Origin of the sequence: Sphingobacterium sp. InxBP1, from assembly GCF_026191775.1 — a bacterium.
GTDB lineage: Bacteria > Bacteroidota > Bacteroidia > Sphingobacteriales > Sphingobacteriaceae > Sphingobacterium > Sphingobacterium thalpophilum.
Genome location: NZ_JAINDX010000043.1, coordinates 173,015 through 226,242 on the forward strand (window position 1 = coordinate 173,015; position 53,228 = coordinate 226,242).

General features: G+C 44.8%; 55 protein-coding genes and 1 riboswitch (1 of these 56 cut by a window edge). Of the genes, 35 read left to right on the top strand and 20 right to left on the bottom strand.

Annotated features, from left to right (window positions below; translation table 11 throughout):
• Positions 1 to 114: the start of a gluconate:H+ symporter gene (locus K7A41_RS10270; RefSeq protein WP_028068436.1), read on the bottom strand. Its footprint begins 1,215 nt before the window's first position; 114 of the gene's 1,329 nt are visible here — the first part of the coding sequence; the start codon lies at positions 112 to 114; its stop codon lies off the left edge, out of view.
• Positions 115 to 306: 192 nt separating this feature from the next.
• Complete coding sequence (locus tag K7A41_RS10275) at positions 307 to 1,773, bottom strand: aminoacyl-histidine dipeptidase (protein ID WP_265713658.1); 1,467 nt, start codon at positions 1,771 to 1,773, stop codon at positions 307 to 309.
• A gap of 128 nt (positions 1,774 to 1,901) precedes the next feature.
• Between K7A41_RS10275 and K7A41_RS10280 the strand changes: the two genes are divergently transcribed.
• Positions 1,902 to 3,386, top strand: a complete 1,485-nt coding sequence (locus K7A41_RS10280) for a glycoside hydrolase family 130 protein (protein WP_265713659.1) — start codon at positions 1,902 to 1,904, stop codon at positions 3,384 to 3,386.
• On the opposite strand, the gene K7A41_RS10285 is transcribed toward K7A41_RS10280, so the two are convergent.
• Complete coding sequence (locus tag K7A41_RS10285) at positions 3,358 to 5,571, bottom strand: glycosyltransferase family 4 protein (protein ID WP_028068439.1); 2,214 nt, start codon at positions 5,569 to 5,571, stop codon at positions 3,358 to 3,360. The two genes, K7A41_RS10280 and K7A41_RS10285, sit on opposite strands and share 29 nt — an antisense overlap.
• 143 nt (positions 5,572 to 5,714) lie before the next feature.
• Here K7A41_RS10285 and K7A41_RS10290 point away from each other — a divergent pair, with 143 nt between their 5' ends.
• On the top strand, positions 5,715 to 6,311 hold the full coding sequence (locus K7A41_RS10290) for a sugar O-acetyltransferase (protein WP_265713660.1): 597 nt from the start codon (positions 5,715 to 5,717) through the stop codon (positions 6,309 to 6,311).
• A 115-nt stretch (positions 6,312 to 6,426) separates the two neighbouring features.
• Positions 6,427 to 7,833 (top strand): DUF3943 domain-containing protein, encoded by a 1,407-nt coding sequence (locus K7A41_RS10295; RefSeq protein WP_265713661.1) that lies wholly within the window; start codon positions 6,427 to 6,429, stop codon positions 7,831 to 7,833.
• Between the two features lie 82 nt (positions 7,834 to 7,915).
• Here K7A41_RS10295 and K7A41_RS10300 read toward each other — a convergent pair whose 3' ends face one another.
• The gene (locus K7A41_RS10300; protein WP_265713662.1) at positions 7,916 to 9,421 is read right to left on the bottom strand and encodes an NAD(P)H-hydrate dehydratase; all 1,506 of its coding nucleotides are present in this window, start codon (positions 9,419 to 9,421) and stop codon (positions 7,916 to 7,918) included.
• Between the two features lie 143 nt (positions 9,422 to 9,564).
• On the opposite strand from K7A41_RS10300, the gene K7A41_RS10305 reads away from it, so the two are divergent.
• From K7A41_RS10305 to K7A41_RS10325, 5 genes are all read left to right on the top strand, one after another.
• The gene (locus tag K7A41_RS10305) at positions 9,565 to 10,401 is read left to right on the top strand and encodes a DUF4846 domain-containing protein (protein ID WP_265713663.1); all 837 of its coding nucleotides are present in this window, start codon (positions 9,565 to 9,567) and stop codon (positions 10,399 to 10,401) included.
• A gap of 381 nt (positions 10,402 to 10,782) precedes the next feature.
• Complete coding sequence (gene hmpA / locus K7A41_RS10310; protein ID WP_265713665.1) at positions 10,783 to 11,982, top strand: NO-inducible flavohemoprotein; 1,200 nt, start codon at positions 10,783 to 10,785, stop codon at positions 11,980 to 11,982.
• 90 nt (positions 11,983 to 12,072) lie between these two features.
• The gene (locus tag K7A41_RS10315; RefSeq protein WP_265713666.1) at positions 12,073 to 12,540 is read left to right on the top strand and encodes an RrF2 family transcriptional regulator; all 468 of its coding nucleotides are present in this window, start codon (positions 12,073 to 12,075) and stop codon (positions 12,538 to 12,540) included.
• A 974-nt stretch (positions 12,541 to 13,514) separates the two neighbouring features.
• Positions 13,515 to 13,781, top strand: a complete 267-nt coding sequence (locus tag K7A41_RS10320) for a hypothetical protein (RefSeq protein WP_265713667.1) — start codon at positions 13,515 to 13,517, stop codon at positions 13,779 to 13,781.
• A 116-nt stretch (positions 13,782 to 13,897) separates the two neighbouring features.
• Positions 13,898 to 14,407, top strand: coding sequence for a GNAT family N-acetyltransferase (locus tag K7A41_RS10325; protein ID WP_265713668.1), 510 nt, complete (start codon positions 13,898 to 13,900; stop codon positions 14,405 to 14,407).
• Between the two features lie 124 nt (positions 14,408 to 14,531).
• Here K7A41_RS10325 and K7A41_RS10330 read toward each other — a convergent pair whose 3' ends face one another.
• Positions 14,532 to 15,113, bottom strand: coding sequence for a TetR/AcrR family transcriptional regulator (locus tag K7A41_RS10330; RefSeq protein ID WP_265713669.1), 582 nt, complete (start codon positions 15,111 to 15,113; stop codon positions 14,532 to 14,534).
• Between the two features lie 190 nt (positions 15,114 to 15,303).
• Here K7A41_RS10330 and K7A41_RS10335 point away from each other — a divergent pair, with 190 nt between their 5' ends.
• Entirely contained in the window at positions 15,304 to 15,738 is a 435-nt protein-coding gene (locus K7A41_RS10335) for a hypothetical protein (protein WP_265713670.1), read from the top strand.
• A gap of 82 nt (positions 15,739 to 15,820) precedes the next feature.
• Complete coding sequence (locus tag K7A41_RS10340) at positions 15,821 to 16,111, top strand: DNA-directed RNA polymerase subunit alpha C-terminal domain-containing protein (RefSeq protein ID WP_028068449.1); 291 nt, start codon at positions 15,821 to 15,823, stop codon at positions 16,109 to 16,111.
• A gap of 78 nt (positions 16,112 to 16,189) precedes the next feature.
• On the opposite strand, the gene K7A41_RS10345 is transcribed toward K7A41_RS10340, so the two are convergent.
• Complete coding sequence (locus K7A41_RS10345; protein WP_265713672.1) at positions 16,190 to 16,627, bottom strand: cold-shock protein; 438 nt, start codon at positions 16,625 to 16,627, stop codon at positions 16,190 to 16,192.
• 279 nt (positions 16,628 to 16,906) lie between these two features.
• Between K7A41_RS10345 and K7A41_RS10350 the strand changes: the two genes are divergently transcribed.
• Complete coding sequence (locus tag K7A41_RS10350) at positions 16,907 to 17,188, top strand: GNAT family N-acetyltransferase (protein WP_028068451.1); 282 nt, start codon at positions 16,907 to 16,909, stop codon at positions 17,186 to 17,188.
• A gap of 51 nt (positions 17,189 to 17,239) precedes the next feature.
• Here the strand turns inward: K7A41_RS10350 and leuS are convergent, their stop codons facing one another.
• Positions 17,240 to 20,023 carry a leucine--tRNA ligase gene (gene leuS / locus K7A41_RS10355; protein ID WP_265713673.1) on the bottom strand — a complete coding sequence of 928 codons (2,784 nt, stop codon included), beginning with the start codon at positions 20,021 to 20,023 and terminating at the stop codon, positions 17,240 to 17,242.
• 218 nt (positions 20,024 to 20,241) lie between these two features.
• Here leuS and K7A41_RS10360 point away from each other — a divergent pair, with 218 nt between their 5' ends.
• The 5 genes from K7A41_RS10360 to K7A41_RS10380 are packed head-to-tail and all read left to right on the top strand — an operon-like array spanning position 20,242 to position 23,937.
• Positions 20,242 to 21,120, top strand: a complete 879-nt coding sequence (locus tag K7A41_RS10360) for a cell division protein FtsX (protein ID WP_028068453.1) — start codon at positions 20,242 to 20,244, stop codon at positions 21,118 to 21,120.
• A gap of 1 nt (position 21,121) precedes the next feature.
• Positions 21,122 to 21,367 (top strand): DUF3098 domain-containing protein, encoded by a 246-nt coding sequence (locus K7A41_RS10365; protein WP_028068454.1) that lies wholly within the window; start codon positions 21,122 to 21,124, stop codon positions 21,365 to 21,367.
• 14 nt (positions 21,368 to 21,381) lie between these two features.
• Positions 21,382 to 22,176 (top strand): undecaprenyl-diphosphate phosphatase, encoded by a 795-nt coding sequence (locus tag K7A41_RS10370; RefSeq protein WP_028068455.1) that lies wholly within the window; start codon positions 21,382 to 21,384, stop codon positions 22,174 to 22,176.
• A gap of 8 nt (positions 22,177 to 22,184) precedes the next feature.
• Entirely contained in the window at positions 22,185 to 22,907 is a 723-nt protein-coding gene (truB, locus tag K7A41_RS10375) for a tRNA pseudouridine(55) synthase TruB (protein WP_028068456.1), read from the top strand.
• 55 nt (positions 22,908 to 22,962) lie between these two features.
• Positions 22,963 to 23,937: a bifunctional riboflavin kinase/FAD synthetase gene (locus K7A41_RS10380; protein ID WP_265713676.1), complete on the top strand. Its 975-nt coding sequence runs from the start codon at positions 22,963 to 22,965 to the stop codon at positions 23,935 to 23,937.
• 43 nt (positions 23,938 to 23,980) lie between these two features.
• Here the strand turns inward: K7A41_RS10380 and aroQ are convergent, their stop codons facing one another.
• Both aroQ and K7A41_RS10390 read right to left on the bottom strand, forming a co-directional pair.
• Complete coding sequence (gene aroQ / locus K7A41_RS10385; protein ID WP_028068458.1) at positions 23,981 to 24,400, bottom strand: type II 3-dehydroquinate dehydratase; 420 nt, start codon at positions 24,398 to 24,400, stop codon at positions 23,981 to 23,983.
• A gap of 146 nt (positions 24,401 to 24,546) precedes the next feature.
• On the bottom strand, positions 24,547 to 26,220 hold the full coding sequence (locus tag K7A41_RS10390; protein WP_265713677.1) for a gliding motility protein RemB: 1,674 nt from the start codon (positions 26,218 to 26,220) through the stop codon (positions 24,547 to 24,549).
• Positions 26,221 to 26,414: 194 nt separating this feature from the next.
• Here K7A41_RS10390 and K7A41_RS10395 point away from each other — a divergent pair, with 194 nt between their 5' ends.
• The 4 genes from K7A41_RS10395 to K7A41_RS10410 all read left to right on the top strand — a co-directional run bounded on the left by K7A41_RS10395 (position 26,415) and on the right by K7A41_RS10410 (position 30,551).
• A complete protein-coding gene (locus K7A41_RS10395; protein WP_028068460.1) occupies positions 26,415 to 27,830 on the top strand; it encodes a glycoside hydrolase family 125 protein in 1,416 nt (471 codons plus the stop codon).
• Between the two features lie 53 nt (positions 27,831 to 27,883).
• Complete coding sequence (gene murI, locus K7A41_RS10400) at positions 27,884 to 28,708, top strand: glutamate racemase (RefSeq protein ID WP_265713678.1); 825 nt, start codon at positions 27,884 to 27,886, stop codon at positions 28,706 to 28,708.
• 186 nt (positions 28,709 to 28,894) lie between these two features.
• A complete protein-coding gene (locus K7A41_RS10405) occupies positions 28,895 to 29,140 on the top strand; it encodes a hypothetical protein (RefSeq protein ID WP_265713679.1) in 246 nt (81 codons plus the stop codon).
• A gap of 157 nt (positions 29,141 to 29,297) precedes the next feature.
• Positions 29,298 to 30,551 (top strand): PQQ-dependent sugar dehydrogenase, encoded by a 1,254-nt coding sequence (locus K7A41_RS10410; RefSeq protein ID WP_265713680.1) that lies wholly within the window; start codon positions 29,298 to 29,300, stop codon positions 30,549 to 30,551.
• Positions 30,552 to 30,941: 390 nt separating this feature from the next.
• Here K7A41_RS10410 and K7A41_RS10415 read toward each other — a convergent pair whose 3' ends face one another.
• Both K7A41_RS10415 and rlmH read right to left on the bottom strand, forming a co-directional pair.
• Positions 30,942 to 31,070 carry a hypothetical protein gene (locus K7A41_RS10415; protein ID WP_262709480.1) on the bottom strand — a complete coding sequence of 43 codons (129 nt, stop codon included), beginning with the start codon at positions 31,068 to 31,070 and terminating at the stop codon, positions 30,942 to 30,944.
• 46 nt (positions 31,071 to 31,116) lie between these two features.
• A complete protein-coding gene (gene rlmH, locus K7A41_RS10420; RefSeq protein ID WP_028068465.1) occupies positions 31,117 to 31,590 on the bottom strand; it encodes a 23S rRNA (pseudouridine(1915)-N(3))-methyltransferase RlmH in 474 nt (157 codons plus the stop codon).
• 197 nt (positions 31,591 to 31,787) lie between these two features.
• On the opposite strand from rlmH, the gene K7A41_RS10425 reads away from it, so the two are divergent.
• Positions 31,788 to 32,705, top strand: coding sequence for a DUF3078 domain-containing protein (locus K7A41_RS10425; protein WP_232048768.1), 918 nt, complete (start codon positions 31,788 to 31,790; stop codon positions 32,703 to 32,705).
• Positions 32,706 to 32,800: 95 nt separating this feature from the next.
• Here K7A41_RS10425 and dnaB read toward each other — a convergent pair whose 3' ends face one another.
• On the bottom strand, positions 32,801 to 34,414 hold the full coding sequence (gene dnaB / locus K7A41_RS10430; RefSeq protein WP_265713681.1) for a replicative DNA helicase: 1,614 nt from the start codon (positions 34,412 to 34,414) through the stop codon (positions 32,801 to 32,803).
• Between the two features lie 378 nt (positions 34,415 to 34,792).
• Here dnaB and ubiE point away from each other — a divergent pair, with 378 nt between their 5' ends.
• The 6 genes from ubiE to K7A41_RS10460 all read left to right on the top strand — a co-directional run bounded on the left by ubiE (position 34,793) and on the right by K7A41_RS10460 (position 39,042).
• Positions 34,793 to 35,533 (top strand): bifunctional demethylmenaquinone methyltransferase/2-methoxy-6-polyprenyl-1,4-benzoquinol methylase UbiE, encoded by a 741-nt coding sequence (ubiE, locus tag K7A41_RS10435; RefSeq protein ID WP_028068468.1) that lies wholly within the window; start codon positions 34,793 to 34,795, stop codon positions 35,531 to 35,533.
• Between the two features lie 26 nt (positions 35,534 to 35,559).
• Entirely contained in the window at positions 35,560 to 36,321 is a 762-nt protein-coding gene (locus K7A41_RS10440) for an SDR family oxidoreductase (protein WP_028068469.1), read from the top strand.
• Between the two features lie 8 nt (positions 36,322 to 36,329).
• A complete protein-coding gene (locus tag K7A41_RS10445) occupies positions 36,330 to 36,779 on the top strand; it encodes a GatB/YqeY domain-containing protein (protein ID WP_028068470.1) in 450 nt (149 codons plus the stop codon).
• An 81-nt stretch (positions 36,780 to 36,860) separates the two neighbouring features.
• Complete coding sequence (locus K7A41_RS10450) at positions 36,861 to 37,319, top strand: GNAT family N-acetyltransferase (protein ID WP_028068471.1); 459 nt, start codon at positions 36,861 to 36,863, stop codon at positions 37,317 to 37,319.
• An 8-nt stretch (positions 37,320 to 37,327) separates the two neighbouring features.
• The gene (locus K7A41_RS10455; RefSeq protein ID WP_028068472.1) at positions 37,328 to 37,702 is read left to right on the top strand and encodes a DUF423 domain-containing protein; all 375 of its coding nucleotides are present in this window, start codon (positions 37,328 to 37,330) and stop codon (positions 37,700 to 37,702) included.
• Positions 37,703 to 37,709: 7 nt separating this feature from the next.
• Positions 37,710 to 37,772: riboswitch (Fluoride riboswitch) on the top strand.
• Between the two features lie 31 nt (positions 37,773 to 37,803).
• Positions 37,804 to 39,042 (top strand): chloride channel protein, encoded by a 1,239-nt coding sequence (locus tag K7A41_RS10460; RefSeq protein WP_037532133.1) that lies wholly within the window; start codon positions 37,804 to 37,806, stop codon positions 39,040 to 39,042.
• Between the two features lie 35 nt (positions 39,043 to 39,077).
• Here the strand turns inward: K7A41_RS10460 and mgtE are convergent, their stop codons facing one another.
• From mgtE to K7A41_RS10480, 4 genes are all read right to left on the bottom strand, one after another.
• Positions 39,078 to 40,394: a magnesium transporter gene (gene mgtE / locus K7A41_RS10465; protein WP_028068474.1), complete on the bottom strand. Its 1,317-nt coding sequence runs from the start codon at positions 40,392 to 40,394 to the stop codon at positions 39,078 to 39,080.
• Between the two features lie 169 nt (positions 40,395 to 40,563).
• A complete protein-coding gene (gene pepE / locus K7A41_RS10470) occupies positions 40,564 to 41,274 on the bottom strand; it encodes a dipeptidase PepE (RefSeq protein ID WP_028068475.1) in 711 nt (236 codons plus the stop codon).
• An 88-nt stretch (positions 41,275 to 41,362) separates the two neighbouring features.
• Positions 41,363 to 41,539, bottom strand: a complete 177-nt coding sequence (locus tag K7A41_RS10475; RefSeq protein ID WP_081817790.1) for a ribbon-helix-helix domain-containing protein — start codon at positions 41,537 to 41,539, stop codon at positions 41,363 to 41,365.
• 10 nt (positions 41,540 to 41,549) lie between these two features.
• Positions 41,550 to 42,413, bottom strand: a complete 864-nt coding sequence (locus K7A41_RS10480; protein ID WP_265713682.1) for an SPFH domain-containing protein — start codon at positions 42,411 to 42,413, stop codon at positions 41,550 to 41,552.
• A gap of 97 nt (positions 42,414 to 42,510) precedes the next feature.
• Here K7A41_RS10480 and K7A41_RS10485 point away from each other — a divergent pair, with 97 nt between their 5' ends.
• The 5 genes from K7A41_RS10485 (at position 42,511) to K7A41_RS10505 (ending at position 48,583) form a co-directional block, all read left to right on the top strand.
• Positions 42,511 to 42,993, top strand: a complete 483-nt coding sequence (locus tag K7A41_RS10485) for a DNA-deoxyinosine glycosylase (RefSeq protein ID WP_028068477.1) — start codon at positions 42,511 to 42,513, stop codon at positions 42,991 to 42,993.
• Between the two features lie 53 nt (positions 42,994 to 43,046).
• Positions 43,047 to 44,225 carry an AIR synthase related protein gene (locus K7A41_RS10490; protein ID WP_028068478.1) on the top strand — a complete coding sequence of 393 codons (1,179 nt, stop codon included), beginning with the start codon at positions 43,047 to 43,049 and terminating at the stop codon, positions 44,223 to 44,225.
• Positions 44,226 to 44,278: 53 nt separating this feature from the next.
• A complete protein-coding gene (locus K7A41_RS10495) occupies positions 44,279 to 44,725 on the top strand; it encodes an ATP-dependent zinc protease (RefSeq protein ID WP_028068479.1) in 447 nt (148 codons plus the stop codon).
• Positions 44,726 to 44,773: 48 nt separating this feature from the next.
• Entirely contained in the window at positions 44,774 to 45,709 is a 936-nt protein-coding gene (gene rimK / locus K7A41_RS10500) for a 30S ribosomal protein S6--L-glutamate ligase (protein ID WP_037532138.1), read from the top strand.
• 162 nt (positions 45,710 to 45,871) lie between these two features.
• Complete coding sequence (locus tag K7A41_RS10505; protein WP_265713683.1) at positions 45,872 to 48,583, top strand: DUF3857 domain-containing protein; 2,712 nt, start codon at positions 45,872 to 45,874, stop codon at positions 48,581 to 48,583.
• Between the two features lie 213 nt (positions 48,584 to 48,796).
• On the opposite strand, the gene rplT is transcribed toward K7A41_RS10505, so the two are convergent.
• The 4 genes from rplT to thrS form a co-directional block, all read right to left on the bottom strand.
• The gene (gene rplT, locus K7A41_RS10510) at positions 48,797 to 49,141 is read right to left on the bottom strand and encodes a 50S ribosomal protein L20 (protein WP_028068482.1); all 345 of its coding nucleotides are present in this window, start codon (positions 49,139 to 49,141) and stop codon (positions 48,797 to 48,799) included.
• Between the two features lie 98 nt (positions 49,142 to 49,239).
• Positions 49,240 to 49,440: a 50S ribosomal protein L35 gene (rpmI, locus tag K7A41_RS10515; RefSeq protein WP_028068483.1), complete on the bottom strand. Its 201-nt coding sequence runs from the start codon at positions 49,438 to 49,440 to the stop codon at positions 49,240 to 49,242.
• Positions 49,441 to 49,479: 39 nt separating this feature from the next.
• Positions 49,480 to 50,040, bottom strand: a complete 561-nt coding sequence (gene infC, locus K7A41_RS10520; protein ID WP_081817769.1) for a translation initiation factor IF-3 — start codon at positions 50,038 to 50,040, stop codon at positions 49,480 to 49,482.
• 11 nt (positions 50,041 to 50,051) lie between these two features.
• On the bottom strand, positions 50,052 to 51,977 hold the full coding sequence (thrS, locus tag K7A41_RS10525; protein WP_028068485.1) for a threonine--tRNA ligase: 1,926 nt from the start codon (positions 51,975 to 51,977) through the stop codon (positions 50,052 to 50,054).
• A 228-nt stretch (positions 51,978 to 52,205) separates the two neighbouring features.
• Here thrS and K7A41_RS10530 point away from each other — a divergent pair, with 228 nt between their 5' ends.
• The 3 genes from K7A41_RS10530 to K7A41_RS10540 are packed head-to-tail and all read left to right on the top strand — an operon-like array spanning position 52,206 to position 53,057.
• The gene (locus K7A41_RS10530) at positions 52,206 to 52,514 is read left to right on the top strand and encodes a hypothetical protein (protein ID WP_265713685.1); all 309 of its coding nucleotides are present in this window, start codon (positions 52,206 to 52,208) and stop codon (positions 52,512 to 52,514) included.
• Entirely contained in the window at positions 52,489 to 52,827 is a 339-nt protein-coding gene (locus K7A41_RS10535; protein WP_265713686.1) for a hypothetical protein, read from the top strand. The genes K7A41_RS10530 and K7A41_RS10535 overlap by 26 nt, the downstream gene beginning before the upstream one ends.
• A gap of 2 nt (positions 52,828 to 52,829) precedes the next feature.
• Complete coding sequence (locus tag K7A41_RS10540) at positions 52,830 to 53,057, top strand: hypothetical protein (protein ID WP_265713687.1); 228 nt, start codon at positions 52,830 to 52,832, stop codon at positions 53,055 to 53,057.
• Positions 53,058 to 53,228: the final 171 nt, after the last annotated feature.

A 53,228-nucleotide genomic window follows, 5' to 3' on the forward strand; every position in this document is an offset into this window, starting at 1 on the left:
GCAAAGCCCGCTTAAAATAGAAACCAGCAAAAATGAAAGAAATGCATTTATCTTTAGATAAGTAATGCAGAGAATAAGCAAACAGATGCTAATACCAATGAGGACGATGGTCATGCTATCAAATTAGGTTTACTTCCATCTAGAGAAGCGAAACAAACTTTGGTCTATAAAATCATTTTTTCATGTTCAAAATAGTATTATTTTTCGTTTCTTACAAGGAATATAGAAAATAATTGAAAAAGGGGGACAAAAAAATCCCCCTTTTCAATTAGTTGTCTGCGACGCCGGCCACGGATATCCATCGGCTTATTTACCCGGAATCTCCCGGAGGATATCAAGCAAAAAGTGCCAGAACTTCTGTACAGAGGATACGGAAACCCGTTCTGCCGGAGAATGAGCCCCCAAGATGGTCGGTCCGAAGGAAATCATGTCCATATCCGGATAGTTGGTTCCCAATATCCCGCATTCCAAGCCGGCATGACATGCCACGACTTCAGGTGCTTCTCCGTGTTGTCGGTAATAGACGGATTTGAGCACTTCCAAAATTTCGGAGTTTGGATTCGGCGCCCAGCCGGGATAACTGCCCGAAAATTGGACGTTAAATCCACCGAGTTCGAACGTAGCCTGCAGTGCATGCGCCAGATCCAGCTTAGAGGTTTCCACAGACGATCGAGTCAGGCATTGTATGGAAATGTGTGCAGCACTTGCCTCCACTTTAGCGATATTATTGGATGTTTCGACGAGATCGTCAAAGTCAGCACTCATCCGGTAGACGCCATTAAGCGCGGCATATACGCTGTTGATTAAGTTTTTCTGTACAGCAAGTGGGAGCACGGTCTCTCCTGCTGCGTCCCTAGGCTCGATCAAAATCTCCATTTCGGGCTCCGTGGTCGCAAATTCCTGCTGGATATCTTTCGCCACCAAGCTCAGTTCCTCAACAAAAAGAGCTGTTTTATCTGCATCGACCACAACCTTAGCGACACTTTCACGCGGAATAGCATTGCGGAGGCTGCCACCAAGCAGCGACGCAATACGCAAGCCGTATCGTTCATTGGCTTTATAAAGCATGCGGTTCATCACTTTATTTGCATTGGCATAGCCTTTATGGATGTCCATTCCCGAGTGGCCACCATGGAGACCTTTGACGGTGATCTCATAGGCTACCGTACCGGTGGGGCATGCTTCAGCAGTATAGGCCTGCGTAGCTGTAACATCGATACCTCCGGCACAACCAATATCAATTTCGGTATCATTTTCTGTATCCAGGTTGAGGAGTATCTCCCCGGTCAGCAAGCCACCTTTTAATCCCAGTGCTCCCGTCATGCCGGTTTCTTCATCAATCGTAAACAGCGCCTCGATAGCTGGATGAACAATATCTGTGGATGCTAAAATCGACATAATAGCCGCCACGCCCAGACCATTGTCGGCCCCGAGGGTCGTGCCTTCGGCTTTAACCCAGTCACCATCCACATACATCTTTATCCCCTGGGTGTCGAAATCGAAGACGGTATCATTATTTTTTTGGTGAACCATATCCAGATGTGACTGCAGAACAACCGTTTTGCGATCTTCCATTCCGGGACTTGCAGCTTTTTTGATCAGCACATTGCCGATTTCATCCACCGTCGTGTCCAGACCTAAGGATTTTCCGAAATTCACCATAAAGGCAATGACCCGCTCCTCCTTTTTGGACGCGCGTGGCACAGCATTCAACGCAGCGAAATGCTTCCATATCGCCTGTGGTTCTAAAGTATCTAAACTATGTTCTGCCATAACTAAAAATTTGTATCCCCAAAGTTACTCCATTTTTACCATATAAACAGTCTTTACACGGTCTGATTGAAAACAAAAACCGTCCGCTGATCGTTCTAATAAGGGTGTAAACTTGAAACAATATAAACATGCACAAACCAGTTAAAGTAGAGCGAAAAAACATTTATTTCAAACCGGACAAAAAACGTGTGCTAGCCAGGTTTTTCTTTCTGGGAGATGACCGCACCGTTAAAATCATCAAGCGTATTTTGGCACAAACAGAGTTGGAGCGCAAAGAAATCTTTGGCCAGGTCCTGCGTAGCTACACCAAACGCCACCGTAGTATTGTCAATATTTTTGAGCGCAACTTTGAGCGCGTCAGTCATCTCCTCGAGCGGATTCCCTACCCTAAAGATAAACTCAGCCACCTCGACAAACTTCTAATCGGTTCATATTTCACCATGGAATATTCGATAGAGTCAGCTGCCTTATTCAACCCTTCTATCGTTGAGCATCCCGACCAAACCGAACTTTTTAAAGGAGAAAAGCGGGTGATCCTCAGCTTTAGGGCGACCGGCGAGGGGCATGTCTCCTCCATTGTCTTTCGTTCGGGTACCATCGATGCGGAGAACAACATTCAAATCGATTACATTGGCAATCTGCTGGATAAACCCATGCAGGTAAAAAACCATCGCTACCATAAGGAATCGTTTTTAAAGAAAATGAATGAGCTGCACGCTGCGCCCACCGAAGTGAAGACCAAATTGGAAGCCAAACTGACGCCAACCTTTACTTATGAGGAGCTCAAGCGATACATTGATGAGGTCCGGACCGACAGTGAGGACAACCTGGAAAATATCACCTTTCTGCAACAGGCCCTGTGGCTGGCTTCGTCGCATTATGAGATGACCTTTTCATTGGATACTTCTATTTCCGAGCGGGTCATCTTCCCCATTGCCGATACAGAAAAAAGGGGCATCGAAGATGCCCGTTTTGTACAGTTCAAAGATGAAAAAGGGGAAAGTATTTATTATGCCACCTATACCGCTTACGATGGATTCAGCATCCTGCCGAAATTGCTGACCACAAAAGATTTCTACCATTTTAAAGTAAAGCCGATTTACGGTGAAATTGCCAACAAAGGAGCGGCGCTGTTCCCACGGAAGATCAACGGTAGATATGCGATGCTGTGTCGTATCGATGGCGAAAACAACTATATCGCATATTCCCACAACATCAATATCTGGCAGGAAACAGCCATCCGGATCCAGCAGCCTGAATATGCTTACGAATATGTGCAGATCGGCAACTGCGGTTCGCCAATCGAAACCCAGTATGGCTGGCTGATCCTCACCCATGCTGTCGGACCGATGCGTGAATATGTACTGGGAGCCGCGCTGCTGGATCTTGACAATCCCCATATAGAAATAGGGCGGCTACATAGCCCACTGATGACCCCCAACGATGAGGAGCGTGAGGGCTACGTTCCCAATGTCATTTATTCCTGTGGCGCCCTGATTCACAACGACCATCTGATCCTTCCGTACGCGATGTCAGACTATGCATCCACTTATGCAACCATCAAGCTTGAGGAACTGCTGCTGGCTATCTTGAATCCGGAACGCTATCAGTAAAAGCCCGATGGACCACAAGGTAGGCCAAATAAAAACACAGTGTGCTTTCAGCTCCCTGGTTTCTATTGATACCATAAGACTCGAGTCCATCACAACAGCCTTTGGTCTCCTCGTCGTATAAGCCCAGCTTGAGGTCATTTTCGCCGAGGAACCATCGGAACGCCGCTATCATACGGGCAAAATAGACCTTTTTGCCTGTCAGGCGAAAGGCCTCCCGGTACATAAAGACCATAGCAGTGACATCAATGGGCTGCTGTCCAAATTTACTGATGTGTTTGCCCTGCTTGGCCCATTCCTGGTTACCCACCAGAGAAAGGGCACCGTTCTGCATGGTAATACTTTCCAGAAAGGTTAAGGTAGTCAAGCCGAGCTGTTTCACGCGCTCGTCATTCAGAAAAGGATAGGATGTCAGTAGCGCATAGGGCAAAATCGCATTGTCATAGGCCAACACAGGTTCAAACCATTGCCAGCTGTCGTCCGAACTGGCGTCATATTCGTGCTGCAACCTACCGATCAACTCACGCATCAGTTCGACCATCGCCTCATCGTTGGACTGATGATGTAAATATTCGGCAATTCCCAGCACGGTATAGGCAATTGCACGATTGGATCGCAGTTGCCTAAAGTGCGGCACAGACCTAAAAAACAGCTCACGTCCCAGCTGATAGTAGCTCGTTGATTTCGTTTCCCTTAAAAGTACACCCAAGGCCCATATTGTCCTGCCGAAGGAGTCTTCGGATCCCACTTCATCCAGAAACTGGTTTTGGAAGCTCATAAAATTGTGAAACAACCCGTCCTCGCGCTGATGATAATATATATAGCTCAGGTAAGTCGAGATACGTCGATCCAGACGCTTGTCGGAGAAATCCCGTTGCGCCAACAAGGTCAGCAGAAGTGCTCTGGCATTGTCGTCCAGACAATAACCCTCCTTATAGTTGGGAAGTGAATACGTCGCATGCTGCACGATGCCCACCTGATTGGTTAGACGGTCTATATGTTTCCAGCTGAATTTAGGCAGCTCGTCTTTGGTAAACGCCGTATTTTCCTTCAGGCCGTCTGGCGATGGGATCACCTTCTCCAATAAACGCGCATATCGAAGGCCGATATTTTTCCAGGTCATCTCGCGCCCCAACGCACGGGCATTATCACGTAATGTCATCCGATATTCCTGATTCCCCAGCAGTTCGGTCAGGACAGCAGCCATATTGGCTGCATTTTTGAATTCCACCAGTACCCCGCGGCCTTCGGCCAGCAATTCTCTGGCGTGCCAGTAAGGTGTAGACACCACTGCCGCTCCGGCACCTATGGCATAAGATAAGGTGCCACTAGTGATCTGCGCCTCATTGATATAGGGGGTGATATAAACATCACAAGCGCAGAGGTAGTCCACCAAATCCGACTGGCTCACAAACGAGTTGACAAATTTTACATAGGGCTCGAGCTGATAAATGTCCACCAGCTGCTGCAAATACTGCCTGTACTCCTCGCCAGAGTGGGCCAGTACGTTGGGATGGGTCTTGCCAATGACCAGGTAAAGCAGATCGGGTTCCTGCTTGACCACCTCCGCCAGCGCTTCCAGAACAGTCTCTATCCCTTTATTGCGGCCCAAAAAGCCAAAGGTCATCAACACCTTCTTTCCTGTGAGGTGTGTCTTGGCCTTCGCTGCTGACTGATCCAGGGGAAATGTGGGCACGCCATGGTGGATAAGTCTCACCTTTCCGGTGTTGACCCGATAAATGTTTTTAAGCAGGGTGATCGCATAATTGCTCATGACAATCACCAGCGAAGCACGTTTGACAATTTCGATTAAGATGGCTTTCTCATCCACAGTGGGCTTTTCCAGTATGGTATGAAAATTAACGAGCAGTGGGATGTGAAGTGCATTGATGAGCGACAGAATATACATTCCACTATTGCCGCCAAAGATACCATATTCATGTTCCAGGATAACGCAGTCATAACCGTTTTCATTGATGAACTTAGCCGCTTCAATATAAGAAAGCTGCTGATGCTGATCGATTTTAAAAACCACTTCGCCCGGATAATTGTAATCCCGGTCCGAAACGGCGACCACGTGCTGCGTCAGGTCCTGATTGTGTAAAGCAACGGCATGCAACAAATCCGAGGTAAAGGTGGCAATACCGCATTCTTTGGGCAGGTAAGTACTAATGTAAGCGATCTTCATGGAATATACGTTTGAAAATAATGTGATTGTAAGTGTATCTACTCCTTTATTTAAATGCTTTTCGGCGCGAAATTGTTTTCCCGGACTGCATTTAATTGGGCAGGATTTAATAGATTTGTCAGCATTCTAACACAAAGGAACGGATGAAATCACCGAAGGAAAAAATGATTGCCGGCATTCCCTATATCGATTCGGACGGCAAATTGTTCAGGGAAAGACAATATGTAAAGCAGGAGCTTAAGCGGTTTAACGATTCGGACCCCAAACACATCAAATTTAGAAAACAGATTATCCAGAAGTTATTTAAGGCTACGGGCGCGCGCTTTTTCGTTGAGCCCCCGTTTCATTGTGATTATGGCTATAACATCTCCATCGGGGAGAACTTCTACAGCAACTACAATTGTACCATATTGGACGGCGCTGCAGTGACCATTGGGGACAATGTACTCTTTGGACCGAATGTCAGTCTGTTTACCGCTGGTCATCCGATCCATTTTGAAGCCCGAAACCTGGGCTGGGAATTCACGGCACCGATCACTATTGAGGACAATGTCTGGATCGGTGGCCAGACGGTTGTCAATCCCGGTGTACATATCGGGGAAAATTCGGTCATCGGTTCGGGCTCAGTCGTCACCAGGGATATTCCGCCCAATGTGGTCGCTGCCGGCAATCCCTGCCGTGTGATCCGCGAAATCAGCGATATGGACCGCATCGATTACGAGCAAGAAACTGCCTTTTAAATTCAACACCGCATATCAAATTAACGTCATAATCCGATAGATCGACCGGGAAACAACGGGTCTATAATCTCAAAACAATTAGTTTTGTCAGATAGCTTTTGAATTAGGACTGTATATGATTGGGCGTTTATATTTTATCATTCCATTATTTTGTTATCTGATCTGCTGTATGCCTGGATGTGCAAAGGCTCAAAGTGATTCCCAACGTTACCAGCTCGGCATCAAGACCGACACTGTATTCCACAATCCCAAACGGTTGTGGGTGCGTGCCGCCACAGAATGGTTCTCCTTTCAGGCCTTACCGGCATCATTCAATTATTTTGTACGTAAGGACCCCTATTCCCATATCAGTTTCGGCAACTGGTTTAAGCATCTCAATCCCAGAGCCTGGGCCTGGGACGACAATGCCTTTGCCACCAATCAGATCGCCCATCCCTATCACGGGCAGCTCTATTTTAATGCGTTCCGATCCAATAACTTTAAGTTTTGGGAATCCTCGGCGGCCACTGTGGCCGGAAGTTTCCTTTGGGAGACCGCAGGTGAAACACAGGCCCCTTCCATCAACGATCTGGTCAACACATCCTTTGGGGGTATCATATTGGGCGAAATGACCCATCGGCTGTCTCAGAATGTGCTTTCCCGCCCCACGCATTCCCTTGCCGAACGGCAGAGCAAGGAATTCCTGGCCTTTTTGATCAATCCGGTGAACGGCCTTAACCGTTTGCTCGACGGACGTTGGGGACGTGTTGTCAGAGGACAGGTGGTCGACAGCTCCCGTGTACAAGCCGAATTTGATCTTGGTGTAAAACGCTTTGACGCCAGAGAGGGAAATATTATAGAAAAGGGGAAAAATGATCTGTACGCACGTCTAAAAATCGCGTATACCAACGGAGAGGTGGACCATAAAAAGCCCTTCGATGATTTTTACGTTAACCTGGAAGTCGGATCCGACGATAGCTCTTTTGTGAATGCACTCAACGTCTATGCATCACTTTATGGAAAACGAATATTAAAGAATCTCCCGGGCCGGCATCAGGGTACCGTCTCTGCCAACTACGATTTTATACACAACGAAGCCTTCTTCTATGGCGCTCAGAGTGTAAACTACAATATTATATCCAATTTCACATTTGGTAAAAATAACAAATTCACGACAACGATTGGCGGCGGCCCTGTTGTGCTCGCTGCCGTTCCGGACCCGTACCTGCTGTTTGGAGAGAGCCGAAACTACAACTATGGGCCGGGTGCAGACCTACGCGGCTCTGTGGATATCAGTGTATGGAAAAGACTGAAGCTTGGGCTGAGTTATCATGGAGGCTACTTTGTGACGCTTAGCGGCAACGATTCCCATTATTTCCTGCACACGGCCTCGGGCTCCGCCAGCTTGAGGCTCCTCAAAAACTTTTCGCTCAATGCGAGCTCAGGCTACTTCCGTCTGGAAGGAAACTTCAAAGACTACCCTAATATTGACAAAGATTACCCCTTTGTGCGGCTGTCACTAGGGTACAATGTGACGTTTTAAGTCCCGTACCGGACATCTATTCCTTGGTTTCGCTGGTTAAAACGAATCCCTTTTTGAGCCTGTTCAACCTACCATTCGTTCATCAGCGCTGTTCCAGTTCTAAAAATGCAGACGCAAGAGCGTCAATGGTGTCAGATGGCAACAAGGAGTACGTACCGATCGACCGAACAGCAATATCCGCAGCCCTTCCATGAACATACACGCCCATCAGCAGGGCCTCCAAAGGCGAGTACCCTTGGCCTAATAAAGCGGTTAGTATGCCTGTAAGAACATCGCCGCTGCCACCCGAAGCCATCCCAACATTACCCGTGCTGTTGAAATAGACCTCACCCCCCGGCGTGACCATGGCACTATTCGCTCCCTTGACCAGGATATATAACTGATATTGGGCGGCAAAAGCTTTTACTCTTTCAAGTTTTTCAAAATCCGTCTGCCAAGGCCCCAGAATCCGGCTGAGCTCTTTGGGATGTGGCGTCAGTATACTGTGTTTGGGAACAAACGACCATAAAGCAGAGTCCTTCGCAAGAATATTCAATGCATCGGCATCTAATACCAAAGGAGTATTGATTCGCCGAGAAAGGAATACTCTGAAAGCATCGACTGTTTGCTGACCGGTTCCCATACCGATACCGATCCCTACAGCCTGGTATGGAGCTAGCTGAGGAAATTGTGCAATCAGCTGCTCTTCGTTGTCGTTTAGCACCATGACTTCTGGTATCGCGGTCTGGACGATCGAATATCCACAGGCAGGGATATAGGCTGTGGCCAAACCGCAACCGGCACGTAAGGCAGCCTTCAGCGCCAGCTGCACTGCTCCCATCTTTCCCTTGCTTCCACCAATTATCAGAATGTGACCGAAGGTACCTTTATGACCGAAGCGCTGCCGCTTGCGATAAAACGAGTGTAAAAGAGGTCCGTCAACATAAAAGTAAGGAGTGACGGACTGACCAATAGCACGTTCGCTCAGTCCGATATTGAGCACAGAGAAGCCTTTTACGTAAGGTTGGTTTTCCGGCATCAATAGCGCCAATTTAGGTGACTGAAATGTATATACCCAATCCGCCTGTACGACGGGAACTTCCGGCCCCGTATGGCTATCCGCCAACAAACCAGAGGGCATATCAATGGAGTAGACGTAGGCGCCCGAATGGTTAATGGATCCGATCAAATTTGCCCATGTTACGGCCAGCGGACGACGGAGCCCATAACCAAACAGACAGTCCAATACGATTCCGTTCTTGGGGATATCGAGCCGGTCTTCAGGTTTCACGGTTCGAATAAGGTAATCCGGCAGCCGCTCCCGGTTTACCCGATTGTCTGATGAATAGGTCTCCGCATCGAGCAGGTAGACGTGCACCTCAGCCTGCTGCTGCTCCAATAATCTGGCCAACACCAAGCCATCTCCCCCATTATTGCCCTTGCCACAAAAAATATAAAACGCTTGCTGATCCAATCGGGGATAGCTGTTCCGAAGCTGTTCAAAAACAGCCGTTGCAGCACGTTCCATCAGTTCAACACTACTGATCTGCTGCTCCTTTATCGTTTCCGAGTCTATCTTGTCCATCTGCAGGGCAGATACTATCTTCATCGCTGCTGGTTTTCGACGAACGGCTCCATTGCACGTTCCGTTCCGCTAATTTACCCAGAAAAAAAAATCCGGCAAAGTACGGACCATGATTTACAAAAGAATGTTTTGGGATTTTGATTATATTTAGTAAAACAAGACAGTATATGAGAGTATCAACACTATTAAAGACCGTATTATGGTTTCAGGTTTTGCTCAGCTGCAGCCAGCCGAATACTGCGGTTTCCCAAGCCCAGCCGGAAAAACAGGCCATCGCGACGAAAGGCAGCGATCGCATGCCATTTATCGATGCGACAGGTATGACTATCAAATCCCGCTTCTTGCTACCGGGTGGTTTTGAACGTCCGGCTTATACAGAAAGAGAATTTGGTACTTTTCTGGAGAACCTACCTCTTTATCCCGCTGAAAGGGAGGTTCACTATTTCAATGGAAAAATCAAAGCACGAAATGATATATACAACAGCGTGGTGAAACTGGATATCGGAACACGGGACCTGCATCAGTGCGCCGACGCTGTCATGCGTCTACGGGCAGATTACCTGTATCGGCAAAAGCGATATCGGGATATCAAATTCAACTTCCTCTCTGACGGAAAGCCCAGAGCATACGCCAGCTATGTAAAAGGCGACTATTCCTACACCAAGTACTGGAAATACATGGAATATGTATTTGCATACGCCAACACAGCCTCCCTCCACGATCAATTGCCCACCGTAAAATCCACAGAAGCAGTCAAAATCGGGGATACATTCATACAGAAAGGCTCCCCGATCGGTCACGCAGTTATGGTAGTCGACCTAGCAAAAAATAAAGCGGGCAAAACAATCGTGCTACTGGCACAAAGCTATATGCCCGCACAGGAAATTCAGATATTGAACAACTGGAACGATCCCACATTAAGTCCTTGGTACGATATCGATCAGGACATAATTCGCACCCCGGAATGGACCTTTTACCCCAAGAATCTAAAAACCTGGGAATAAATGGAACAAAAAAAGTGCACCCGAAAAATCTTTCGGGTGCACACACGATAACAATAAATCTAAACAGGCCCTGACAGGTCCCACTGTCTTTGCTGCTGCAGGATGAAGTTTTACGCCGAAAGCTCCACCCCGCAAGGAATTCATTTACCAAGATATGAGGTACGGCCTAAAAATCCTACGTTTCTTTACGCAATCGTTGACGGAAATTCCTGACAATAATAATAAAAGATATTTTTGTCTTTTATTATTATTTCATACCTTTGCATCAGATAGTCATTTGCAAATGTACCCTATCCATACAAACAACCTCCGTCAGGAGAAACAGCTCTAAATCCTTTTTTTTAGCAAATAAAAGATAAAAAGGTATTTAAATATTTTATTATGATCACTGAAGCACAAAAAGACTTAATTAAAGGCACGATTCCCGTCCTAAGAGCACATGGTGTGGCTTTGACCAGCCATTTTTACAAACGTATGTTCACCCACAATCCTGAACTCAAGCATCTCTTCAACCTGGGCAACCAGCAAAATAGCAGACAGCAGACAGCGCTTGCCACGGCCGTGCTGGCTTATGCCGAACATATCGATAATCCAGCTGCCCTGCTATCTGCAGTTAAACATATCGGTCAAAAACACGCCAGTCTACATATTCGGCCTGAACATTATCAGATTGTCGGTAAACATCTGCTGGCTTCCATTCAGGAGGTTCTCGGCGAAGCAGCCTCAACAGAATTGATTGAGGCCTGGAAAGTCGCCTATTTTCAGCTGGCTGATATCATGATCGGTGTGGAAAAACAACTTTATGACACAATGGTTCAGACCGAAGGTGGCTGGACAGGATGGAAACCTTTTCATATTGTAAAGGTCGTAGCGGAAACGGCCGAGATTCAGTCCATCTATCTCGAACCGACAGACGGCGGACGACTGCCTGCCTACAAACCCGGCCAATATGTAAGCGTACGTGTGTATCTGCCTGAGCTCCATCTTTACCAGCCACGGCAATATTCGCTTTCCGATGCCAGCAATGGCCGATATTTTCGCATTTCTGTAAAAAAAGAGGCACCTGCCGGTAAACCCCAGGGGATGGTCAGCAATTACCTGCATGAGTATTTTGAGGTTGGAAAACAACTGGAGCTGACAGCGCCCACTGGTTCGTTCCACTTGATCGAAAATGCACTGCCCCATGTCTTTATCAGTGGCGGTGTCGGGCAGACGCCGCTGATGGCGATGCTGGAACATCTGGCAGACACAAAAGCTGGACAGCCGATCACATGGATTCATGGATGTCGGAACAACGAACTCCACGCTTTCAAAAATCGCATTCAGAAGCTGCAAATGCAGCATGCTGCCATGACCTGCTTCTCGTTCTACGATGAGCCACAGGCCGATAGCCACAGTTTTGCCGGCTGGGTAGATCTGGCCAAAATAGACAGGGCACATCTCCCGCAACAGGCAAATTATTACCTATGTGGACCAGCCGGATTTATTGAAAAACACTTTCAGTACCTCACGGCTCAGGGCATAGATCCGGCAAACATTCATTTCGAAGAGTTCGGGCCTGCTTCTTTACAGCTCAACTGACAGACTTCAATTTAGCCATCCGTATTTTTCGCTTCCACAGGCGGATGGCTATACTTGATTTTGTACCTTTGCAAAAAGCAAGTACAGATTATGGGTATTTTTTCCAAAACATGTGAATACGGTCTTAGGGCAGTTTTTTTTATTGCACAAAGTTCCCAGGAAAACAAACGTGTGGGCATAAAAGAAATTGCAGAAAATATCCACTCTCCGGAAGCCTTTCTAGGTAAAATATTACAGAACCTAAGCCGTGCCGGCATCATCCGTTCGATGAAAGGACCTGGCGGCGGCTTTTACTTGGATGCGGCAGATATGGCCACCCCCTTATCGGAGGTCGTCAAAGCAATTGATGGAGACAATCTTTTCGTCGGCTGCGGCATGGGCCTTGAATTTTGTTCGGAACAGTACCCTTGCCCGCTACACCATGAGTTTAAAAGCATCCGCAACAGCTTGTCAGAGATGCTTCAGACAACGACAGTCGGTCAGTTTAACGATGAGCTGATCAAAGGTAAAATGCTGCTGACAAAAAACCACATTGACCCCGACAAGGGCGCAAACTAACGGGCCAAAGGCCACAATGGTCTCCCTATGTGCACCTAAATTTGCTACCCCATATACCTATTTTTTTCAAACTTCAAACAGCCACCGCATCCCTCGTCGGCGTCGGGAGCCGGCCTGTCGCAACCACAAGATTCCTTAGTAAAACATAAACTAATACATAATATAAAAAACAATAACACATTGATAAAACCATGTTTATATATATAATACACCCGATTACACGATTTTGAAGAAACGTCCATGCCTACGCTTATAACCGAATGAGCTACGCATAGTCTGCCAGAAGCTCTCACGGCAGCGCCAAGATCGCTTTAGTTTACCCCGGGGCAGTCCACCTAACTGGAAGGTAAGCTGTTAACAAGCATTAAACCGTATAGCATCTGCTTTTTGATTGGGGTGTATCAGTCAGCAAGTGGATAAGACAGTCTTTCTTGCAGGTTAAAAAACGCTGACAGGACACGAATACCTGGGTCAGACTGAGGAAACGAGCGAGTTGATTAGCAGTAGCGCGAAAAACAGGTGAAAATAATTTTTATTTTTTTGAATCAGAATATATTACACAACCTATTTAAACATAAAATACACTACAAAAAAGGCATAAAAATGGTCATTATCCGCTAAAAAGTATATGGATAAAATTTTAGCCATACAATGTATAGTACAGGAGCGGTTACAACAGCAGCTTGCTTGCCCGGTACGTCACCGGGTTATAGCGCCTGCGTACAGCTATACTTTCGACAGCGAAGAGCGAATAATAGGTGCCTGCACGCGCCCTCCCATCTCAGCAAAACATCTTAGATGCGTTATGGGCAGGCACTCCGATCCTACATCCAATATCGGCTCCCATCCGCTATCAGACGCGACAAAAACACATAAATAATAAACTCATTTACAACACCATAAGTACTATATGTTAAACTATTTAATAATATATTCAATATAGCTTGGTATCTATTATCTTTGCTGTATAAAAATTGACTACGCCTTATCTTTTCCGCGGGAACGAACTGCTGATTTTTAAATTTATCACAAGTAAGAGCATCCACATCCCTGCACTCTGCCGTATAGAGACCAAGGTCGTTTACCACTATCGCGCTCCCAATAGCTTTCGTGTTCACTTCTATACACAGTCGGGTAAGATCGGACATGTGACATTGAATCAGAAAGGTGCATTCGATTTTCTGCTGTTGCAACTCCGCAGGGAAAATACACAGCTGTCCATTTTCATGCAAGACCGTTAAGCTCCCTCAGCCATCGAAGTCAAGGATAAATGTGATAAAAGGTGCCGTACATGTTAGGAAAATCTACAATAATTATCTAACTTGACTGGCTTTCACACAAACAACACGAGTAAACTATGATTAGATTGTTACCCTTTGACACTGCCGACTTTGACCGGTTCAAGTCATGGATCGAGTCTCCGGAACAGTTGATGCAATTTGCAGGCCCTTATTTTACCTTCCCCGTGACGGATGAACAGCTCATAAAGTATGTGGAGGACCCAAACCGCCAACCGTATAAGATCGTGAGAACAGACAACGGCGAAGCTATTGGTCACTGCGAACTGAATTTCGAACGCACCGTCCCCCGCCTGTCGCGTATACTGATTGCCAGCAATACGGAACGCAACAAAGGATACGGAAAGAAAACTGTTAATGCGCTGCTCAAGCTCCTGTTTGTGGACAGCAGCTATGATAGCGCCGATCTCAATGTGTATGCCTGGAACGCAAATGCCATCAGGTGTTATGAAAGCGTAGGATTCCGGATCAACGAAGGTGTACAGACCGAAGTCTTGATCGGAAATGAAAAATGGACGGTACTGAACATGTGCATCGGGAAAACGGACTGGATGGTCAGGACACAATGAAAAAAGCATCCTATCCGGTTTAACGCCCGACGGGAAATACCTGTTTCCCATGTTGAAACATCAGTGATCTATCTCATGAAGCAACAAACAGCGTATTGCCGGTTGCAACATATAACCAGCGGCACTAGGCTAGATAGGGATAGAAAGCCACTTTGATGGTTTGCCTATAATCCGACAACGCATCCATTTCATACCGACCACCAAGTACCGTGAAACTGGAGCACCAAAAATCCGACACGATGAAAATCTGACGAACAAAACCTCTCCATACAGACGCTGGAATATTGCTCCGAAAAACTCCTGCATCGGTGTAGTGTTCAAAAAGTACCATAAACTGCTGCTCCCTGCGGGCAACCAGCCGCTTATAAGACTCAGCAATAGCAGGTATCCATGCGCAGATTTCAACAAAATTGACAAAGATAAACGTATACTTGTCGATCAGCCGGTAAGATCCTTCAATAAATACATCCAGCAACTCTTCAAACGGAGCGTCGTTTTGCCCAAAGCGAATCACCATCTGATCGTACTCCAACTGAAGCTGCTCAAAAATCCTCAGGATGATGTCCTCGGTGTGCTTAAAATGATAATGCAGATTGCCCGCACTAATCGCCATTTCCTGCGCAATATGTCGTGTGGTAACGGTACGTATACCATGCTTGTTATACAAACGCAGTGCGACGTTAATAATTTTTTCTTTCGTATTCATGACACAAAATTAGAACAATTGTTCTAATTTTACACAATAAAACTAATTTAATGGGTATGAAGAATGAAAATTGGCTAAAAAAGCAGTACATGGACTTAAAAGAGACACTGATCCCAGTTCGTTCCAATGATAGTCCATGGAAGAAATTCGGCAAACAGACGGCTTTTTTTATGTTTCTAACCTTAATGTTATGCGGCGCTATAGCTATGTTGATTGCCGTTTCTTTTGCGCACTAGGAAAGGCACTTTTTGACGGCTTATTTTTGTTTTACTGGGCCTGCTGGTTTTTCATCCGTTTTACCCGACTGAGCGGCGTCCCCATTCCGCTATTGAACAGCTGGCTGACCGATTTTGTGTTTGTGCCAATTATCGTCCACTTTTCCGCTGTCGCAGGCAGCTTCATCTTTAACCGAGGCCGGGCCTATGGTTACCCTTTGCGCCAGATCTGGCTTATTTCTGCGCTGGCATCACTACTTTTCGAAGGTATAATGCCCCGCTATACTGATTACAATACGGCTGATATATATGATGTGATAGCGTATTTTGCGGGCGGACTGTTTTACTACCTATGTCACCAGCCCCGATATATGCGGCATCACCTTACACGGCCGCTGAGCAGGGATTAGCCTCCTCCCACCTATCGGCAGGGTAAAGCGCAGTCTGGAATATAAGAAAATATTCGGATCTTAGTAAGATAAACCAAAAGACATGAGCAGAATCAAAACAAAAAGAACATGTCCCAAAGGACATCATTTCTATAAAAGTACAGACTGTCCCACTTGTCCCATATGCGAAAAAGAAAAAAAAACAGACGGTGGCTTTCTCGAAGCATTGAGCAGCCCTGCACGAAATGCGCTGCTTAACCATGGCGTCGATGATATCGAAAAGCTTGCCCAGACCTCCGAGGCAGAGCTGCTTAAGCTGCACGGCTTCGGCAAAGCTTCGCTTCCTTTACTTAGACAGATATTGCAGGAACATGGCTTAACATTCAGCAGATAAACGGCAACTCTCCGAAAATCCCCCCAATCCGCGCATGCCTGTACGCTGCGCGAATGAGGGCTTTATTCGGTTACCGCATTATGCTTCTTCACCGGAGTCATGGGGCACAACTTCGGTGACCTGGGCACCCTGCTTGGCCGTTTTAAACTTAAACCTGACTTTCTGGTTCAGCTGCAGCTTCCATCCAACCAGACGATCGTTAAAATAGACTGACTGCTGGGTCTCATTGTCCCGGATAAAACCGTAGCCCGACGCCTCGTTATAGTGTACTACCTTTCCAAGGGAATAGGTATCCTGCGCGACTGACAAATTCGCCCGCTCAGTCTCCGACAGCTTCACCGGAGGTCTGTCGGATATGTTCCCGTACTCGTCGACGTAAGCAAACATTTCCTCAAGACTCTTTCCTTTGTCGTTATTGGTTTTATTGAATTCTTTTTTTTCGATTTTATGCTGCTTCTTCAGCATCTTCTTTTTTTCGCGTTCTTTTTTGTTAAATGTGATTTGGCTTTTGCTCATTCAAAATGGATTAAATAGATGTTCCCAAGGAGTTTACGAACCTTTAGAGCTTTATAGAAAAGATAAAAATGCGAGGTGTTCTAAGGAGATAATGTCAAAGATACGAAAAATATTGCGGAAATAAAACATACCGCGGCTAGACACGGGGTGGCTGCCGAAGCTGCATTATGGCAATAGCGGAACGAAACCAATTTACCAGAGGAGGGATACTTTGGAAAAAAGAGCGTTTTTTTGTAAAACAAAAATCCAGTTTGGGCGTTATTTTTGAAAAAACAGTTTATGGAAGTAAAAAATATCGAAAGAGAGGACAAGGGCAACTTCATTGCGGAAATTGAACAGGAAGAAGCTGGAATCCTAGAATATACCTGGCAGAGTGAAAATGAATTTTCCATCGACCATACCGAAGTATATGATGAATATAAAGGCATGAGCGTCGGTAAGAAACTCGTTCTCGAAGCCGTGGACTATGCCAGGAAAAATGACGCCAAAATTATTCCCATATGTCCATACGCCAAATCCATATTCGACAAGACGCCTGCTTTTCAGGATGTGTTAGCATAAAAAAGCCGTTTTATTGATATAAAACGGCTTTTAATTGATATATCAGCGGATTTAAACGACAATATTGATTATTTTTCCCTTGACAAAAATAATCTTTCTGATCGCCTTGCCGTCCAAATGCTTCTGCACATCTACATGGGCCCTGACAATATCCTCGACTGCGTTCTGATCCAGATCCAGCGCCAATGGCAGGTTGAATCTCATCTTGCCATTGAATGATACAGGATAGGCAAACTCGGACTCGACCAGATATTCTGGTTTGAAGGCTGGATATGCAGCGTACGACAAAGTCCCCGGTTCATTCCCCAACAAGGACCACAGCTCCTCCGTAATGTGCGGCGCATAGGGCTGCAACACGACAATCAGCTGCTCCAAAATCTGTCTTTTGTTACATTTTAAATCGGTCAGCTCATTGACACAGATCATAAAGGCAGATACCGAGGTATTGAACGAAAAACGTTCGATATCCTCTTCCACTTTTTTTATGATCTTATGCAAAGCCTTAAATTCTGCTTTTGAAGGCTCTTCATCAGAGACCGTAAAATGACCTTCGGGATCATGAAACAAACGCCATACCTTGCGCAAGAACTTGTACACCCCCTCAATACCGTTGGTATTCCAAGGTTTTGCCTGCTCCAAAGGTCCGAGGAACATCTCGTAAAGCCGTAAGGTATCGGCTCCATAAGACTCAATGATATCGTCGGGATTCACAACATTGAACTTCGACTTGGACATTTTCTCCACTTCGCTGCCACAGATGTATTTGCCGTTTTCCAGAACAAATTCGGCGTTCGCAAAATCAGGTCTGAAATTTCTGAATTTTTCCAGATCCAGGATATCGTTGACCACAATGTTCACGTCCACATGCAACGGAATGGTATTGTACTCATCCCGTAGCCCGTAGGATACAAATTTATTGGTACCTCTGCCTTCCGCATCGAGCACACGATAGACAAAATTGGAACGTCCCTGAATCATTCCCTGATTGATCAGCTTGCGGAACGGTTCCTCCTCATTATGGTAGCCTAGATCTTTTAGAAACTTGTTCCAGAAACGTGAATACAATAAATGGCCGGTTGCGTGTTCAGAACCACCGATATACAGATCTACGGCTTTCCAGTAGTCCACAGCTTCCCTGGAAGCAAAGTGTTCTTCATTTTTAGGGTCCATGTACCTAAACCAATACCACGAGGAGCCCGCCCAGCCCGGCATGGTGCTCAGTTCATATTCGTATTGATCTTCATATTTCCAGTCCTTTGCACGCCCCAATGGTGGCTCACCCGATTCCGTAGGCAAATATTTATCCACTTCCGGCAGCAACAAAGGCAATTCCTCTTCCTTGATTAAATATGGCAAGCCATTTTTAAAATATACAGGCACCGGCTCGCCCCAATAGCGCTGACGACCGAAAATAGCATCACGCATCCGGTAATTGATCTTAGCCTTTCCTAATTTCAGTTCTTCCAGTTTGGCAATCAGCGCCGGAACAGCTTCCTGGTACGTCATGCCGTTGATAAAGCCCGAATTGATATATCGGCCGTCCTTATTGGGATCGGCCTGCTCCTCGATCTGCTGGCTATCAGATATCGGAATGATCTCGAGGTTAAAATGCTTCGCAAAAACGTAATCCCGCTGGTCACCGCTCGGCACAGCCATGACCGCTCCTGTCCCATAGCCTGCCAACACATAGTCTGCAATCCAGATCTGCACATCCTGACCGGATATCGGATGCTTGGCATAGGAGCCTGTAAAGGCACCTGACACGGTCTTGGTATCTGCCATGCGGTCCAATTCGGATTTTTTGGAAGTCTTCTCGATATATGCTTCTACTTCGGCTTGTTGCTCTGTCGTGGTCAGCGCACTGACTAGTTCGTGCTCTGGCGCCAATACCAGGAAAGAAACCCCAAAAATGGTATCGACGCGTGTCGTGAATACTTCAATGGTCGTATCTAGTTGTGGAACGGGGAACTTCACCGATGCCCCTACAGATTTTCCGATCCAGTTGCGCTGCATCTCCACCAAGGGTTCGGGCCAGTCAATGCTGTCCAGCCCCGCCAACAGCCGATCCGCATAGGCGGTAATCCGCATCGACCATTGCATCATCTTCTTCTGCTCTACAGGATAGCCACCCCGCTCAGACACCCCATTGATCACCTCATCGTTGGCCAAGACAGTGCCTAAAGCGGCACACCAGTTGACTGTACTTTCACGCAGATAAGCAATCCGGTATTTTAGCAGTTCGCGTTGCTGTTTTTCTTCATCAAAGGCGTTCCATTCGGCTGCGGTGAATTCCAGGACATCCTCATCCGAAACAGCCTGAACACCGGCCGATCCAGTAACGGAGAACCTTGCGGTCAAGCTCTCAATAGGTTCGGCCTTGTCCGATTCCTTATTGTACCAGGAATCGAATAACTTCATAAAAACCCACTGTGTCCATTTATAATATGCAGCATCGGAAGTGCGTACTTCCCTGCTCCAATCATAAGAGAAGCCAATGTTATCCATCTGCTCGCGATACCGCTTGATATTTACTTCGGTTGTTACCGCCGGATGCTGGCCCGTTTGTATCGCATATTGTTCCGCTGGAAGTCCAAAAGAATCATAACCCATTGGATGCAGTACATTGAAGCCTTTTAAGCGCTTATATCTTGAAAAGATGTCCGAAGCAATATATCCCAGTGGGTGGCCAACGTGTAGCCCCGCACCGGACGGATAAGGGAACATATCCAATACATAGTATTTTGGCTTCTGATGCGAATCTGATGTCTTATAGGTCTGATGATCCGCCCAGAACTTTTGCCACTTTTTCTCTATTGATTTGTGATTATAGTCCATTTTTATTCGTAAGGAATTTTTATGACTTGCGAAATTACGATTTTAATACTGAAATATGATAAAAGTTTTGTAGTTTGAACAATAAATGATAGTATTGAAAAGTTATTAAACGTGGGTAGAAAAAGGACATTCGAATTGAATTTTATCAAAGTAATTACAAGATTAATTCGAAATCTTCGGCTCAAATAGTTACTTTCGCAAATAAATTTTTGCTTATTATGTCAGAATACGAATTAAGCACACAAAAAAGAAAAACAAAATCTGTATATGTCTCCACAGTGATCAGTATTGCGTTGGTCCTGTTGGTCACGGGTATGTTGGGATTGCTTTTGGTGCACGCCAAAAATCTTTCAAAGTATGTTAAGGAAAACATCGTACTGAATGTCATCGTCAACGATGGTACGAGCGAAGGCGATGTGCTCACCTTACAAAAAGATCTGGACAAAGATCCTTATGTGCTCCGTTCTGAATATATCAGTAAAGAGATAGCTGCAAAAAACCTGAAAGCAGATCTTGGTGAAGATTTCGTCCAGTATCTCGGTCACAATCCATTGCTTCCTTCATTGGATGTGTACATGAAAGAAAACTACGCCAACACTGACAGCATTAAGACCTTTATTGAAAAGATCTCCAAAAATAACAAGATCAAAGAAGTGGTCTATCAGGAATCACTGATCGACATGGTGAATAAAAATGTGCGTATCATTGGTATCATTGTACTGGCCTTTGCAGTTATTTTATTAATTATTGCAGTGGCTTTAATAAATAATACCATCCGACTGGCAATCTATTCGCAACGCTTTTTGATCAAGAGTATGCAGCTGATCGGGGCGACCAAAAATTTTATTCGCACGCCTTTTATTACGTATGGTGTCATTCATGGCCTGCTGGGTTCACTGATCGCCATCCTGTTGCTGATCTTAACCCTCAAATTCGCACAGCAACAGATCCCCGAGCTGATCTTTTTACGTAACTGGTTTGAGTTTGCCGTTATTTTCCTGGGTGTTATCCTGCTCGGTATTTTGATCTCGGGGCTCAGCACCTATTTTGCGGTAACAAAATATTTAAAAGCACAGTCTAACGATTTATACAGATAAAATGGCTCAGATAAAGAAATCTACTGAATCCAGAAATAAAGGTTCATTTGTATTCACAAAAGTAAACTACCAACTATTTATTGCTAGCCTGGTGGTGGTGATCATCGGTTTTGCGCTCATGTCGGGAGAAACAGATATTTATAGTTTCACGAAGATTACCCTGGCCCCCATTGTTGTGGTCCTGGGATTCGCACTGGGATTTGTAGCCATCCTCTACCGCCCCAAAAGCACTAAAACAGAAGAATAACTTATTTCGCACTGATGTCTATTATTGAAGCTATTATCCTCGCTATTATCGAAGGATTAACCGAGTTTTTGCCTGTCTCCTCCACAGGTCACATGATTATTGCAACGGCATTGATGGGTATACAGCCCTCGGCCTTCGTCAAATTATTTACTATTGTCATCCAGCTGGGAACGATATTATCCGTTCTGGTACTTTATTATAAACGTTTCTTTAGATCGCTTTCTTTTTACTATAAACTGATCATTGCAGCCATTCCGGCTTCGGTATTAGGCCTATTGTTCAACGACTACATTGATTCTTTGCTGGAGAGTCCCTTAATGGTGGCCGTCATGCTCGTAATCGGAGGTGTTGTCCTATTGTTTGTCGACAAATGGTTCAACAAGCCTACTGTGGATGATTCGGACCATGTTTCCTATAAACAGGCCTTTATGATCGGAGTCTACCAATGTCTCGCTTTAATTCCGGGCACCTCGCGTTCGGCAAGTACTATTATTGGTGGTATGGCCGAGAAGCTAACACGCAAAGCCGCTGCCGAATTTTCGTTCTTTTTGGCTTTGCCGATGATGTTTGGTGCTTCGGTGGTTAAACTACTGAAATTCTTTAAAGAGGGCAATACCTTTACCGGCGACGAACTCAATCTGCTGATCATCGGCAACCTGGTTGGCTTTGTTGTCGCTATCGTGGCGATCAAGTCGTTTATCGGTTATTTGACAAAGTATGGATTCAAGGCTTTTGGCTGGTATAGAATTGTCGTCGGACTTATTATCCTCGCCCTGCTCCTATCAGGCCATAGTTTACAAATTATCTAAAGTAATTCATGGAAAATATAGAGGTTAGTGAAGGCGAAGCAAGATTCAATTTTGCTGAAGGTGAAATGTTGTTGATCGATAAACCTTTGACATGGACGAGTTTCGATGTTGTTGGAAAAATCAGAAACTCGCTTAAACCCTTAAAGCTAAAAGTGGGGCATGCTGGCACTTTGGATCCCCTGGCATCGGGACTGCTCATTGTATGTACTGGCAAACTGACGAAGAAGATCGACAGCTATCAGGCTGAAGACAAGGAATATACCGGCACCATTACCTTAGGTGCCACCACGCCGTCCTATGATCTGGAGACTGCAGTCGATGAAACCTTTCCTATAGAGCATATTACAGAACAGCTGATTCTGGATGCGGCAAAGTCCTTTGAAGGTGAGATCCAACAGTTCCCACCGGCGCACTCAGCCATTAAAATCAACGGCGAGCGCGTCTATGAAAAAGCACGCCGCGGTGAAGAGGTGGAAATCAAGTCGCGACTGGTACGTATCAACAGCTTTATCATTGAAAAGATAGACCTTCCTGTGGTCCATTTCCGCATATCCTGCTCCAAGGGAACATACATCCGTTCCCTGGCCCATGACTTTGGAAAAGTGCTGCACAGTGGATCACACTTAAGTTCCTTAAGACGCACAAAAAGTGGCGACTACCGGGTCGAAAATGCCTGGAACCTTGAACAGCTCATCGCGGAAATAAAACGTCATAAAGAAATCATTAAATAACCTGAGCGGCCCGACTTATTGATTCTTTATCTTATTTTTGCAAAAACTCCTATAAATGAAAATCTACAGAAGTTTAGAAGATTTCTCCCCCGTTGAAAATGCAGTCGTTACCATCGGAACTTTCGATGGTGTCCATATCGGCCATCAAAAAATATTAGCGCACTTAAAAGAAGCCGCTCAGAAAATTAACGGCGAAACCATATTGCTAACTTTCTTCCCGCATCCCCGATTAATTATTAATCCGGATGACGACAGTCTGCGGCTCATCAATGATATTGAAGAAAAAGTTAGCCAGTTGGGCAAGGTCGGCATCGACCACCTGATCATTATTCCCTTTTCCCGGGATTTTTCCAACCAATCTCCTGAAGAATATATCAGTAATGTGCTTGTGGGTAAATTGGGTACCAAAAAGATCGTTATCGGCTATGATCACCATTTCGGGAAAGACCGTAAGGGCTCCTTGCAGGATCTTGAACAATTTGCATCCATTTTTGATTACAGCGTGGACGAAATACCGGAACAGGATATTAACGATATAGCGGTTTCATCAACCCGTGTGCGCGAGGCGCTGATCAAGGGTGACATCAAAACCGCAAATCTCTATCTGGGCTATCCATTTGAGCTGACCGGAACGGTGATACGTGGTGATCAGATCGGCCGCACCATCGGATTCCCAACGGCCAATCTGCAGGTACATGAGCCGCATAAATTGATACCTGCTTATGGGATTTATGCTGTAGAAGTGCATATTTACAACCATATTCAGAATATTACAACGGGCGAATACCACGAAGAAAGCCCAGTTTCGGTTGCCAAAGGCATGGGGTATATCGGCACAAGACCTACTGTGGACGGCATGAACCGCGCCATAGAAATCAGTCTTTTCGATTTTAACGAGGACATCTATGGCAAGACCTTACGTGTCAAGTTCCTGCATTTTATCCGTCATGACGAGCGATTTAATTCACTCGAAGAGATGAAAGCACAGATCAAGGAAGATGAAGTGAAAATAAGAGCACTCATTGGTTAATCATAAAAAAAGCGGGACGTCCCGCTTTTTTTATGACAATGCATCAGGCCAGCAGTGCCTCGATGCCGAGTCTATAACTGTCAAGACCAAAGCCGCAGATCACCCCTTTGCAGTTTTTGGCGAGAAAAGAATGATGGCGGAACGCCTCCCGCTGGTGCACATTACTGATGTGCACTTCAATGACGGGCGTGTTGATTGCCGCTATGGCATCGCCAATTGCCACAGACGTATGTGTGTAGGCACCTGCATTGATGACAATACCGTCATATTCAAAACCCACGGCGTGGATTTTATCAATCAGAGCGCCTTCCGAATTGCTCTGGTAATACTCCAGGTGAACAGTGTCAAAACGCTGCTTTAGCTCTTCGAAATAGCTCAAAAAATCCCGGCTGCCGTAGATGGATTTTTCCCTTACTCCCAGAAGATTCAAATTTGGTCCATTTAATACAAGGATCTTTTTCATCGGTATATGGATATTTTCAATGGTTGATAATGCCCGGCATACCAAAGTTCGGTACGCCGGGCCGTTTTATGTAATGACTGAACCACCATCCTGCCGCTAAGAGCGATGGATCGTCGTTTATGTTGCAAATAGATGCTCCCTTGCTGCTATAAGTCGTTATAAATAGCCCGGAAGCTCGAACGGAGGCCAAAAGTTACTACGCCTGATTTGTTGACCACAGGTGTCTCATATTGTGCTTTCGCATATCGCTGCATATACCCCAGTTCTAAGCGTAGATTGTACTTCGGATTGAGCACATAGGCGGCTCTCGCATCGGCATAATAAATGTTGTTTTTGATACCCTGCGCGATATGATTGCCATAGATGTTAGGGATTGTACGGTAGGACTGAAAAATATTACCGCCCATATTGCTGCCGTCTGGTAGGTCAAGACCATTTTGGGTATACATCCCTTGCAAGGAAAAATCCCAGCGGTCCCAGGCATAGTTGACCAAACCCACCAGTTCCCTAAAGTTGGCGCCTTTTGGATGTGCCAAAGGTTCGGCATTGTTGCTATAGTTGGAATACGACTTGAAGTGGGCATAAGTATAGGGACGTGCTGTATTATATTCCGCCAAGAAATTTAGGTTTTTGACACCAAACATGTTATAGCCTCTCACCCCTAGCTGCGCACCCCATTTGTTGTGCGCGTAACCGTTTCCAGCAAAAAATTCTTTCGCCGTAAATTCGCCCAGAAGAAATTGACCATAGGCCGTTAAATTGTAAGGTAGCTTATACTTGGACGTCAGACCCAAAAACATCTTATCGGGCGACGTACGATTGTTGCTTTCAATCGGGCGAATAAAAATAATCGGACTTAAATAGCTAAAATCAAATCCTCGTTTCCCTGCTTCGTCTTGTGCGGCCCAAACAACCGACTGAAAAAAGCCTAATGATAATTTGTTCGTCACATTCCAGTCCAGGTATTGGAAAGCGCCCCATTTTTTTCCATCACCAAGACGACTATTATTCTGCCCTTCCATCGGGAATACCCCTGTTAGATCTTGTCTAGGGTGTGTAGGGTCATTCATGTAAGCCCAAATGGAGGTATATTGAACATTACCAATCGTTCCCGTCAATTTCAAATGGGCATAATTGGAGGAGAAGTCAGATAACAACATGGAGCGATAGCCATCTCCAATGAAATTTTTATCATAGGCTAAAGTAACCTGCACATATTTATGCGCGTCATATGTCATACTAGCCGTGGCATACATCCAGTCCATCTTGTTCTTCGATTGAAACTTGGTGTTTCCCTGGCCGGGAATGACCTTGTTGGCAACGATATAATCGTCCAAATATTTCGGAAATACTGCCTGGCTTTCAAATGCCGAGGTATTGAATGTAAATTTGTTTCCCACATTCAATCCCACCTGAAATCCACGTCCGTTCATCCATGTACGACGCTTGTCACCCCGCAGATCCTTTCCGATATACATATCAGGCAGAAAGTCAGCGTAAAAACTGTAGTCATCTTTGTCTACTTGTACCAAATGCTCATTAAAAATCTTGCGCATAAACCAGTTGGATGAAGAAACCGGCTTGTTGGATTGAATGGAATCGAACTTCGCCAACAACAGCGAATCCTTGATAACAAAGGGTTTGGCTGAAGTATGCATCCTTGTATCCGTCGAATAAACCACATCATTCATCTTCTGATAAAAATGATAAGAATAGGGCTGGCTCTTAATTTGTCCAAAACCTGAAAAGGTCACCCCTACTCCGATGCCTGCCAACACTATCGGAAGTAAATTATTTTTTTTTGATATATGAAGCCTCATAAAATTAATTCAAGATTATTTCTTCTAGCAAAATGCATTCCAACTGCAAATTAACCGAATAAAAATGACTTAAAGAAAATACGCGTTCAGATTTATAATGCTAAATCGTATTTGCTATTCCTTATATCTAAAAATATTTCTATCTTGCATTTTATTAAATAACCGTAGTATACTAAAATCTAGCCTTAATAAGCATGAAACGCAGAACATTTATCCAAAATGCAACCTTACTGACCGCTGGAGCATTGGCGGGCAGGTACTCTTTTGCTCAGGAGCATTCCTTTCCGACGGTACGCACGCCCAAAGAAAAAAGACTTTTCTCCAGTAAAGTAATTGAAGATGCCATCGCCGAATTCCAGAAAAATGTAAAAAACAAAGAACTGACCTGGTTATTCAACAATTGCTTCCCCAATACATTGGATACAACGGTGTTCCCGTATGTGCAAAACGGCAGAAATTACACCTATGTAATTACTGGGGATATTGATGCCATGTGGCTCAGGGACAGCAGTGCTCAAGTATGGCCGTACCTTCCCTTCATGAAGAAAGATAAGAAGCTACAGGACCTTATTGTAGGTTTGATTCAGAAACAAAGCAAGTGTATCAACATTGATCCTTATGCTAACGCTTTCTATAATGACCCGAATAAAAAGGGCGAATGGTTCAGTGACCATACCAGCATGAAACCGGGGATCCACGAGCGGAAATGGGAGATTGACTCGCTATGTTATCCGATCCGTCTGGCTTACCATTATTGGAAAGAAACGAATGACAGCAGCCCGTTTAACGAGGAATGGCTGGAAGCTCAGCACAAGATTTATCAAACATTTGTGGAACAGCAGCGCAAAGATAGTTTGGGGCCCTACAAATTTGAAAGAACGACCTCCCGTGGGTCAGATACCTTGCAGGTTGACGGATACGGATATCCGGTGAATCCGGTAGGATTGATCTGTTCGAGTTTCCGGCCTTCGGACGATTCGACGATTTTTTCGTTTTTGATTCCATCTAATCTTTTTGCGATTGTCAGTCTGAGACAGGCAGCAGAAATCCTAAGAAAAGTAAAAAACGAGCAAAATCTTGCAGGAAAGATGGAAGCACTGGCCGATGAAGTGGAAGCTGCAGTCAATAAATACGGCATTATTGATCATCCGACACTGGGCAGGATATACGCCTTTGAAGTGGACGGATTTTCAAGTCATCTGATGATGGATGATGCAAATATCCCCAGCTTACTGGCTTTACCTTACCTCGGAGCGGTCGATGTGAATGATGAGGTCTACCAACGCACCCGCAACTTTGTGCTATCCGAGAAAAACCCGTTCTTCTTTAAAGGTACAGCGGCTGAGGGCATAGGTGGCCCCCATATCGGCCGTGACATGATCTGGCCAATGTCCATCATTATGCGTGCGCAGACATCACGGGATGACGAGGAGATCCGCAGTTGTATCAAAACCTTGGTCAGCACCCACGGTGGTACTGGCTTCATGCACGAATCATTTCATAAAAATGATCCAAAAAAATTCACCAGACACTGGTTTGCCTGGACCAATACATTATTTGGTGAATTAGTTTGGAAAATCTACAAGGAAAAACCATCTTTGCTTCAATAAAAACTAAACTTATAACGCAATGTTATAAGGGCAGTAACTTATAGCATTGCGTTATGGATAAAACATCACCTTCTGGACCTATCGGAATATTCGACTCCGGCTATGGCGGTCTTTCGGTATTCAAAGAAATTCAACAGCTGCTGCCACAGTACGACTATATCTATCTCGGCGACAACGCCCGTGTTCCTTACGGCACCCGCTCTTTTGATACCGTATATAATTATACCAAGCAATGCGTTTTTAAATTGTTCGAAATGGGCTGCAACCTGGTTATACTCGCGTGTAACACGGCTTCGGCCAAAGCCTTACGGACCTTACAGCATAATGACCTTCCGGCAGGCAAGAAAGTGCTCGGTGTTATCCGTCCGACGACGGAGATCGTACACAACTACACCAAGACCAATAAAATTGGTATTCTGGCAACTACCGGAACTGTTAAATCTGAATCGTATAAAATCGAAGTCCATAAGTTTAATCCCGAAATCGAAGTTTTTCAACACGACTGTCCTTTTTGGGTTCCTCTGGTAGAAAATAACGAGATCAATACCGAAGGCGCGCACTATTTTGTACAAAAAGATATTCGCGAGCTCCTGCAACAATCGGATCAGATTGATACGATTGTATTGGCCTGTACACACTATCCGCTTTTGCTGCCCGTCATCGAGAAATATGTACCCAAAGGTGTTACGGTCATCTCCCAGGGACCTATCGTCGCCGGCAGCCTGCAAGATTATCTGCATCGCCACGCCGAAGTTGAGGCTTCCTGCTCGAAAAACGGACAATTGGCTTTTTATACCACCGATGATCCTCGGGATTTCGAAACAAAAGCCAAAATATTCTTCGGAAAGCCAGTCGATGCCAGCCATATCAGCGTTTAACCAGTTCCACAAAGAAACACAAACTGCCGCGACAGCCGACCGTATTTGCTTATATGAGTATCAGAAACGGTCACTGGTCAATCAAAGGCAGCCGGCCGCTACCGAAAATAGCTATTTTCGCAAAAAGCACGGATTTTATAAAACTTTTGCCGCCTACTTTTCGTTATTCAGGTAAAGGAGAGTAAAATGAAAAAGAATTTTATAACCATCGCATATAACGAGAAAACAGACCACTGTGAATCCAAAGATTTCGCAACCTTTCAGGAAAGCGCCGATTATTTCAAGACCTTTGAGACATCGGCCCAGCCCAACTATGTCCCTGTGTGCATCTATAATTTGAGCACAAATACGGTACTGGAAGTCAGTGAATATTACGAGAACAAAGACGGTGAGCTGCAGCAGATACTTGCCCGCTGTGTAGATAATCTGTAAATGGATACCTATAAAAAATGATTCATTTTACCACCGTAAATCTTGTGTTTGCTCCAGCTTCAGCTTGGTAAACAAATTTATTACATTCCGTAAAGTGACATCTCATTAATTTTTAATATCTTCAAGCTGACAATCAGACCAAAAAACAAGTCATTCGATGAAAACCAAACTGACACTAAGCCTCTTAATGATATCATTAGGTTTAACGGCATGCAACTCCAAGCATGCTGGCCCCAATGGTAGCGCAGACAGCAGCGCAACAGCACCAACGGATACCACAAGCTATCCACCTGTAGAGACCCAAAAAGCAATTACGGATTACAAACCAGCCTTTGCTGGCCAGACACGGATTGCGGGTGCAAAAACAGCCACCCCTTACGAAGGTAAGGTTATCGCCGAAGGCCTTAAATCACCCTGGGGGATTACCGCCCTACCCGACGGCCGGTTTTTGATCACTGAAAAGGAAGGCAGCTTACGCATTGCCGCTGCGGACGGAAAATTAGGTGAACCAATAAAAGGACTTCCACCTGTCAATGCCAGTGGTCAAGGCGGATTGCTTGGCTTAACTTTAGATCCGGATTTTACATCCAACCGTATGGTTTATTGGGTCTTTTCTGATAATACACCTTCCGGCACACTGACTGCTGTGGGCAAAGGCAAACTTGCAGCTGACGAGAAATCGGTGGAAGGTGCAAAAGTTATTTACCAGGCAACGCCGGCGCATAAAGGCAATCTGCATTATGGCGGACGTATTCTTTTTGATAAAGACGGAAACCTTATTTTTAGTACAGGCGAGCGTTCGGATCTGGTCACCCGACCTCTGGCACAGGATCTGCAGGCGGCGCTCGGAAAAATTCTGCGTATCACCAAAGATGGGCAGCCGGCGCCCGGAAATCCATTTGCCGGCCAGGGAAATGCCCGTCCGGAAATATATAGTTACGGACACCGCAATCCGCAGGGGCTAGCATTGCACCCAGAGACAGGTGACCTGTGGGAGACTGAATTCGGCCCTCGCGGTGGAGACGAACTGAATAGAATCGTGGCAGGAAAAAACTACGGTTGGCCAACCATCACCTATGGTATAGAATATAAAGGAGACAAGGTGGGCGAAGGTATTCAGCAAAAAGAAGGCCTTGAGCAGCCCGTCTATTACTGGGATCCAGTACTCTCCCCCAGCGGTATCGCTTTCTATACCGGGCAGAATATTCCTGAATGGAAAAACAATCTTTTCATCTGTGGACTCAGCAGTACACATATCGCACGGATTATCTTAAAAGATAATAAGGTCGTCGGTGAAGAACGCTTGCTCGCCGGCGAGGGACAGCGGTTTAGAGATATCACGCAGGGAAAAGATGGGGCACTTTACGCCATTACCGACATGGGGCGATTATATAAAATAGACAAAAAATAACATACGGATAGCCCCTTTTGGGGCTATCTATCTTGTTGGCCACCAAAGCACTCATAGTGAGTGAGGCGGTAGATCTGACACTTTTACCAGTTTGGCGTGATTATTGATACTTTAGGGATAAATCAATAATATATTATATGGTAAAAAAAGAGAAAATGAAAAAATTATTAGAAATCACTCCCCTGTCGTTTTATGTAACCAACTGGGGATTTATCCACAACACTGAACCTAAAAGAACGCGCAAAACGAACCAAACTTCTCCAAAAAACTAAGTTGCGTTCTCCTCAAAAACAATTTTAAATTTTATTAAAAATCATCTGCTGATATCCTCCATACGGATATGAGTAAGAGATTTATTCTTTACTTATCCCGTAAACAGAGGGTATCATGTCAGGCAAAGAAAAATGCTAGCAAAATTACGATGATGATACAGATGATCATGATGTATTTGTTCAATTGGCTATTTTTCTCACCTTCGTCACTCTTATAGTGATAGTCACGTTTATTCGGTAAATTCATAGAAGTCTGTTTTTATTCATGATGAAGTTACGGACTTTTTTCCATATTATTCGTGGTGATAAGGTTCGCCCTTCATAATCGTAAAGGCCCTGTAAAGCTGTTCAGTAAAAAACAGCCGGATCATCTGATGGGAAAAAGTCATTTTGGAAAGGGACATTTTCGCATTGGCACGGTCGTAGACCTTTTGATCAAAACCATAAGGGCCACCGATCACAAACACCATATGCTGCACACTATTGACCATCATCTTTTCCAGATAAGCAGAAAAATCCAGCGATCTGAACTCTTTTCCGAACTCGTCCAGCAAAATCACCATATCCTGTGGCTGCAGCTGCTTCAATATAAGAGCTGCTTCTTTGTCTTTCTGCTGCTCAGCAGAAAGACTTTTGCTGTTTTTGATGTCGGGTATAACGAGCAGATTAAACGTCACGTAGAATTTTAACCTTTTGATATATTTGTCAATTCCCGCTATCAGGTAGCTGTCATCGGTTTTTCCGATGCAAAGTAATGTTATTTTCATTCGTATCAGTTACACAAAAATTAATCTTGGCCCAACCAATGGGCAGACTCTGCTGCTGTCGATAAAGCGCACCTAATGACCTGCATCCATTGGCAGATGGCAAAGTTCGGATTTTATTTAATACTTAGGTAAGCAAAAAAACACAAACAATAAAGAAAGTTATTCGTTAATTCATAGAACCTTTATTTCTAGAAACTATGCACAGAATTCAACTTCCAAACATCAAAAGGCTAAACCCTATTTTTCTTATCGTATTATGTTTGATCAGCTATCGGTCATTAAGCCAGGAGATTGACCCTGACACAAGCAAAACATGGACAATCAAAGGTGAAAACACATTTCTCATCAACCAGAGTTCATTTTCCAACTGGGCCGCGGGGGGCGTCAATTCATTTTCGGGAAACCTCACCCTCAATTACGATTTCAATTATAAAAAAGGTAAGTGGTCCTGGGACAATAAAGCGCTTGCCGCATATGGACTGACATTCCAAAAAGAATCGGACTGGCGCAAAAATGATGACCGACTGGTATTGAATAGTTTACTGGGACATCAGGCTTCCACATACTGGCTCTATACCTTTTTCCTAAATTTCAACACGCAGTTTGCAGACGGCTATGATTATACAAAGGAGCCCAAAGAACGTATTTCACGATTCCTGGCACCTGCTTATCTGAGTTTCGGTCCCGGCTTGGCCTACAAGAGATCCGACAACCTACGCTTCAACTTATCACCTGCAGCGGTGCGATTGGTGATGGTGAGCGATACGCTGCTTTCAACGCGGTATGGACTAGATGCAGGCAAAAAATTGCGGACAGAATTCGGCGCATCTTTTGATGCTTATTATAAGGTAAATCTGATGGAGAATGTCTCTTTCGAGAATATCTTAAAACTTTATTCGAATTACCTGGATAAGCCACAGAATGTTGATATCGACTATACAGCTAATTTATTTATGAAAGTCAACAGATTTATCACAGTCAATGCTGGTGTACAGCTCGTTTACGATGATAACACCGCGCTTCCGATCATTGAAGATGGAAAAGAAGTTGGAAGAAGAAATTCTGCATTACAGGTTAGGCAGATTGTCGGTGCTGGCTTCACGTATAAATTCTAACGGCGCAGATCCCATGACAGGCGGAGCGATTAAATAAAAGCCGAAATCAGTGATTTCGGCTTTTATTTAATCGGTATATGAGAATTCGATATCCATTAGAAGGGGGCATCATCCGGCATATCATTCATACGAGAAGGCATTGTGATGCCGCCACTGAAACCGCCACCAGCAAAATCATCACCAAAGTTAGGTGAGGGATTGAGGGCAGAAGCCGAGAATGTACTAGGCGCATCGCCAAATCCGTCTCCCGCACCCATACCCGAAAACTCATCTTCCAGATCGACAAACTTCACGAATTTACCTACGAAACGGAGCGGTACGATACCGGTTTCACCATTCCGGTGTTTGGCAATAATAACCTCTCCTACCCCTGCAGTCGGCCGCCCTTCTTCGTCTTCGGTCAACCCATAATATTCAGGCCGGTACAGGAAAAGCACCATATCGGCATCCTGCTCGATAGATCCGGACTCCCGTAAGTCGGAGAGCATCGGCCGTTTGCTGTTACCCGGACGTGATTCGACGGCGCGGCTCAGCTGTGAGAGTGCCAATACCGGAATATTCAACTCTTTGGCCACGGATTTCAATGCCCGGGAAATGCTACCGATTTCCTGTTCACGATTTCCACCGCCCTTACCTTCAGCTTTACCATGCATCAGCTGCAGGTAATCCACAATCACCATCTGTATATCGTACTGCGCTTTAAGCCGGCGGCATTTTGCCCTAAATTCGAATACGTTCAATGCTGGTGTATCGTCAATAATAATCGGCGCCTCGGTCAGCCGTCCAATCCGTGAATGCAACTGCTGCCACTCATGGTCCGCCAGATTACCTTTTTTCAATTTTTCCTGTTCGATCTCTGTCTCTCCCGCGATCAAACGATTGACAAGCTGTACAGAGGACATCTCCAGCGAGAATACGGCAACAGCTTTCCCATGTTCAACCGCAGCATTTCTAGCAACAGATAATACGAAAGCGGTCTTACCCATGGCCGGACGCGCAGCGATGATTACCAAATCAGAAGGTTGCCATCCCGACGTCATACGGTCGAGGGCTGTTAATCCCGAAGGTACCCCCGTAAGCCCGTCGGTACGATCGCGCAACATCTCTAGATTGGAGATCGCTTCACGCATAATATCGTCCATCTTGCGCGAGTCTCTTCTCAGGTTGTTCTGTGCAATATCGAAAAGGCTCTTCTCTGCATGATCCAGAAGATCAAATATATCCGAAGTTTCATCGTAAGAGCTGTTGATAATCTCCGTGGAAACCTTAATTAATTCCCGCTGTATATACTTCTGGGAAATGATACGGGCGTGGTATTCAATATTTGCTGCCGACACGACCCTGTCCGTCAATTGCGTGATATAATAGGCTCCGCCCACCATCTCCAGGGCTCCCATTCGCCGAAGTTCAGCGGTAACAGTTAAAATATCAATTGGTGAGGTTTTCTGAAAGAGACCGAAAATAGCCTCAAATATTTTCTGATGAGCTTCTTTGTAGAACGATTCGGGTTTTAAAATATCAATAATCTCACTTAGCGCATTTTTCTCAAGCATCAGTGCCCCCAAAACCGCTTCCTCAAGATCCACTGCCTGTGGCGGTAGCTTTCCGAGGCCACTGACCAAATTATTTAATTTGGTACGGCGCTCACCATAATTGCCACGCTTGTTATTGTCCGTATTATTCGCTTCAAAATTGCTCTCGTTCATCATGATATTATATCAGAAATATAGCTTCGGCCACCTCTAAATTAGGATGGGATAACAAATGTATAAAAAATAAAATTCATCAGCGGCATGAATTACACACAGGTCTTTCCGCTACGAAGATGACAGCTGTCAAAACGCTTTGAAGGACACAGTTTTACAACATCACTTTTTAACATCCAGTGTGGAAAACATGTTGAAAATAAAAAATATACACTCACAGTCAACCTGTTAAAAAATGTGAATAACTTGAATGGATGTGAACTATTTTTCAAAGCGGACGCCATGAATTCGTTTTCGGGCGATGTAGCGTGATGAAAAGCGCCGGAAAAACAAATCTTATTTTCCGTGTTAAAAATAGACTTATATTGTATCTTTGTGATTATGACGCACGACTCTTCTACATTGAAACCCTATAAAGATGCCAATGACGGCAAGAAAAAACAGGTAGCGGATATGTTCAACAACATCTCGCATTCCTACGATTTCTTAAATCATTTCATGTCTCTGGGCATTGATATTATCTGGCGAAAAAAAGCGATCAGGGCCCTAAAATCCATCCATCCACAGCTAATACTGGATGTTGCAACCGGAACGGGCGATTTTGCGATTGAATCCATTAAGATATTGAATCCTAAAAAAATCATTGGAGTCGACATCTCCCAGGGTATGCTGGACGTAGCCAAAAAGAAAATAGCAAGCAAGGGCCTGGAGGGTCAGTTTGAAGTTCAGCTCGGTGACTCTGAAAAACTACAGTTCGACGACAACACATTTGATGCGGTCACAGTGGCCTTTGGGGTTCGCAATTTTGAAAACCTGGAAAAAGGGCTGTCCGATATTTACCGCGTACTAAAGCCCGGCGGTAAAGCCATTATCCTGGAATTTTCCAATCCAAAAAAATTTCCGATCAAACAGCTTTACAACTTCTATTTCAAATATGTGACACCCACCATTGGTAAGTTTTTCTCGAAAGACTCCAGTGCCTACGAATACCTACCGGAGTCGGTTGCTCAATTTCCGGAAGGGCAGCAGTTTGTCGAAATAAACAGAAGAGCCGGGTTTAACCACACGATTGTCAGACCGCAGACTTTTGGCATCTGTACCATTTATGTCGCAACAAAGTAAGTGTCTAAAGGATTAAGTAAAAACATATGACAAAAACAGTTTTCATCACCGGAGCAAGTTCAGGAATTGGTCAGGCTTGTGCCGAAGTGCTGGCAAGAGAAGGTTATGATCTTCTACTCTGTGCCCGTAGGTTAAATCGTTTGGAAACGTTGAAGGAGAAATTAAATACAGCCTATCCTCATATTCGCATTCATACCTTCGAACTGGATGTCAGAGATGCAGAGCAGGTGCAACAGCAGATCAATGGTCTACCGGAAGAATGGAAGAAAATCAATGTGCTCGTTAATAATGCGGGGCTGAGCCAGGGCCTTGACCCCATTCATCAGGGTGATATTGGCGACTGGGACAGAATGATAGACACCAATGTCAAGGGCCTGCTGTATGTAAGCAAGGCTGTAATACCGCTGATGGACACCGAAAATGGTGCACACATCGTCAATTTAGGCTCTATTGCCGGCAAGGAGGTTTATCCTAATGGCAATGTGTACTGTGCAACCAAGCATGCCGTAGATGCGCTGACAAAAGCAATGCGCATTGACCTACTCTCCAGTGGCATCAAAGTCACTTCCATCGACCCGGGAATGGTCGAAACTGAATTCTCGGAAGTGCGTTTTCATGGCGATAGAGACCGCGCCAAGGCGGTATATACCGGCGTACAGCCACTGACCGGCACAGACGTGGCCGAAACCATCCTTTTTGTCATTACAAGGCCTGCCCATGTGAATATCAACGATCTATTAATAATGCCGACAGCACAGGCTACCGGCACGATTGTCAATCGAAAATAATACGTATTATGTCATTAGAAACTCAAATAAATCAAGACATCAAAGCCGCAATGATCGCAAAAGACGCAGCGAAGCTTCGCGGACTGCGGGCTATTAAGGCGGCAATTCTACTAGCAAAAACAGAAAAAGGACACGCTGACGAATTGAGTCAGGATGCTGAAATCAAAGTATTACAAAAACTGGTCAAACAGCGCCGTGAATCTGCAGAAATCTACAGAAGCCAGAATCGCGAAGACCTCTATCAGATCGAACTGGAAGAAGAAAAGGTGATTGAAACCTACCTGCCTAAACAACTGAGCAAAGAAGAGGTTGAATCAGTCATCAAAGATATTATTGCAGAAACAGGAGCTTCCTCTATTAAAGATATGGGCAAAGTCATGGGCGCTGCCAACCAAAAGTTAGCTGGTCAGGCCGATGGAAAAACCATTTCAGAGGTGGTCAAAAGTCTATTAGCATAGTTATCATCCCTATCTATGGGACAAATGGAGAGACTCGCTTGCAGTGTAGCCTTTTCATTTGTCCCCCACTCTTTCACTGCTATGAACAACCATCAATGGGTACTTAAGAAATTTGACGAGCTGACCAATACCGAACTTTATCGTATTTTGAAACTACGGCAGGACGTCTTTGTGTTGGAGCAGGAATGCCTGTATCCGGAATTGGATGGCAAAGACCAATACTGTCTTCATCTTTGGACCGAACAGGACTATGAGATCATTGCCTATACCCGTCTGGTACCTCCTGGTCTCTCTTATCCGCAGCCCTCCATCGGACGCGTTATTGTCGCTAAAGAGGCCCGTGGCACAGGAATAAGCCAGGCGCTGATGCAGAGATCAATTGAGACGGTCCGCGAAGTTTTCGGACCCCATGAAATTCAGATCGGCGCCCAGTTCCATTTAAAATCATTTTATCAGAAATTGGGTTTTGTCCAGAACTCTGAACCCTATCCGGACTACGGAATTCTGCATATCGACATGACCAGACCTATGGATAAGTAATTTACATTATGAACAATATCGTTATCATCACTGCTGCCCTACTAGGCTCCCTAGCTATTATCCTGGGCGCTTTCGGGGCCCATGCCTTCAAAAAGATTCTCCCGTCCGAGAAACTGGAGTCTTTTGAAGTAGGCGTCCGCTACCAGATGTACACCGCCATCACACTGTTAATTCTAGGGCTAAATTTTTCTTTTGAATATCAATCCGAACGAATTGCCTTCTATCTGATCACTTTAGGCACTCTCCTGTTTTCGACAAGTATCTATTTTCTGGCTTTTGCCGCTTATTGGAAAAAGAATCTAAAGTTTTTGGGACCTATAACTCCTCTGGGTGGCCTGCTGATGATAGCAGGATGGGTTGCGATTATCCTTCGTTTTTTATAATTTTGTACCACATACTGGCAATGATGTCTGCCCTGAACCGCCCTAAGAAGCTGATGACGTCTACTTTATAATATAAAAGCACTATTTATATCAAGTAGATTATGGCTGCAAAAGTCCAATACAACACCACTATTCGTTTTTTTTTCAAATGGCTCTTTGCTTGTGCCGCTATCGGCTTCGCAGTGGGGTCTGTGTGTGCCTTTTTTTTATTCTCGTTAAACTGGGTCACACAGTACCGAGAGTCTCAGCCCTGGATTATATATGGACTGCCCCTTGCGGGACTTGTCATCGCAGCATCCTATCAGCGCTGGGGCCATACAGCAAGCCAAGGTAACAATTTGCTCATCACGGAGTATCTATACCCGCAGCGAAGGATTCCTCTGGTGATGGCACCGCTCGTGCTATTCGGAACCCTGCTGACCCATCTGTTCGGCGGCTCGGCAGGACGGGAAGGTACGGCAGTGCAGATCGGCGGTGCGATATCGGATCAGCTCAACCGTTGGTTTGACTTTGACAAAACGGAGCGCCGCATCCTTATTTCTATCGGCATCAGCGCGGGGTTTGCAGCGGTCTTTGGTACGCCACTCGCAGGCGCCGTTTTTGGCTTAGAAGTATTGCTGATCGGGAGAAAAAGATACCTCGGTATCCTCCCCTGTCTCGTTACGGCATACCTTGCGCATCTGAGCTGCCAGCTCTGGAACATACCGCACACCCATTATCCGATCCATGAACGAATACCGGCACTCTCTGCCAGCGGTATCCTGTGGAGCATGATTGCTGGTGTTCTCTTTGGTCTGGCAGCGTGGCTATTTACGCTTGCAGGCGACTTTTTTAGCATCCAATTCAAACGGATTGCATCTCCCCTTGCCAGACCTTTCGTTGGTGGAATTGTTATTATCATAGCTGTTGCACTGTTGGGCAGCACAAAATACATTGGCTTGGGCATCCCGATGATTCAGGAGGCCTTTCGGAGTCCTTCCCCTGACGAAGCTTTTATTCTAAAATTATTGCTGACCACTTTCACTCTTTCGGCTGGCTTTAAAGGCGGGGAGGTGACTCCACTATTTTTTATCGGCGCCACTCTGGGCAGTGCATTAAGTCTGGTCATTCCCTTGCCATTGGGGTTACTGGCTGCCATGGGCTTTGTAGGGGTATTCTCCGGGGCAACCAATACACCGCTGGCCTGTATGGTGATGGGCTATGAGCTGTTCGGTCTACAGCCAATACTGTATATCGCCATTGCCTGCTTTGCTGCATTCATATCATCGGGCAAAAAAGGTATTTATAAGGCACAAAAAGGAGGAGTAAAGGAAACCTTATACCGCAAGCTCAATTTATAGCACGCCACAGATGACGCCTGAAGCTAACGGTAATATTAAAGCAATTTTCCCTGCAAGAAGAATGCGGCAACGGTAAAATAAATGATCAGACCGGACACGTCCACCAGCGTCGCAACAAATGGCGCTGACGCGGTGGCAGGATCCAAACCGAACCTGCGCAAAATAAAAGGTATAAACGAACCTGAAAGGGTCCCCCACAGAACGATAAACAACAGGGAGACAGCCACTGTCAAGCCTATCGCTACCCAATACTGGCCATAATCGTACAGGCCGAGAAAGTGCCAGGCCAGTATGCGCAGAAAACCGATAGCTCCCAGAATACCGCCCAGGATCAGACCGGAAGACACCTCTCGTTTCATGACGTACCACCAGTCTTTGAGCTTCAGTTCGCCCAACGCCATTGCACGGATAATCAATGAAGCCGCTTGAGAACCTGAATTCCCGCCGCTGGAAATGATCAACGGAACAAATAAGGCCAGCACCACAGCTTTCTCGAGTTCGCCTTCGAAAAACCCCATGGCCGAAGCCGTCAACATCTCACTGAAAAACAAAATAATCAGCCAGCCTGCCCGCTTCTGAATCAGCTGCAACAAGGGCGTCTTCGTATAGGCCAGATCCAGCTCTTCCATTCCCCCGAATCGCTGTATATCTTCAGTATCTCGATCTTCGATCCGATCCAGTACATCGTCGAAGGTGACAATTCCAACCAGCACGCCGGCATCGGTAATGATGGGCAGGGCACTTCGGTCATATTTTTGAAAGATCTCGAACGCCTCTTCCATCGGTGTTGTGGCCCGGATGGCGGCAAAATTATAATCGATGAGGTCTGAAATTTTAGTGGTGCCATCGGAAAGAAGGAGCTGACCGATTTTCAGGTCATCGATCAATACATTTTTTTCGTCCACCACATAAATGAAGTTGAGGGTCTCCGCTTTCCTTCCGAACACCTTAATATGTCTGAAAACATCATCCACGGTATAATATGGTCGTACCTGCACATACATGGGTGTCATCAGCCGCGCAATGCTGTCTTCCTTATATCCGATAAGTTCCAGGGCCATCTGTTTCTCACGCTCATTCAGCAGGTTGATCAAATATTTGATCAATTCATCCGGCAGTTCAGAAAGCAGTTCGTTTCGGGTATCAGGCTTTAGATTATTCAGCAATTCAGACAGTTCCTGTTCTGTCATTGATTTAATCAATGTATACTGAACATCCACTTCCAGAAAGGAAAAGATTTCAAGTCTATCCAAAAGCGGATAGTTCATAAACTCCTGATGTTGCTCACCTTTATTGAGGCGTGATATTTCTTCCGCAATATCCGCTGGGTGAAGTGCTGAATTTTGTTCCATTGGAAGAGTATTTTAATGGATTTAGCGCAAAAGTAGCTTATTTTGTAGGATTTCCAATATGCTACCCCGTATTTTTTAGATACTGTACTTTCAATTCGGTTCAAAAATACGCTCCGCGGACTCTTAAACGCGATAAGTCGCCAAAAAAAAGTCTAGATTTTACGATAACTTAAAAATGAATTAACCCCGGACTAAGTTCTACGGCTGCTGCCCCCCGTCTGAACAATCGGGCAGTCCATGGTCCTTCCAGCTTGATTTGCCCATGGCGCACTTCCAGCCAACTGCCTTCACGCAGACCGATAACAGGCTGTTTATTAAACTGATGGAATTCCTGAATGCGTATCTCCCGCGTTTCGCCCTTATGTGTGGAATGAGGATCGGGATCCAGGTAATGGGGATTAATATTAAATGGCAGCAAGCCCAAAGCCTCAAAACTTGCGGGATACACAATGGGCATGTCGTTGGTCGTCCCGATGGACATTCCGGTCAGATTCGAACCTGCTGAAGTGCCGACATAGGGCACTCCCTTGGCAATCTGCGTACGTAGCTGCTGCATCAAATCCAGATCGTATAAAGTCTTCAGCAATAAAAACGTATTGCCACCGCCCACAAATATGGATTTTGCCTCCTCAATCGCTGTTTTCTTATTCGGATAGTCATGCAATCCCTTAACCTTGATATGCTTATCCGCCAGAGCATGCTGTACCTTGGCTGTGTACTCCTTATAAGAAATACCCGAGGGCCGGGCGAAGGGTACAAAAAGCAGTTCATCGGTCTGGATAAACTGCACAAAATCCTCTTTAATATAGCTGAGAAACGCACTACCATGAATCGTACTAGTACTGACAACCAACAAATTGTATGCGGGGTTAATATTCATATGTTGATCTGAAATTAATAAACAATAAGAAATGTATCCTTTGCTTTGTTAACGCAAAGTCAAAGGTACATTTTTCGCTGCTGATTCTTTATTTTTTGTCGGCAGACTTTCTCTCCGCATTCAGTCTTTTATTTTCCTGAAGCGCTCTATGCAAAAGATATTCAATCTGCCCGTTCACACTCCTAAACTCATCTGCGGCCCATTTTTCCAATGCCTTGTACATCTGATCATCAAGCCGCAACATAAAGTTTTTCTTATCCGCCATCTTAGTGAGTTTATTGATACAAGGTACCTGTATTAACAATCGGTGAAGCAGCTTTTTCTCCACAAAGGACCACCATAAGGTTGCTGACCATTGCAGCTTTTTTCTCATTATCCAATTCCACAATATCTTTTTCGGATAATTTATTGAGTGCCATTTCAACCATCCCTACCGCACCGTCCACGATCTTTGCACGTGCAGCAACAATAGCCGCCGCCTGTTGCCGCTGCAGCATGGCTCCGGCGATTTCCGACGCATAGGCCAGATGACTGATCCTTGCTTCTTTGATAATTACCCCTGCTGGAGCAAGCCGTTCGGACAGTTCTTTTTCAAGGATATGGTTTACCGTGTCTCCGCCTTCTCGCAATGTGATCTCAGCGCCTTCATCTTCCAAGTTGTCATAGGGAAAACTACCGGCCAGATGTCTTACCGCTGCCTCACTCTGTGTACGTACATACGATGTGTAATTGCTGACGTCGTACGCCGCTTTGTAGGTGTCCCCCACCTGCCATACGATGACAGCGCCGATCTCAATCGGATTACCCATCTTATCGTTCACCTTCAAGGTCTGCCCCTGCAGGTTGTCCGAACGCAGACTGATCTTGATGGTCGAATACAGTGGATTTACAAAAAACAGCCCGTTTTCCTTAACAGTACCCACGTACTTACCGAAAAAGTTCAGCACACGGGAATGGTTCGGATTAATAATCATTAATCCCTTCAGAATAAAAAAGGTGGCGATCATCAATACAACGCCCAGGACAGCACAAAGAGAACTTTCCTCCAGGTTCATAAATGAAAATATGGCCGCAAAAAAGCAAACAACTGCGATTAACAAGGCTAAATAGCCAGACATGGGTTTTATTAGTTTTTCCATAATTTATTAATATATTTATGATATCATTTTAATATCATAAATATAGCAAAAAGCATTTGATATTTCAAAGCGGAATAGAATATTATTAAATTTGAATATGCTTAAAAAATCATTTTCCCCTATCGTCAACAGCTCCACCAAAGTTCTTGTGCTCGGCTCCTTGCCCGGAGATACGTCCCTTGCGGAAAATGAGTATTATGCCCATCCGCAAAACCGCTTCTGGAAAGTTATGCGCCATTTATTTGACCGTCCCGACGCGGTCGATTACACCGACAAAATACAATTGCTGCTGGACAATGGTATCGGTCTTTGGGATGTATGCGCGCAGGCATCCCGGCCCGGGAGCATGGATCTTGCTATTAAAGGCGAGCGTCCCAATGCAATCACGACCTTGCTGGATCAATACCCAGCTATCCGCAGGATCGTTTTCAATGGACAAAAAGCTTATCATTTATACCGTAGACATTTCGAAAAGAGAGCGGATATTTCCTATGTCTGTCTGCCCAGCACGAGTCCTGCCAACGCGAAAATAAATCTTGAAAATCTCGTTGTCCACTGGCGTATTATCGCAAGTGATTAAAATCCTTAAATAAGGTTCGTTAATTCAGTGCTATTGCTTATTTTTGCGCTAAGATGTCAGACTTAAAATACAATCAACGAGGCGTATCCGCAGGAAAAGAGGATGTGCACAATGCGATAAAAAATATCGACAAAGGCTTATTTCCCAAAGCATTCTGTAAAATTATTCCCGATATACTAGGCGGAGATGAGGCATGGTGCAATATTATGCACGCCGACGGTGCCGGCACCAAATCTTCCCTAGCCTATGTATACTGGAAGGAAACTGGTGATATTTCGGTCTGGAAAGGTATCGCTCAGGACGCGATCATTATGAATATAGACGATCTGCTTTGTGTGGGTGCCACAGACAATATCCTCTTGTCCTCGACCATTGGACGAAATAAAAACCTGATTCCGGGTGAAGTCATTGCTGAGATTATTAACGGTACAGAGGAAATTCTCGCAGAACTTCGCGAGCTTGGTATTGGCATCTACTCGACAGGCGGTGAGACGGCAGACGTTGGCGATCTGGTCCGGACGATCATCGTTGACAGTACGGTTACCTGTAGAATGAAGCGTGAGGACGTGATATCCAACCATCGGATTCAGGCGGGCAATGTCATTGTTGGATTAGCATCCAACGGGCAGGCCAGCTATGAGAAAGAGTATAATGGCGGCATGGGATCCAATGGCCTGACTTCGGCACGGCATGACGTATTCAATAAACAGGTAGCAGAAAAATATCCCGAAGCTTACGATCCAGCCGTTCCTTATGAGCTGGTCTTTGCCGGAAGCCAGGATCTGACCAGTACCGTTCAGGTTGAAACAGGCCAACAGGTGACTGCGGGCAAACTGGTTCTTTCGCCCACTCGGACCTACGCTCCTGTAATCAAAAACATCTTGGATAAATATCGTTCACAAATAGACGGTATGGTGCATTGTTCGGGCGGAGCGCAGACCAAGGTGCTTCACTTTGTGGAAGATGTACACGTCATCAAAGATAAGCTCTTCCCGGTCCCGCCTCTTTTTGAGTTGATACAAAAAGAATCAAATACCGACTGGAAAGAGATGTATAAGGTCTTCAATATGGGGCATCGGATGGAATTATATGTGCCTGAGGCTATTGCCTCGGACATCATCGCCATCTCGGAATCATTCGGTATTCCTGCGCAGATCATTGGCCGTGTCGAAGCCGCTGCATCCAAAAAAGTGACTATAACATCTCCGTATGGAGAATTTATCTACGAATAAAGCGATAAGCACTGTCCCCTTTGCGGATCAGTGCTTTTATTCCACTTGATATAATGAAAGAAAAACATCTTGTGGGCTGGAAAGAAACTCTAGACCTGCCTGAACTGGGGATATTTGGTATTGAAGCAAAAATTGACACTGGCGCCGCTTCATCGGTATTGCACTGCAACGCTTATAAGATAGTCCAGGAACAGGGCCATGACTGGATCATCTGCGAACTTATCACCGATTTTGCGACGCATCAGACAGCCACGCTCAAACTCAGGCTTTACAGGACCAAACTTGTGAAGAGCTCCTTTGGCCAAGAGGAAAAACGGTATTATATCCGGACTACAGCCAAGCTCTTTGACCAGGTCTTTGATATCAAAATTTCATTGAGAAACCGCTCGGAAATGACCTATCCCATGCTTCTAGGGAAAAACTTCCTGTATAAAAAATTTTTGGTTGATGTGTCCAAAGAAAACCTTTCACTCAAGAGCCTTTCAAATAAAAACAAATAGCGACGCTATTTTGTTATCTTAGCACAAAATATATTCAATATACAAATCGTGAAAATTGCCGTATTATCGACAGTAAAGAGCTTATACTCTACTCGTCGTCTCGTAGAAGCCGCCCAACAAAGAGGACACGAATGTGTTGTCATCGACCACAGCAAGTGTTATGTAGGCATTCAACAAGGTAAACCTAGTATTCATTACAAAGGACAGGATCTTAGCGATATTGACGCCATTATCCCACGGATAGGAGCTTCGGTGACATTTTATGGATCCGCCATTGTCCGGCAATTTGAAGTTATGGATGTCATTTCAGCCAACCCTAGCCAAGCGATCACCAGATCAAGAGACAAACTGCGCTGTCTGCAGATTCTTTCGGGCGCCGGTATTGGGCTCCCGATCACCGGATTTGCGCGTACAGCGTCCGATGTGGACGATCTGATCAGTATGGTCGGCGGTGCTCCGCTGGTCATTAAACTGCTGGAAGGGACCCAAGGTATTGGTGTCGTTCTCGCCGAAACCAAGAAAGCTGCATCTTCGGTTATCGAAGCATTTTATGGACTGGGCAACAACATCTTGATCCAAGAGTATATCAAAGAATCCAAAGGCTCAGATATCCGTGCTTTTGTTGTGGATGGCAAGGTCGTGGGAGCGATGAAACGTACAGCCAAAGAGGGAGAGTTTCGTTCCAACATTCATCGCGGAGGTACCGCACAGGTCATCCGGCTGAACAAAGCCGAGCGCGAAACCGCCATTGCTGCTGCCGCACAATTGGGACTTACGGTATGCGGTGTAGATATGATTCCCTCCGACCGCGGGCCATTGGTGCTGGAAGTGAATTCCTCGCCGGGACTGGAAGGTATTGAGAAAGCAACAAAAAAGGACATCGCATCAGAAATTATTCAGTATATCGAAAGGCAATACGAATTAAAACGTGCGCAGATGCCAAAAGTCGTCAAGAAAAAGAAAAAACGAGAAAGCAAATTATAACAAAAAATGCAATCGCGATAAAGGGTTGGTAGGTTATTCTTACCAGCCCTTTAATTTTTGAAAACAGGTCATCCACTAACTGCAAATTATTTATGCTAATCACCTGTTATTTTCCTATCATCAGATGCAAATTTTACTTATCTTAGGTCAAATTATTAATCAATGAAAAGATTCAGCCAGTTATTACTTGCTTTTATCCTGATATTAGCAACTTTTTCTTTGTCATTTAGTCAGATCCAAAAAGCTGCCAGTCCTTCCTGGCTACGGCCCATTTCGCTGAAACCTATCAAACCAAATCTTGATGACATCAGCGATGGATATTATTACGAACTAATTGATCACCAGGTCAATGTTGATCAGCAGACCAAATATTATAAGGATATAAAATTCCTTTTTGATCAAAGCGGCATCGAAAATCTTGGGCAGATCCAGGTCACATTTGATCCTCATTTCCAAAAACTGCAGCTGCACGAACTGAAGATCATCCGAGACGGCAAGAGTATGGATCTACTACCACAGGCAAAATTTCAACTGCTGGCTTCGGAAACCGAACTGGCAAGATCGATATATAATGGAAGCCAAATGGCCTATTATGTACTGGAGGATCTACGCAAAGATGACCGGATTGTCTTTGCCTATTCGATCGTTGGCGCAAATCCGGTATTTGAAGGTAAGTTCTTCGACAGTTATTATTTACAGGGTTATGAACCTACGGGCCTGGTCCATCTCCACTATATCATTCCGAACAACCGCAAGCTGCATTTCAAAAGTTTCAATGGCGCACCGCAGGTGCGTCAGGAATCCAAAGGCGGTATGACCAGCTACTTTTGGGAAATCAACGACGACAAGCCGGTTGTCTATGAAAGCTACAGCCCTTCATGGTATACTGCACTCAAATATGTTGAATGTTCGGAATTCAACAACTGGGCAGAAGTTACTCAATGGAACAATAGAATCAATCCCATTCCACAGATCGCCACATCGGGGCCGCTCCGGGATTTCGTAAATAAGATGTGGAACGAGTCTGAAGGACAACCCTACCTGTTTGTAAAAAAAGCCACTGATTTTGTTCAGAACGAAATCCGGTACATGGGGATCGAAATGGGAGAATACTCCCATCGTGCCAACCTGCCGGAGAAAGTTTTCCAGCAGCGTTATGGCGACTGCAAGGATAAATCCATGTTGCTGGCCACTCTATTGAAAAGCAAAAATATCGATGCAGGCCTTGTCCTCGCCAACACCTATAAAAATCGTGGACTGGAAGCAGCTCTGCCCTCACCTCATGCCTTCAATCATATGGTTGTTGAACTCAGTATCCAGGGGCGGCGACAATACATTGATCCAACAATAACCAATCAAGGAGGCGACATCAAAAGCAGGTATTTCCCTGCTTACGGAAAGGTACTTTCCGGCCTGGATAAAAACGGTTTAACCGACATACCACAAAACGTCGCCGGCAACATCAAGATCCGTGAAGTCTTAACCCTCGAAGGAAAATTCAATGCAACGCTTGAAGTCACAACGACTTATAGCGGAAATGAAGCGGACAATATACGTAGCTATTTTCAGAGCAACGCTAAAAATGATATTCAGAAACAGTATCTCGAATTTTACGCCAAAACTTATCCAAAGATCAATAAAGCGGAAAATGTTCAGTACAAAGATGATATCGAAAATAATAGCGTTGAAATCACCGAAAAGTATAAAATCAAGAATATTGGTAAAGCGGAAAGCGGAACGACAAAGAAATATATTTCCCTGATCGGATCCCATATTAATGATAAACTTCCAGAAACGCTGGAAGATCGCGTGGCACCGCTGAGCTTGCCCTTCCCCAGTGATGTCGAATATGAAATCCTGATTATCAATAAAGGCAAGGCATCCTTTGGCCAATATCGGGATAATGTTTATTTCGACCGTCAGGCTTACGTTTTCGGTAAAACCCTTGAAGTTGCTCCCGACAGTATACGCATATATTACACTTTAGGTTTACACGAACCATTTGTCGACCAAAAAGACCTAAAGCAGTATTATACGGACTTTGCCGACCGTGATAATATCTTTTACAACGGTTTTTATCTGGACGAAAATGGGTACGCGACCGATGGTATACCCAATGTAGGCACGCCCAGGGCAGCCGACGAGATCAACTGGTTTACACTCGTCGTATTTCTCGGTCTGCTACCTGCAACAATATGGTTTATAGCAAAAAGATACAACCGGAGCAGACCGGTTATCCTCAAACCTTATGAAGAGATCTACCATGAACAAGTGGGTGGCTGGCTGATCGTGCTGGCTATTGTAATTGTCATCAATGTACTGTCCCTGACGGTCTCCTTCTTTTTTAAGCAGTCCTTTTTCAACTCCGTCATCTGGCATGCCATGGATCAGGCAGATGGCGTTTCTCCTTTCCTGTACAAAATATTAATCATGGCGGAGATGGTTGCCAACGTGTTAATTATGGCCGGCCTGACCTACAGCTTTATTCTCCTGGTCAAGAAACGGGATCTTTTTGCACAGACCTTTTTTGCAATAGCGCTGTTTATGGCAGTATTTTTTACCATTGACGGTATTATCGCCTATGTGATGTTCAAACCACATCTTGACCGTGTAGACAGTACAATTGGTATCTATGAATCGAATATCCGGGCGATTCTCTTCTTTTGCATCTGGGGTACCTATGTATACAGCTCTCAACGGGTAAAAGGCACCTGTCTCCACCCTTACACAACGGAGCATAAGCTGCATACTGCGACCATCTCGAACCATCCATTTGATAGCAATTACTTAGGGCCCTATCCACTACCGGTGCATCAGGACGAGACAATAAAGGCCGACGAGGATCCGGCTAATGGGCAGCCTAAAGAACAGTAATTGTTGATTTTTCAGCATCCCTCCCATTGATCTCCGCTTGTCCGAACAGCCATGAAGATTAACGGGAGGCTACTCTTTATTCCGTCTCCCGAACCGGATTGTCTGTTCGTTCGAAAGATAGCGAAAACATTTACAGCGTACTTTCTCGCATAAAAAAAGGAGCCTTGTAGGCTCCTTTAATATCTCTAACAAATTGACAGCGGATTAAAAACTCTATTTTACTGCGTCTACAACTGCTTTGAAAGCTTCTGGGTGATTTAAAGCTAAGTCAGCTAAAACCTTACGGTTCAAACCAATGTTTTTAGCGTTTAATTTACCAATCAACTGAGAATAAGAAATTCCATGTTGACGAGCTCCAGCGTTGATACGTTGAATCCATAAAGCTCTAAATTCGCGTTTTTTGGTTTTACGATCGCGGTAAGCGTATTGTAAACCTTTTTCTACTGTATTTTTAGCAATAGTATAAACTTTGCTACGTGATCCATAATAACCTTTCGCAAGGTTCAGGATTTTTTTGCGTCTTCTTCTAGAAGCTACTGCGTTAACCGAACGTGGCATATTTTTAAAATTAGTTTGGTAAAAGGCGTCATGTATCTCAATGAACTTACTACCCTGTACCCGGTTAAAAAATTATTATTAATAAAATCGAATAAAACTTATTTACCGATAGCAAGCATACGTTTAACGTTGCCCATATCACCATCAGCTACATAACTTGTTTGTGTCAAGTTACGTTTACGTTTTGTGCTCTTTTTTGTCAAGATGTGGCTTTTGAAAGCGTTTTTTCTTGCAATTTTACCTGTTCCAGTCAATTTGAAACGTTTCTTTGCGCTGGAATTGGTTTTTACTTTTGGCATAATACTTATAAATTTTATATCAATCTGTTAGAATCTTTATTATTTTTTTGGTGCCTTTGGCGCTACCGTCAAAAACATACGCTTTCCTTCCAATTTGGGTAACAGCTCCACCTTACCGTAATCTTCCAAGGCCTGTGCAAAACGCAGCAACAGGATCTCACCTTGATCTTTGTGCACAATAGCACGACCTTTAAAGTGTACGTAAGCGCGAACTTTTTCGCCATTTTCCAGAAACTTGATCGCATGTTTCAGTTTAAAATCAAAATCATGGTCACCAGAGTTAGGTCCGAAACGAATTTCTTTGATAACAGTCTGTTTTGCATTAGCTTTGATTTCCTTTTGTTTCTTCTTCTGTTCGTAAACAAACTTACTGTAGTCGATAATCTTACAAACCGGCGGTACAGCATTTGGCGAAATCTCCACTAAATCAAGTTCCAATTCATCAGCCAACTCTAGCGCTTTACGCGTAGGGTAAACTCCTTGCTCCACATTATCTCCCACCAAGCGCACTTCCGGCACCTTGATCAATTCATTAATGCGGTGATCTGGTTCTTTCTTTCTCATTGGTGGTCTTGGACCACCGGGTCTTTTTAATGCCAAATGTTTAAAAATTAAACGGTTATTTCCTTAATTAATATATCTCTAAATTCGTCAGCAGTCATAGTTCCTAATTCTACTGAACCATGTTTACGTACAGAAACTGTGCCATTTTCCACCTCTTTTTCCCCTACAATCAACATATAAGGAAGCTTTTTCACTTCGGCGTCTCTGATTTTTCTGCCCACCTTCTCGTCACGTAAGTCTATCAGTCCGCGAATATCGGAATTATTTAGCGAATTCAAAACATTTTGCGCATATTCTTCATACTTTTCTGACACTGGCAAGACGATAAACTGCTCAGGCGCAAGCCATAACGGAAATTGCCCTGCACAATGCTCAATCAATACAGCCACAAAACGTTCCAAAGACCCGAACGGTGCGCGGTGAATCATCACGGGGCGATGTTTCATGTTGTCACTTCCTGTATATTCTAACTCGAATCGTTCAGGTAGGTTGTAATCCACTTGGATAGTACCCAGCTGCCATTTACGTCCAAGGGCATCTTTGACCATGAAATCCAGTTTTGGTCCATAAAAAGCCGCCTCACCGTACTCGACGACTGTTGGTAATCCTTTTTCTTCTGCGGCTTCAATGATAGCAGCTTCGGCCAAGGCCCAGTTTTCATCAGTACCGATATATTTCGTGCGGTTCTCCGGATCACGCAGCGAGACCTGTGCCGTATAATCGTTGAATCCCAGTGCGCCAAATACATAAAGCACAAGATCAATGACTTTCTTAAACTCATCTTTCACCTGATCCGGACGGCAGAACAAGTGAGCATCATCCTGCGTAAATCCTCTTACCCGAGTCAAACCATGAAGTTCTCCCGACTGCTCGTAACGATACACTGTACCGAATTCAGCAAAACGTACCGGCAAATCTTTGTACGAACGCGGTTTCACTTTATATATCTCACAGTGATGCGGACAATTCATCGGCTTCAGCAAAAATTCTTCGCCTTCGATGGGCGTTTTGATCGGCTGAAAAGAGTCTGCACCATATTTTTCGTAGTGGCCTGAAGTAACGTATAGCTGTTTGTGACCTATATGTGGTGTTACCACTGGCTCATAACCCGACTTTAACTGCGCTCTTTGCAAAAAATCAATAAGCTTTTGACGCAGCGCCGCTCCCTTTGGCAACCATAACGGCAAACCTGCCCCCACTTTCTCCGAAAAAGCAAAAAGCTCCAGCTCTTTGCCCAGTTTACGGTGATCGCGCTTTTTCGCTTCCTCAATAAACTTTAGGTATTCTGTCAGTTCCGATGCCTTGGGGAAAGTAACTCCATAAATTCGGGTCAATTGCTTACGGGTTTCATCCCCTCTCCAATAAGCCCCAGCTACATTGGTGAGCTTTATGGCTTTGATAAATCCCGTGTTGGGAATATGAGGGCCACGGCATAAGTCCGTAAAGTCTCCCTGTGTATAGAAAGTGATCTTGCCATCTTCCAGATCTTTGATCAGATCCAGCTTATACTCATCTCCCTTTTCGGTAAAATAAGCCAAAGCCTCTGCCTTGGACACAGCTTTGCGTTCAAATGTTTCTTTGCGCTTGGCCAGCTCCAGCATTTTGTCCTCAATCGCTTTGAAGTCATCTGAGGAAAACTCGCGGTCACCAAAATCCACATCGTAATAAAAGCCTGTCTCAATCGACGGACCAATACCGAATTTAATTCCCGGATATAATGCTTCCAGGGCCTCGGCCAACAAGTGCGCTGAAGAATGCCAGAAGGTCGATTTTCCTTTCGCGTCGTTCCAGGTCAGCAACTTGACCGTCGCATCTTCTTCAATCGCACGGGATGAATCCCATACTTCACCATTTACTTCGGCAGCCAGCACATTCCTTGCTAGCCCCTCAGAGATCGACAACGCGATCTCCGCTGCAGTGATTCCCTTTTGATAGGTTCTTACGGAACCATCAGGTAGTGTAATTTTAATCATTTACAACTATGATCTTAATTTATTAATTATTTGATTAACACCGATTTACAAATAGCCAGCCTACTATGCTGTAAATTATTTATAAATCTTTTCTTAAAACTTGTTGGATTAGCTGGTTAATAGCGTATTCCCAATAATTACAAATATCCCAAATATTTTAAACTTTTTTTAATAACACTATTGACATGTAATGATATGTTCGTATATTTGCTGCATATCGTTTTGGTTATGTCGCGTTATGTTAATGCAAATTCTGGATTACTTGACACTGATTTAGAATTGTTAGTGCTTACCAAATTGAAGAAGTTGGAGATTGGAGGTCGGCTTATTATTGCTGAGGTGGCCAAAAGAGATCCGGAAGGATTTATTAATGTCATCAAAAGATTGATCAGCTGCGGATGGAGTGAATACGAATTTTCCAACGACTACACCGAGGTTAAGCGCTTGGACCTGCCGGACTTTGCTCGTGATTGGTATCGCGAGCAAACAAAAGCGCTAAAGCTTAACGAACATGAAACCAAAATTCACACAGAGTGAACTTTCATCATTGGGATTTGATCCCAACGGAACATGGGGAGACGAGTGTCTTCCATTATGGTCTATCTATTTAGGACACGGCATGTCCATGCACGTGGTCGATTGCAAAGAAGTATTTATTGAGGTTGACGCGGCGATTAAGCCGCTGTTGGGGGTGGGTAACGCGATTGCCTTGGCTAGTGGCTTGTTGCTGTTTGGTCGGTCGGTGGAGATTTCACGGGTGCTTACGGGATTGAACGTCGACACATTGGAGGTTGCCGCTGGGGTGTATGACATTGCGCCGGAGCGGGAGGAAGTTTGCGAGGAGGTGTAGTTATGACAATCGAAGAAAACAACAATCTAGTAGACCTAGCATCTAAAAAGAAAGATGGTGTCTATTCTAAAAAGCCTTACACCTATGCTGTAAAGAATGGAAAGATGGTAGCTTATGCAGATTATTTCGGTGATGTGTACAGGTGTTTCAGAGGATTCAATTCGCACATAGGAAAGGTGCAGCGCTATGAAGTCCGAGCAACGTTAACCAAGATCATTAAAGAATTATAAATCATGAAAATAAATCAAGAAGTAATACAGGCGATGAATAACGAAATACAACAGCGAGCAAAAGAACTTTTGGAACAAGGCGCTGAAAGAAATAAAAAGCGATTGGCCGAAATCAATCGTCAAGAAGAAAATCAGCTTCGTGACCAATTTGCAGGGATGACAATACAAACT

Bases quoted from the DNA above. Each gene is read 5' to 3' on its own strand.
- K7A41_RS10370 (WP_028068455.1), top strand. From the start codon at position 21,382: ATGTCTATTATTGAAGCTATTATCCTCGCTATTATCGAAGGATTAACC.
- ubiE (WP_028068468.1), top strand. From the start codon at position 34,793: ATGACGCACGACTCTTCTACATTGAAACCCTATAAAGATGCCAATGAC.
- K7A41_RS10345 (WP_265713672.1), bottom strand. From the start codon at position 16,627: ATGAGCAAAAGCCAAATCACATTTAACAAAAAAGAACGCGAAAAAAAG.
- K7A41_RS10390 (WP_265713677.1), bottom strand. From the start codon at position 26,220: ATGAGGCTTCATATATCAAAAAAAAATAATTTACTTCCGATAGTGTTG.
- pepE (WP_028068475.1), bottom strand. From the start codon at position 41,274: ATGAATATTAACCCCGCATACAATTTGTTGGTTGTCAGTACTAGTACG.
- K7A41_RS10340 (WP_028068449.1), top strand. From the start codon at position 15,821: ATGAGCAGAATCAAAACAAAAAGAACATGTCCCAAAGGACATCATTTC.
- aroQ (WP_028068458.1), bottom strand. From the start codon at position 24,400: ATGAAAAAGATCCTTGTATTAAATGGACCAAATTTGAATCTTCTGGGA.
- K7A41_RS10410 (WP_265713680.1), top strand. From the start codon at position 29,298: ATGAAAACCAAACTGACACTAAGCCTCTTAATGATATCATTAGGTTTA.
- K7A41_RS10490 (WP_028068478.1), top strand. From the start codon at position 43,047: ATGTCAGACTTAAAATACAATCAACGAGGCGTATCCGCAGGAAAAGAG.
- K7A41_RS10460 (WP_037532133.1), top strand. From the start codon at position 37,804: ATGGCTGCAAAAGTCCAATACAACACCACTATTCGTTTTTTTTTCAAA.
- K7A41_RS10305 (WP_265713663.1), top strand. From the start codon at position 9,565: ATGAGAGTATCAACACTATTAAAGACCGTATTATGGTTTCAGGTTTTG.
- K7A41_RS10425 (WP_232048768.1), top strand. From the start codon at position 31,788: ATGCACAGAATTCAACTTCCAAACATCAAAAGGCTAAACCCTATTTTT.
- K7A41_RS10350 (WP_028068451.1), top strand. From the start codon at position 16,907: ATGGAAGTAAAAAATATCGAAAGAGAGGACAAGGGCAACTTCATTGCG.
- K7A41_RS10415 (WP_262709480.1), bottom strand. From the start codon at position 31,070: ATGAATTTACCGAATAAACGTGACTATCACTATAAGAGTGACGAAGGT.
- K7A41_RS10275 (WP_265713658.1), bottom strand. From the start codon at position 1,773: ATGGCAGAACATAGTTTAGATACTTTAGAACCACAGGCGATATGGAAG.
- K7A41_RS10330 (WP_265713669.1), bottom strand. From the start codon at position 15,113: ATGAATACGAAAGAAAAAATTATTAACGTCGCACTGCGTTTGTATAAC.
- K7A41_RS10480 (WP_265713682.1), bottom strand. From the start codon at position 42,413: ATGGAAAAACTAATAAAACCCATGTCTGGCTATTTAGCCTTGTTAATC.
- K7A41_RS10505 (WP_265713683.1), top strand. From the start codon at position 45,872: ATGAAAAGATTCAGCCAGTTATTACTTGCTTTTATCCTGATATTAGCA.
- murI (WP_265713678.1), top strand. From the start codon at position 27,884: ATGGATAAAACATCACCTTCTGGACCTATCGGAATATTCGACTCCGGC.
- K7A41_RS10285 (WP_028068439.1), bottom strand. From the start codon at position 5,571: ATGAAGATCGCTTACATTAGTACTTACCTGCCCAAAGAATGCGGTATT.
- mgtE (WP_028068474.1), bottom strand. From the start codon at position 40,394: ATGGAACAAAATTCAGCACTTCACCCAGCGGATATTGCGGAAGAAATA.
- leuS (WP_265713673.1), bottom strand. From the start codon at position 20,023: ATGGACTATAATCACAAATCAATAGAGAAAAAGTGGCAAAAGTTCTGG.
- K7A41_RS10450 (WP_028068471.1), top strand. From the start codon at position 36,861: ATGAACAACCATCAATGGGTACTTAAGAAATTTGACGAGCTGACCAAT.
- K7A41_RS10440 (WP_028068469.1), top strand. From the start codon at position 35,560: ATGACAAAAACAGTTTTCATCACCGGAGCAAGTTCAGGAATTGGTCAG.
- K7A41_RS10485 (WP_028068477.1), top strand. From the start codon at position 42,511: ATGCTTAAAAAATCATTTTCCCCTATCGTCAACAGCTCCACCAAAGTT.
- K7A41_RS10335 (WP_265713670.1), top strand. From the start codon at position 15,304: ATGCGGCGCTATAGCTATGTTGATTGCCGTTTCTTTTGCGCACTAGGA.
- K7A41_RS10405 (WP_265713679.1), top strand. From the start codon at position 28,895: ATGAAAAAGAATTTTATAACCATCGCATATAACGAGAAAACAGACCAC.
- rpmI (WP_028068483.1), bottom strand. From the start codon at position 49,440: ATGCCAAAAGTAAAAACCAATTCCAGCGCAAAGAAACGTTTCAAATTG.
- K7A41_RS10380 (WP_265713676.1), top strand. From the start codon at position 22,963: ATGAAAATCTACAGAAGTTTAGAAGATTTCTCCCCCGTTGAAAATGCA.
- hmpA (WP_265713665.1), top strand. From the start codon at position 10,783: ATGATCACTGAAGCACAAAAAGACTTAATTAAAGGCACGATTCCCGTC.
- truB (WP_028068456.1), top strand. From the start codon at position 22,185: ATGGAAAATATAGAGGTTAGTGAAGGCGAAGCAAGATTCAATTTTGCT.
- K7A41_RS10495 (WP_028068479.1), top strand. From the start codon at position 44,279: ATGAAAGAAAAACATCTTGTGGGCTGGAAAGAAACTCTAGACCTGCCT.
- K7A41_RS10395 (WP_028068460.1), top strand. From the start codon at position 26,415: ATGAAACGCAGAACATTTATCCAAAATGCAACCTTACTGACCGCTGGA.
- K7A41_RS10360 (WP_028068453.1), top strand. From the start codon at position 20,242: ATGTCAGAATACGAATTAAGCACACAAAAAAGAAAAACAAAATCTGTA.
- K7A41_RS10365 (WP_028068454.1), top strand. From the start codon at position 21,122: ATGGCTCAGATAAAGAAATCTACTGAATCCAGAAATAAAGGTTCATTT.
- K7A41_RS10535 (WP_265713686.1), top strand. From the start codon at position 52,489: ATGAAACCAAAATTCACACAGAGTGAACTTTCATCATTGGGATTTGAT.
- K7A41_RS10325 (WP_265713668.1), top strand. From the start codon at position 13,898: ATGATTAGATTGTTACCCTTTGACACTGCCGACTTTGACCGGTTCAAG.
- K7A41_RS10290 (WP_265713660.1), top strand. From the start codon at position 5,715: ATGAAATCACCGAAGGAAAAAATGATTGCCGGCATTCCCTATATCGAT.
- K7A41_RS10280 (WP_265713659.1), top strand. From the start codon at position 1,902: ATGCACAAACCAGTTAAAGTAGAGCGAAAAAACATTTATTTCAAACCG.
- K7A41_RS10295 (WP_265713661.1), top strand. From the start codon at position 6,427: ATGATTGGGCGTTTATATTTTATCATTCCATTATTTTGTTATCTGATC.
- K7A41_RS10300 (WP_265713662.1), bottom strand. From the start codon at position 9,421: ATGAAGATAGTATCTGCCCTGCAGATGGACAAGATAGACTCGGAAACG.
- rplT (WP_028068482.1), bottom strand. From the start codon at position 49,141: ATGCCACGTTCGGTTAACGCAGTAGCTTCTAGAAGAAGACGCAAAAAA.
- K7A41_RS10475 (WP_081817790.1), bottom strand. From the start codon at position 41,539: ATGGCGGATAAGAAAAACTTTATGTTGCGGCTTGATGATCAGATGTAC.
- K7A41_RS10530 (WP_265713685.1), top strand. From the start codon at position 52,206: ATGTCGCGTTATGTTAATGCAAATTCTGGATTACTTGACACTGATTTA.
- K7A41_RS10455 (WP_028068472.1), top strand. From the start codon at position 37,328: ATGAACAATATCGTTATCATCACTGCTGCCCTACTAGGCTCCCTAGCT.
- K7A41_RS10540 (WP_265713687.1), top strand. From the start codon at position 52,830: ATGACAATCGAAGAAAACAACAATCTAGTAGACCTAGCATCTAAAAAG.
- rlmH (WP_028068465.1), bottom strand. From the start codon at position 31,590: ATGAAAATAACATTACTTTGCATCGGAAAAACCGATGACAGCTACCTG.
- thrS (WP_028068485.1), bottom strand. From the start codon at position 51,977: ATGATTAAAATTACACTACCTGATGGTTCCGTAAGAACCTATCAAAAG.
- dnaB (WP_265713681.1), bottom strand. From the start codon at position 34,414: ATGATGAACGAGAGCAATTTTGAAGCGAATAATACGGACAATAACAAG.
- K7A41_RS10315 (WP_265713666.1), top strand. From the start codon at position 12,073: ATGGGTATTTTTTCCAAAACATGTGAATACGGTCTTAGGGCAGTTTTT.
- K7A41_RS10445 (WP_028068470.1), top strand. From the start codon at position 36,330: ATGTCATTAGAAACTCAAATAAATCAAGACATCAAAGCCGCAATGATC.